55 protein-coding genes and 1 tRNA gene (1 of these 56 cut by a window edge) are annotated in these 55,146 nt (G+C 69.2%); 29 read left to right on the top strand and 27 right to left on the bottom strand.

Features of this window, described 5'->3' with window-relative positions:
* The 3 genes from FGM06_RS02020 to FGM06_RS02010 form a co-directional block, all read right to left on the bottom strand.
* A protein-coding gene (locus FGM06_RS02020) for a tryptophan--tRNA ligase (RefSeq protein ID WP_144797019.1) crosses the window boundary here: on the bottom strand, positions 1-1,595 show its 5' portion. The gene continues 79 nt to the left of window position 1, outside the view; the window shows 1,595 of its 1,674 coding nt (coding positions 1-1,595); the start codon lies at positions 1,593-1,595; its stop codon lies off the left edge, out of view.
* Positions 1,596-2,605: 1,010 nt separating this feature from the next.
* Positions 2,606-3,400 carry a S1 family peptidase gene (locus FGM06_RS02015; RefSeq protein WP_186310943.1) on the bottom strand — a complete coding sequence of 265 codons (795 nt, stop codon included), beginning with the start codon at positions 3,398-3,400 and terminating at the stop codon, positions 2,606-2,608.
* Positions 3,401-4,339: 939 nt separating this feature from the next.
* On the bottom strand, positions 4,340-4,726 hold the full coding sequence (locus FGM06_RS02010; protein ID WP_144797013.1) for a DUF5830 family protein: 387 nt from the start codon (positions 4,724-4,726) through the stop codon (positions 4,340-4,342).
* A 128-nt stretch (positions 4,727-4,854) separates the two neighbouring features.
* On the opposite strand from FGM06_RS02010, the gene FGM06_RS02005 reads away from it, so the two are divergent.
* From FGM06_RS02005 to FGM06_RS01995, 3 genes are all read left to right on the top strand, one after another.
* Entirely contained in the window at positions 4,855-6,138 is a 1,284-nt protein-coding gene (locus tag FGM06_RS02005) for a tRNA pseudouridine(54/55) synthase Pus10 (protein ID WP_144797010.1), read from the top strand.
* 75 nt (positions 6,139-6,213) lie between these two features.
* The gene (locus tag FGM06_RS02000; protein WP_144797007.1) at positions 6,214-6,837 is read left to right on the top strand and encodes a universal stress protein; all 624 of its coding nucleotides are present in this window, start codon (positions 6,214-6,216) and stop codon (positions 6,835-6,837) included.
* A 93-nt stretch (positions 6,838-6,930) separates the two neighbouring features.
* A complete protein-coding gene (locus FGM06_RS01995; protein ID WP_144797004.1) occupies positions 6,931-7,404 on the top strand; it encodes an Lrp/AsnC family transcriptional regulator in 474 nt (157 codons plus the stop codon).
* 35 nt (positions 7,405-7,439) lie between these two features.
* Here the strand turns inward: FGM06_RS01995 and FGM06_RS01990 are convergent, their stop codons facing one another.
* Complete coding sequence (locus FGM06_RS01990) at positions 7,440-8,456, bottom strand: amidohydrolase family protein (RefSeq protein ID WP_144797002.1); 1,017 nt, start codon at positions 8,454-8,456, stop codon at positions 7,440-7,442.
* Positions 8,457-8,741: 285 nt separating this feature from the next.
* Between FGM06_RS01990 and FGM06_RS01985 the strand changes: the two genes are divergently transcribed.
* The 6 genes from FGM06_RS01985 to trpG all read left to right on the top strand — a co-directional run bounded on the left by FGM06_RS01985 (position 8,742) and on the right by trpG (position 16,832).
* Complete coding sequence (locus FGM06_RS01985) at positions 8,742-10,244, top strand: proton-conducting transporter transmembrane domain-containing protein (protein WP_144796999.1); 1,503 nt, start codon at positions 8,742-8,744, stop codon at positions 10,242-10,244.
* Positions 10,241-12,739 carry a DUF2309 domain-containing protein gene (locus FGM06_RS01980; RefSeq protein ID WP_144796996.1) on the top strand — a complete coding sequence of 833 codons (2,499 nt, stop codon included), beginning with the start codon at positions 10,241-10,243 and terminating at the stop codon, positions 12,737-12,739. The genes FGM06_RS01985 and FGM06_RS01980 overlap by 4 nt, the downstream gene beginning before the upstream one ends.
* Before the next feature lie 124 nt (positions 12,740-12,863).
* A complete protein-coding gene (gene trpD, locus FGM06_RS01975; RefSeq protein WP_144796993.1) occupies positions 12,864-13,925 on the top strand; it encodes an anthranilate phosphoribosyltransferase in 1,062 nt (353 codons plus the stop codon).
* Entirely contained in the window at positions 13,925-14,569 is a 645-nt protein-coding gene (locus FGM06_RS01970) for a phosphoribosylanthranilate isomerase (protein ID WP_144796990.1), read from the top strand. The genes trpD and FGM06_RS01970 overlap by 1 nt, the downstream gene beginning before the upstream one ends.
* Positions 14,566-16,218: an anthranilate synthase component I gene (gene trpE / locus FGM06_RS01965; RefSeq protein WP_144796987.1), complete on the top strand. Its 1,653-nt coding sequence runs from the start codon at positions 14,566-14,568 to the stop codon at positions 16,216-16,218. The genes FGM06_RS01970 and trpE overlap by 4 nt, the downstream gene beginning before the upstream one ends.
* Positions 16,215-16,832, top strand: coding sequence for an anthranilate synthase component II (gene trpG, locus FGM06_RS01960; RefSeq protein ID WP_144796984.1), 618 nt, complete (start codon positions 16,215-16,217; stop codon positions 16,830-16,832). Before trpE ends, trpG begins: the two co-directional genes overlap by 4 nt.
* On the opposite strand, the gene FGM06_RS01955 is transcribed toward trpG, so the two are convergent.
* From FGM06_RS01955 to FGM06_RS01935, 5 genes are all read right to left on the bottom strand, one after another.
* Positions 16,829-17,575, bottom strand: coding sequence for a MogA/MoaB family molybdenum cofactor biosynthesis protein (locus FGM06_RS01955; RefSeq protein ID WP_144796981.1), 747 nt, complete (start codon positions 17,573-17,575; stop codon positions 16,829-16,831). The genes trpG and FGM06_RS01955 overlap by 4 nt on opposite strands.
* Positions 17,576-17,664: 89 nt before the next feature.
* Positions 17,665-18,084 carry a DUF7124 domain-containing protein gene (locus FGM06_RS01950; protein WP_144796978.1) on the bottom strand — a complete coding sequence of 140 codons (420 nt, stop codon included), beginning with the start codon at positions 18,082-18,084 and terminating at the stop codon, positions 17,665-17,667.
* A gap of 82 nt (positions 18,085-18,166) precedes the next feature.
* Positions 18,167-18,382, bottom strand: coding sequence for a hypothetical protein (locus tag FGM06_RS01945; protein ID WP_144796975.1), 216 nt, complete (start codon positions 18,380-18,382; stop codon positions 18,167-18,169).
* Positions 18,383-18,520: 138 nt separating this feature from the next.
* Complete coding sequence (locus FGM06_RS01940; RefSeq protein WP_144796972.1) at positions 18,521-19,759, bottom strand: NAD(P)/FAD-dependent oxidoreductase; 1,239 nt, start codon at positions 19,757-19,759, stop codon at positions 18,521-18,523.
* Positions 19,760-19,870: 111 nt separating this feature from the next.
* Complete coding sequence (locus FGM06_RS01935; RefSeq protein WP_144796969.1) at positions 19,871-20,452, bottom strand: DUF1684 domain-containing protein; 582 nt, start codon at positions 20,450-20,452, stop codon at positions 19,871-19,873.
* Positions 20,453-20,582: 130 nt separating this feature from the next.
* Here FGM06_RS01935 and FGM06_RS01930 point away from each other — a divergent pair, with 130 nt between their 5' ends.
* The 3 genes from FGM06_RS01930 to FGM06_RS01920 all read left to right on the top strand — a co-directional run bounded on the left by FGM06_RS01930 (position 20,583) and on the right by FGM06_RS01920 (position 22,860).
* On the top strand, positions 20,583-21,179 hold the full coding sequence (locus tag FGM06_RS01930; protein WP_144796966.1) for a DUF6149 family protein: 597 nt from the start codon (positions 20,583-20,585) through the stop codon (positions 21,177-21,179).
* Between the two features lie 66 nt (positions 21,180-21,245).
* Entirely contained in the window at positions 21,246-22,286 is a 1,041-nt protein-coding gene (locus FGM06_RS01925) for an AI-2E family transporter (RefSeq protein WP_144796964.1), read from the top strand.
* 25 nt (positions 22,287-22,311) lie between these two features.
* Positions 22,312-22,860, top strand: coding sequence for a TspO/MBR family protein (locus tag FGM06_RS01920; protein ID WP_144796960.1), 549 nt, complete (start codon positions 22,312-22,314; stop codon positions 22,858-22,860).
* A gap of 9 nt (positions 22,861-22,869) precedes the next feature.
* Here FGM06_RS01920 and FGM06_RS01915 read toward each other — a convergent pair whose 3' ends face one another.
* Positions 22,870-23,484, bottom strand: a complete 615-nt coding sequence (locus FGM06_RS01915) for a GNAT family N-acetyltransferase (protein ID WP_144796957.1) — start codon at positions 23,482-23,484, stop codon at positions 22,870-22,872.
* Positions 23,485-23,592: 108 nt separating this feature from the next.
* Here FGM06_RS01915 and FGM06_RS01910 point away from each other — a divergent pair, with 108 nt between their 5' ends.
* The 3 genes from FGM06_RS01910 to FGM06_RS01900 all read left to right on the top strand — a co-directional run bounded on the left by FGM06_RS01910 (position 23,593) and on the right by FGM06_RS01900 (position 26,633).
* The gene (locus FGM06_RS01910) at positions 23,593-24,231 is read left to right on the top strand and encodes a class I SAM-dependent methyltransferase (RefSeq protein WP_144796954.1); all 639 of its coding nucleotides are present in this window, start codon (positions 23,593-23,595) and stop codon (positions 24,229-24,231) included.
* Positions 24,232-24,267: 36 nt separating this feature from the next.
* Positions 24,268-25,269: a sulfurtransferase gene (locus tag FGM06_RS01905; protein WP_241662513.1), complete on the top strand. Its 1,002-nt coding sequence runs from the start codon at positions 24,268-24,270 to the stop codon at positions 25,267-25,269.
* A gap of 332 nt (positions 25,270-25,601) precedes the next feature.
* Positions 25,602-26,633 (top strand): outer membrane protein assembly factor BamB family protein, encoded by a 1,032-nt coding sequence (locus FGM06_RS01900; protein WP_144796951.1) that lies wholly within the window; start codon positions 25,602-25,604, stop codon positions 26,631-26,633.
* A gap of 233 nt (positions 26,634-26,866) precedes the next feature.
* Here the strand turns inward: FGM06_RS01900 and FGM06_RS01895 are convergent, their stop codons facing one another.
* The gene (locus FGM06_RS01895; RefSeq protein WP_144796948.1) at positions 26,867-28,273 is read right to left on the bottom strand and encodes an ATP-binding protein; all 1,407 of its coding nucleotides are present in this window, start codon (positions 28,271-28,273) and stop codon (positions 26,867-26,869) included.
* A gap of 141 nt (positions 28,274-28,414) precedes the next feature.
* Here FGM06_RS01895 and FGM06_RS01890 point away from each other — a divergent pair, with 141 nt between their 5' ends.
* The 6 genes from FGM06_RS01890 (at position 28,415) to FGM06_RS01865 (ending at position 32,267) form a co-directional block, all read left to right on the top strand.
* Positions 28,415-29,011, top strand: a complete 597-nt coding sequence (locus tag FGM06_RS01890) for an NUDIX hydrolase (RefSeq protein WP_144796944.1) — start codon at positions 28,415-28,417, stop codon at positions 29,009-29,011.
* Between the two features lie 102 nt (positions 29,012-29,113).
* Positions 29,114-29,869, top strand: coding sequence for a DUF2064 domain-containing protein (locus tag FGM06_RS01885; protein WP_144796941.1), 756 nt, complete (start codon positions 29,114-29,116; stop codon positions 29,867-29,869).
* Between the two features lie 48 nt (positions 29,870-29,917).
* Positions 29,918-30,001 (top strand) — tRNA-Ser (locus FGM06_RS01880).
* Between the two features lie 293 nt (positions 30,002-30,294).
* Positions 30,295-30,894, top strand: a complete 600-nt coding sequence (gene sod, locus FGM06_RS01875) for a superoxide dismutase (RefSeq protein WP_144796938.1) — start codon at positions 30,295-30,297, stop codon at positions 30,892-30,894.
* Between the two features lie 159 nt (positions 30,895-31,053).
* On the top strand, positions 31,054-31,362 hold the full coding sequence (locus FGM06_RS01870) for a DUF5827 family protein (protein ID WP_144796935.1): 309 nt from the start codon (positions 31,054-31,056) through the stop codon (positions 31,360-31,362).
* Positions 31,359-32,267, top strand: a complete 909-nt coding sequence (locus tag FGM06_RS01865) for an ATPase (protein ID WP_144796932.1) — start codon at positions 31,359-31,361, stop codon at positions 32,265-32,267. Before FGM06_RS01870 ends, FGM06_RS01865 begins: the two co-directional genes overlap by 4 nt.
* Before the next feature lie 59 nt (positions 32,268-32,326).
* On the opposite strand, the gene FGM06_RS01860 is transcribed toward FGM06_RS01865, so the two are convergent.
* The 7 genes from FGM06_RS01860 to FGM06_RS01830 all read right to left on the bottom strand — a co-directional run bounded on the left by FGM06_RS01860 (position 32,327) and on the right by FGM06_RS01830 (position 37,562).
* Complete coding sequence (locus tag FGM06_RS01860; RefSeq protein WP_144796929.1) at positions 32,327-32,809, bottom strand: hypothetical protein; 483 nt, start codon at positions 32,807-32,809, stop codon at positions 32,327-32,329.
* 99 nt (positions 32,810-32,908) lie between these two features.
* Complete coding sequence (locus tag FGM06_RS01855; protein ID WP_144796926.1) at positions 32,909-33,259, bottom strand: 4a-hydroxytetrahydrobiopterin dehydratase; 351 nt, start codon at positions 33,257-33,259, stop codon at positions 32,909-32,911.
* 82 nt (positions 33,260-33,341) lie between these two features.
* Entirely contained in the window at positions 33,342-34,490 is a 1,149-nt protein-coding gene (locus FGM06_RS01850) for an ATP-NAD kinase family protein (RefSeq protein ID WP_144796923.1), read from the bottom strand.
* 306 nt (positions 34,491-34,796) lie between these two features.
* A complete protein-coding gene (locus tag FGM06_RS01845) occupies positions 34,797-35,489 on the bottom strand; it encodes a competence/damage-inducible protein A (protein ID WP_144796920.1) in 693 nt (230 codons plus the stop codon).
* A gap of 84 nt (positions 35,490-35,573) precedes the next feature.
* The gene (locus FGM06_RS01840) at positions 35,574-36,338 is read right to left on the bottom strand and encodes a DUF5803 family protein (protein ID WP_144796917.1); all 765 of its coding nucleotides are present in this window, start codon (positions 36,336-36,338) and stop codon (positions 35,574-35,576) included.
* Positions 36,339-36,342: 4 nt separating this feature from the next.
* On the bottom strand, positions 36,343-37,038 hold the full coding sequence (locus tag FGM06_RS01835; protein WP_144796914.1) for a DUF2110 family protein: 696 nt from the start codon (positions 37,036-37,038) through the stop codon (positions 36,343-36,345).
* Positions 37,038-37,562 (bottom strand): transcription factor, encoded by a 525-nt coding sequence (locus FGM06_RS01830; protein WP_144796911.1) that lies wholly within the window; start codon positions 37,560-37,562, stop codon positions 37,038-37,040. Before FGM06_RS01830 ends, FGM06_RS01835 begins: the two co-directional genes overlap by 1 nt.
* Before the next feature lie 177 nt (positions 37,563-37,739).
* Here FGM06_RS01830 and FGM06_RS01825 point away from each other — a divergent pair, with 177 nt between their 5' ends.
* On the top strand, positions 37,740-38,738 hold the full coding sequence (locus FGM06_RS01825) for a hypothetical protein (RefSeq protein WP_144796909.1): 999 nt from the start codon (positions 37,740-37,742) through the stop codon (positions 38,736-38,738).
* Between the two features lie 30 nt (positions 38,739-38,768).
* Here the strand turns inward: FGM06_RS01825 and FGM06_RS01820 are convergent, their stop codons facing one another.
* A complete protein-coding gene (locus FGM06_RS01820; RefSeq protein ID WP_144796906.1) occupies positions 38,769-40,361 on the bottom strand; it encodes a PAS domain-containing protein in 1,593 nt (530 codons plus the stop codon).
* Between the two features lie 149 nt (positions 40,362-40,510).
* Between FGM06_RS01820 and FGM06_RS01815 the strand changes: the two genes are divergently transcribed.
* Complete coding sequence (locus FGM06_RS01815) at positions 40,511-41,992, top strand: ATPase domain-containing protein (RefSeq protein WP_144796904.1); 1,482 nt, start codon at positions 40,511-40,513, stop codon at positions 41,990-41,992.
* A gap of 24 nt (positions 41,993-42,016) precedes the next feature.
* Here the strand turns inward: FGM06_RS01815 and FGM06_RS01810 are convergent, their stop codons facing one another.
* Positions 42,017-42,604, bottom strand: a complete 588-nt coding sequence (locus tag FGM06_RS01810) for a tRNA (cytidine(56)-2'-O)-methyltransferase (RefSeq protein ID WP_144796901.1) — start codon at positions 42,602-42,604, stop codon at positions 42,017-42,019.
* Positions 42,605-42,763: 159 nt separating this feature from the next.
* Here FGM06_RS01810 and FGM06_RS01805 point away from each other — a divergent pair, with 159 nt between their 5' ends.
* Positions 42,764-43,879 carry a phosphoribosylaminoimidazolesuccinocarboxamide synthase gene (locus FGM06_RS01805; protein WP_144796898.1) on the top strand — a complete coding sequence of 372 codons (1,116 nt, stop codon included), beginning with the start codon at positions 42,764-42,766 and terminating at the stop codon, positions 43,877-43,879.
* 420 nt (positions 43,880-44,299) lie between these two features.
* On the opposite strand, the gene FGM06_RS01800 is transcribed toward FGM06_RS01805, so the two are convergent.
* Complete coding sequence (locus tag FGM06_RS01800; RefSeq protein WP_144796894.1) at positions 44,300-47,017, bottom strand: AAA domain-containing protein; 2,718 nt, start codon at positions 47,015-47,017, stop codon at positions 44,300-44,302.
* A gap of 92 nt (positions 47,018-47,109) precedes the next feature.
* On the opposite strand from FGM06_RS01800, the gene FGM06_RS01795 reads away from it, so the two are divergent.
* Together FGM06_RS01795 and FGM06_RS01790 are read left to right on the top strand one after the other, a co-directional pair.
* The gene (locus FGM06_RS01795) at positions 47,110-47,454 is read left to right on the top strand and encodes a hypothetical protein (RefSeq protein ID WP_144796892.1); all 345 of its coding nucleotides are present in this window, start codon (positions 47,110-47,112) and stop codon (positions 47,452-47,454) included.
* 84 nt (positions 47,455-47,538) lie between these two features.
* A complete protein-coding gene (locus FGM06_RS01790; protein ID WP_144796889.1) occupies positions 47,539-48,090 on the top strand; it encodes a hypothetical protein in 552 nt (183 codons plus the stop codon).
* A 137-nt stretch (positions 48,091-48,227) separates the two neighbouring features.
* Here FGM06_RS01790 and FGM06_RS01785 read toward each other — a convergent pair whose 3' ends face one another.
* From FGM06_RS01785 to FGM06_RS01770, 4 genes are all read right to left on the bottom strand, one after another.
* Positions 48,228-48,497 (bottom strand): hypothetical protein, encoded by a 270-nt coding sequence (locus tag FGM06_RS01785; protein ID WP_144796886.1) that lies wholly within the window; start codon positions 48,495-48,497, stop codon positions 48,228-48,230.
* 335 nt (positions 48,498-48,832) lie between these two features.
* The gene (locus FGM06_RS01780; protein ID WP_144796883.1) at positions 48,833-50,161 is read right to left on the bottom strand and encodes a right-handed parallel beta-helix repeat-containing protein; all 1,329 of its coding nucleotides are present in this window, start codon (positions 50,159-50,161) and stop codon (positions 48,833-48,835) included.
* Between the two features lie 266 nt (positions 50,162-50,427).
* Positions 50,428-50,796 (bottom strand): cupin domain-containing protein, encoded by a 369-nt coding sequence (locus FGM06_RS01775; protein ID WP_144796880.1) that lies wholly within the window; start codon positions 50,794-50,796, stop codon positions 50,428-50,430.
* Positions 50,797-50,866: 70 nt separating this feature from the next.
* Positions 50,867-51,778, bottom strand: coding sequence for a 1,4-dihydroxy-2-naphthoyl-CoA synthase (locus FGM06_RS01770; RefSeq protein ID WP_144796878.1), 912 nt, complete (start codon positions 51,776-51,778; stop codon positions 50,867-50,869).
* Positions 51,779-52,004: 226 nt separating this feature from the next.
* On the opposite strand from FGM06_RS01770, the gene FGM06_RS01765 reads away from it, so the two are divergent.
* The 3 genes from FGM06_RS01765 to FGM06_RS01755 are packed head-to-tail and all read left to right on the top strand — an operon-like array spanning position 52,005 to position 54,672.
* On the top strand, positions 52,005-53,027 hold the full coding sequence (locus tag FGM06_RS01765; protein ID WP_144796876.1) for an ABC transporter substrate-binding protein: 1,023 nt from the start codon (positions 52,005-52,007) through the stop codon (positions 53,025-53,027).
* Positions 53,027-53,830: an ABC transporter permease gene (locus FGM06_RS01760; RefSeq protein ID WP_144796874.1), complete on the top strand. Its 804-nt coding sequence runs from the start codon at positions 53,027-53,029 to the stop codon at positions 53,828-53,830. The genes FGM06_RS01765 and FGM06_RS01760 overlap by 1 nt, the downstream gene beginning before the upstream one ends.
* Entirely contained in the window at positions 53,818-54,672 is an 855-nt protein-coding gene (locus FGM06_RS01755; RefSeq protein ID WP_144796872.1) for an ABC transporter ATP-binding protein, read from the top strand. The genes FGM06_RS01760 and FGM06_RS01755 overlap by 13 nt, the downstream gene beginning before the upstream one ends.
* Before the next feature lie 9 nt (positions 54,673-54,681).
* On the opposite strand, the gene FGM06_RS15910 is transcribed toward FGM06_RS01755, so the two are convergent.
* Complete coding sequence (locus tag FGM06_RS15910) at positions 54,682-54,849, bottom strand: hypothetical protein (RefSeq protein ID WP_186310942.1); 168 nt, start codon at positions 54,847-54,849, stop codon at positions 54,682-54,684.
* A 66-nt stretch (positions 54,850-54,915) separates the two neighbouring features.
* The gene (locus FGM06_RS01750; protein ID WP_144796869.1) at positions 54,916-55,140 is read right to left on the bottom strand and encodes a hypothetical protein; all 225 of its coding nucleotides are present in this window, start codon (positions 55,138-55,140) and stop codon (positions 54,916-54,918) included.
* Positions 55,141-55,146 lie beyond the last annotated feature (6 nt).

The raw sequence follows: 55,146 nt of genomic DNA, 5'->3' as shown, positions 1-55,146 counted from the left end.
CGCTTCTCTTGGTGGTCCGCGAGGAACTCTCGCATGAGCTCCGCGGCCTGCTCCTTGCAGCCGCCGCAGAGGCGCTCGCCGTTGACGCACTCGGAGTACACCGTCTTCGTGAGCTCGTCGTCGTCGCCCGCGAGCAGGTAGGCGTACAGCTCGTAGACGGGGCACTCGTCGGCCTCGCCGCCGAGCTCGCGCTGCTTTTCCGCCGTGTCCCGGCCGCCGGTGGTCGCCGCCTTCACCTTGTCGTAGCCGTCCTCGGGGTCGTCGAGCAGGGAGATGTGACTCGCCGGGATCGACGAGGACATCTTCCCGCCGGTGAGCCCGGTCATGAAGCGGTGGTAGATCGAGGAGGGCTGCCGGAAGCCGAACCCGTCGTGGTCGATCTCGACTTCGCGCGCCAGCGACTCGGCCTCGCCGCGGGTGAGGTCGAAGGCGTCGACGTGGCCCTCGAAGACGCGCTTCTCGCCGTCGACCGCCTCGATCAGGGCCTCGAACGCCTCGTCGGTGGCGTTGCGGTCGAAGAAGCGCACGCGGGGTCGGAGCGGCTCCTTGCCGCCCGCGCGGAGCTTCTCGAGGGCGGTCGGCTTGGCCGCGGCGAGGTCGGGACCGGTCGGTTCGTCGCCGTCAGCGGGGTCTCTCGCCGGCGGCTCGTAGTCGTCGAGCCACGCGGCGGCGTCCTCGCAGCGCACGTCGGTCTCGGCGTCCTCGACGTCGGCGGCGAGCGCGTCGTAGGCGGCCCGGACGAGCTGGCGCTCCGCGTCGTCGAGCTCGAAGCTCGCGAACGCCTCGGTCACCTTGAAGTAGCGCACGCGGGTCGCCAGGTCCCGCGTCAGTCGGACGTGCGGGTCCTGGTCCGGGCCGACCGGGATGACGGTCGGCTTCGGCTCGTCGACGAGCTGCGGGTAGAGGATGTCCGCGGTCTGGGTCACCACGCTCTGCATGTGCGAGATGTTGGTCTCGCCGTCGAAGCCGTAGATCGCCTCGAACTCCGAGAAGTTCGCCTTCGAGCCCAGCTCGAAGCCGAGGTCCTGGACCGCCCGGTTGTCGGACTGGCGGTACAGCTCGCCGTCCTCGGCGTCGAAGCCGAGCGCGAGGAGGCTGAGCAGGTAGTTGCGCGCGTGCTCGTCGATCTCGTCCCACGACATCCCCCGCGCGGAGTGGGCCTCGAGGTCGGCGATCAGGCCGAACGCGTCGCCGCCCTGCTCCTGGTGCCAGATGATCTCGTCGAAGACGAGCTTGTGGCCGATGTGCGGGTCGCCCGTGGGCATGAATCCCGAGAGCGCGGCGAACGGCTCGTCGTTCGCCATCGCCTCGGCGACGGCGTCGTACTCGCGGTGCCCGAAGATGACGCCGCGGCGCATCAGGTAGTGCGGGTCGGCCACGTCGTCGGCCACGTCGTCGAACGCCTCGATACCGAACTTCTCGAATAAGTCCGCGTAGTCGCCGACCGACGCCGACCCCCACGGGTCGAGCGCGACGTCCTCGCTCGGTCCGTCCGCGCGCTCCGTCCCGCCGTCGGTGCGGGGCGATCCCGGGGTCTCGTCGCGGGGACCGCCCGCCGCCGACGGCCCCGTCTCCTCGGGGGTGTCCTCGTCCATACGTCTCCTCCCGTCGGTCGACGCAAAAACCGTTCGCTTGCGCGTCAGGACGTGGTATACGAAGGTGAAGACTCGGGTGGTGGCGAGACCGGCGTCGGAGATGCTGTCGCGTTCAGTTTGATCGGTTATTTATAACTGACTGGCTCTGTTGAAATGCTTAAGAACTGAGACAAACTGCGTGCGAGATGCAGAGGATAAGTTCAGAACGCGGTCACGGTATGCCACTCGTTCAGATCTCGGTATTTCTGTGTGGCATATTGAACGGAAAATATTTGATATCGTATCGAAGATAATCACAACAACAGTATGGGTTCCCCAGGCGGTGCACCGCCAAAACTGGGACAATGCTCGAACTGCGGGGAAACGTATCCGCTACACGAGATAGACGACGGCTGGCACCCAGTCGGAACTGAAGGGACGTGCAACCAGTGCGGAAACACCGATTTCGTCCCCTTGGACTAACCAGAACGAGAACGGGACGCTTCCTCGCCGACCAATACCTCCTCTGTATCGACCGGCCCGAACGTCTCGTTTCTGATCACCCGCTCGTGACCGACTCGCGCCCTGTGTACAGCAAAGCCTCGGGGAATTCCTCAGCCGCTGTCAGTAGCGACCTGCGAGACCCGGTGGTGTAGTCGGTATACATGGGCCGAGCCCCAGACCACACCGATTTTCCAGCCGCCAGCGGTTCCTGTCTGACTACCACATCGTCGGACCAATCCAGCTTCTGGTGGGTGCGCCCTGCAAACGCTCGGGTTTAGTGGTATGTGATGCTGGATGGCGATCGGTTGAGCCAGCTTATCGGTGCATATCTTAACCAACAACGATTGGGGGGTTTGGGATGTGTTGGTTAATTCTTGAGAACACGTCTGCACTGCGACCGATCGTGGGAAGGTGCTGCCGACCCAGCCGACGGCGCCCGCCGAAGGATCGAACTCGAAGATCGTCCGGCTCGAGAACCGCCGCTGCAGTGCATCGGAGCACAGACGGTGAGAGCGCTAGGCGATTCGTCAGGTCCACGCCGTGTACTGTTCGTTGACGGCCTCGATCGACACGTGTAGCGACATCATCCGTCCGACGAGGCGAGTGTTGGCGGCATCGGATGGCGGCCCCGCCGGTGGTTCGTCCGGGGCGCGCAGGTCTGGAGACGTTGCACCGTACGTAAGGCCAACGACCTGCCCATCCAGGGTCACGAGTGGCGAGCCGCTGTTGCCCTGCATCCCGGGGACGTGTGTCTGGAGCCCCGACCGAAACCGACTCGAGGAGGCCATCGGACCTGCAGTTATCACCCAGTTGCCCATGAGCGATGGGTGGCCAACTTGGAGCAGGGGCTGGCCGGTTTCGAGATCCTCTGCTGACCCACTGTCGAGCGGGTCAAGGTCGAGCCCATCGGCACGCACCAGCGCCACGTCGGGCTGGCGATCCGCCACGTAGTCGACCACCTCGGCCTCGTACGCCTCGCCATCTAACGTCCAGAGATCGAACGTCTCTGACCCCTGGATGTTGTGGGCGTTGGTGATGACGTGATCGCCATCGCCATACACGAACCCGGCCCCGCTGGCGAGGGCGCCGCGGCCGAGTTCCGTCTGCAGATAGACGACCGACTCGCGAACTTGTCGGCCGACCTCGCCGGCTTGCTCGACTGCCGTATCGTCGAGTGGTTGTGGTGTTGTATCGTCGGCCTGGAACAGGTCGGGTCCCGCCTCGGTGTCAGGGATGCTCTCTCCGATTCGGTCGACACACCCTGCGACCGCGACGAGGGCACCCGCGGCGGTAGATTTCAGGACTGCACGTCGGTTCGGCATACCGGATAGAGAGACGTCCGATGAAAAAGGCCGTCGCTGAACATACACCGATGCTGCTGGATACAGGGCCCTGGAGAAACCCACGCAGTTCACAGATTCAACAATCATCGACCAGAGGCAGAACCCGTGGAGTCACTCGGGGTCGAGTAGGTCGAGGACGTCCGGCGGTTCGCGCTCCCACGTGGTTTTGTCGGCGGAATCGATTCTCGCCGCGCGGAGTTCCTCGCCGATTGCACGCCTCCCGCTCACGCTCTTGCAGTGCCACTGCGTCGTCGAGTTCTTTAGAGCTGCCGCTCTGGACCGCCCTGTGTCGTGACGCCCGTCTCTACGTCCTTTGCGATCTACAGTCGTCCTCCTGCCAGAGACTGATCTCGGCGTCGTGACCGTTGTCGTCGCGAGTCGAACTGGCCATCGTACTCGATGTTGAGCGACTGGTCGCATGAGCATTCGGCGCCCCTCTCGACGAAGCGTGACGACACCTGCGAGGACTCTCTAGCCTCGTGACCGACTCGCGCTCTGTATTCAGCAGGGCGTCGAGAAAATATCATCAATAGAAGATTCAACAGAGCCAATAGATTGATCTCGGATTGGCGGTGGCCACCTCCGAAGCCCCAGCCGCGACGACTCGCGCGGCTCGCTGTGGTCCTCAGTCACTCGCTTCGCTCGTTCCCTGCGGTCCTTACATCGTCATCAGAACGCGAAGCGTTCTGATTGGCTCACGAGAGCGAAGCTCTCGTGAACGCCGTGCTTCGTCCTCGCGGCTGCCCCTTCAAGTCCCGCCCGCACAGCGACCGCAGCCTCACGCCTCCCCAGCCTCGTCGGACCGGCGCGGCCGCGCCGGTCCGACTCCCTCGCGCGTGCTCCTCGGCCGCGAGGCGGCCTCGAAGGCACGCGCCACCGCGGTCTATCATTTATAAATGCACGTCGAGACCGCGGCGCTCACTCCCCGTCGTCGTCCCGCCCGGTCACCTTCCGGATGCAGGAGGAGCCGAATGGGCCGAGTTCGCCCGCGTCGAGTTTCACGAAGTGACCGGTGGTGATACCGGTCCCGCACCGACGACACTCGAACTCGCCCTCTCGCTGGATCACTTGGCTGTCGTAGTTCACGTAGGTGCCGCCGCGCTGGACTTTGAGGCGTGCGTTCTCACGCTCGATGACGCCGCGCTTCTCGGCGGCGTCGAGGATCTCGCGGGTGAGCGACGGGCTCGTCGTCACCGTCTCGATCCGGTCGATGGCGTCCGGCAGCGACAGCTCCTCGTGCTCGAGGTGCGCGAGCAGCTCGACGCCGAGCTCCAGCTTCTCCTCCCGCGACGCCGACTCGTTCACGCCCGGCGAAACGAATCGGACCCTCTTAAGTCGGCCGGGAGAGCAGGGGGCGTCTCGTGGTCCGGCCGCCGGCGGCCGACCGCCCGCGATGTAGTAAGACAGTTACCACGCGGGCCGCTGGAGGGCGTATGGACGTACTGGAGGTCGCGGCGCGGGCGACCGAGACGGGACCGGTGTGCGACGCCTGTCTCGGGCGGCTCGTCGCCGACCGGAGCTTCGGGCTGTCGAACGCCGAGCGCGGATCGGCGCTGCGCGTCTCCCTCGCGCTGCGCGACGACGAGGACCACGAGCCGGTCGAGACCGCCGACTGCTGGGTCTGCGAGGGTCGCTGCGCCGAGTTCGACGCGTGGGCCGAGCGCGCCGCCGAGGCGGTCGAGGGGATCGAGTTCGCCACGTACAACGTCGGCACGCGCCCGCCGCCGCTGATCGAGGAGAACGAGGCGCTGCTCCGCACGGACGCCGGCCTCGACGAGGACGCCGGCGAGCCGTTCAAGTCCGAGTTCAACCGCGAGGTCGGCAAGCGGTTCGGCCGGCTCACCGGGGCGGAGGTCTCCTTCGACCGCCCGGACGTGCAGTTCACGATCGACCTCGCCGAGGACGAGATCGACGCGAAGGTGAACTCGACGTTCGTCTACGGGCGATACAGAAAACTGGAGCGCGACATCCCGCAGACCGAGTGGCCCTGCCGCGAGTGCAAGGGCTCGGGCCGACAGGGCGCGGACCCCTGCGACCACTGCGGCGGCTCCGGCTACCTCTACGACGACAGCGTCGAGGAGTACACCGCGCCGATCGTCGAGGACGTGATGGACGGCACGGAGGCGACGTTCCACGGCGCGGGCCGCGAGGACGTCGACGCGCTCATGCTCGGCACCGGCCGCCCGTTCGTGATCGAGGTCGAGGAGCCGCGCCGTCGCCGGGTCGACGTCGAGCGACTGGAGTCGGACATCAACGCCTTCGCTGACGGCGCCGTCGAGGTCGAGGGGCTCCGGCTCGCGACCTACGACATGGTCGAGCGCGTGAAGGAGCTAGAGGCCACGAAGCGCTACCGCGCCGAGGTGACCTTCGACGCCGACGTCGACGCCGACGCCCTCGCCGAGGCGGTCGACGAGCTTGAGGGGACGACCGTCGAGCAGTACACCCCGAACCGAGTGGACCACCGGCGCGCGAGCCTCACCCGCGAGCGCGACGTGTACGAGGCGACCGCCGAGCTCGACGACCCGCGGCACGCGACCGTCGAGATCCACGGCGCCGGCGGGCTCTACATCAAGGAGCTGATATCGGGAGACGAGGGACGTACCGAGCCGAGCCTCGCCGGCCTACTCGGCGTCGGCGCCGCGGTCACCGCCCTCGACGTCGTCGCCGTCGAGGGCGAGGCGGAGCCGTTCGAGCGCGAGGAGTTCTTCCGCGACTGACGCCCGCGCGCTCGGTTCGGGCGTGAGCCGCCGCGGACCAACGGGATTTATCTGACGCGCGTCTGACGTGCGGGTATGCACGGGAGCGACGCGAACGAGGCGAGCGCCGAGGCGCCGTCGGTCGGCGACGGGGTCGGGGAGCCCGTCGTCGAGCCGGCCGTCAGGGAGGCGGTCGCGTCGACGACGACGGCGGCGCACGCCCGTCTGAAGGGAATCGACCGCGCGGCGCGGCCGGACCGCGTGTCCTCGATCCTCGTGGCCGTGGGGGCCGGCCCGCACACCGGAGCGACCGTCGACGTGGCCCGCGAGATCGCCGACGCGACCGGCGCCTGGCTCGAACTGTTCCACGTCGTCCCCTCCGACGAGGCGCTCGTGGACGGGGACGCGACGCCGGTCGGCGACCGCGAGGACGCCGACGCGGACGAGTACGCCGCGGCCGGCGACCGGCTCCTCTCGGCCGCCCGCGACCGCCTCGGCGACTTCGACCGTGTGGACCGCTGGCTCGTCGAGGACCGCACCGCCGCGGGCGCGATCGTCGAACAGTCCCCGTACTACGACCTCGTGGTCGTCGGCGCGCCCACCACGGGCACCGTCGGTCGGTTCGTGTTCGGCTCCACGACGGACACCGTGATCGACGACGCCGAGGTCCCCGTGGTCGTCGTCGAGGCGCAGGGGGAGGCGCCGCTCGACGCGACGTAGGCCGCGTCGAACTCGAGGCCGAGCCGGGAATCCACGCACTCTATTTAAAACCAATATAAAACAGTAAAGTGGCTATGCCACGGAGGACCCGGTATGGCCGACGAAGCGATCGACGACGTGGACAGGGCGATCCTGTACGCGTTACAGGAGGACGCCCGAAACGCCTCGTCCGGTGACATCGCGGAGCGCACCGGGACGTCGGACAGCACCGTCCGCAAACGCATCCAACGCCTCGAGTCGGACGAGATAATCAAGGGGTACAGCGCCGACGTCGACTACCAGAAGTCGGGGTATCCGCTCCGGATGCTGCTCTACTGCACCGCGTCGATCCCCGAGCGCGGCGAGATGCTCCCGGCGATCCTCGAGATCGACGGCGTCATCTCGGTACAGGAGCTGGTCACCGGCGAGCAGAACCTCCTCGTGACGGCGGTCGGCGAGTCGGACGACGACATCACGCCCGTGGCACAGGAGCTCCTCGACATGGGGCTCACCGTCGCGGACGAGGTGCTCGTCCGGAGCCACGAGACGACGCCGTTCGGTAAATTCGACGCCGAGGCCGATCCATAGACGCCGGCTCCGGCATCTAAACGACGACTCGACCCCTATACGACGACTCGCTCGACGTCGAGCGCGGTCGCGCGCCGGACAACCGCCCGCACCGGGTCCTCCGAACCGGCCAGGTTGTCCGAGTCGCCGTCGAGGACGAGGAGCGCCGCCCGGCGGCCGGGCTCGACGACGCCGCAGTCGAGCCCGGCGACCTCGGCCCCGGCGGCGGTCGCCATGCGGAGCACCTCGCTGGCCGTCACGTCGAACCGCTTCGCCGTGTACGCCATCTCCCGGAACATCGACGGCGGGTTCAGCATGACGTTGTCCGTGCCGAGCGCGACCGTCGCGTGGTCGAGCAGCTCCCGGACCGGCGGCGTGCCGACGCCGAGGACCTCGTTCGCGCGCGGACAGACGGCGACGGGGACCGACTCGTCGGCGACGCGTTCGAGGTGCTCCCGGCCGGCGTGCACCATGTGGACGAGCAGATCCGGCCCTAAGTCGAGCGCCGGGTGGATGTCGGTCGCGTCCGGTTCGCCGGCGTGGATGGCGAAGGGGACGCCGCGATCCTCGCACGCTGCGCGCTCGTCCGCGAACTCGTCGTCGTTCGCGCCGGACGCCCCGTAGCCGTCGGCGACGTCGAGAACCTCGGGGTCGTCGCTCCCGAATATGAACGGGTCGACGTCGACCGGGGCCGCCGCCTCGCGGAGCGCCCGCGCCCCGGCGACACCGTTCTCGCGGAAGTCCAGACAGGAGACGGTCCCGGTCCGGTGCATGAACCGGAGCGTCCGTCGCATCGCCGACACCAGGTCGGCCCGGTCGGCGGCCGCCAACCGCCGGTGTTTCAGGCTCTCCGGCGGGGCCACCGCCTCCTCGAGCGTCAGCCCGACGGCCGCCTCCTTCGCGACGGAGTCCCCGAGGTGCGTGTGGGCGTTGACGAACGCCGGCAGAACGATGTCGGTCGACTCGGTATCCGTCTCCTCGACGGCCTCGATCCGACCGTCCTCGACGACGACGCGACCGCGGACGGGCCGGAACGACTCCCCGGCGAGGACGGTCCCCGTGAGTTCCTCCATGCGGACACTCCGACTCGGATCGCGATATGGTTTTCTGAACGCGGATTTCGAACGCTTCGGGAACGGTGCGGCGGTCCGGCGGCGACTCGGCCGCGAGGGATCGGCGGTCTGCTCCCCTCTCCTCGGACGGCGGGGGTAACTATAATGTTCTATAATGTGGTTATATCGAACGGATTGTGAAGATAAGTAGATTTAATAGGCAATCTGTTCTTCAGACGGGTAGAGACGACCAACAACGGTTCGCCGGTCCCGCTTCGGCTGCCGGGCGGTCGGACGCACAGAACGATGTCGGAATCCACCTCGAAGACGACGGTCGGAGCGCTCCCGGACGCGACGGCGGAGACGCCGTTCGCGCCCGTCGCACTCACGCGGCTCGCGTGGTCGCTGTTCGCCGCGAGCCTCGCGGTCCTCGTCGCCCGAGTCCGATTCGGCTTCGCCCCGGAGGTCCCCGGCGTGCTCGCAGTCGACGGACTCACCGTCCTCATGTGGGTTGTCGTCGCCTTCTTCGGCGGCGTCGTCCACAGCTACTCGCGCCGCTACATGGCGGGGAGCGCCCACGAGACGCGGTTCTTCCTCGCCGCGTTCGGCTTCGAGGTGACCGTGATGGCGCTCGTCGCGGCCGATCACCTCGCCCTGTTCGGACTGCTGTGGCTGGCGATGGGGCTGGTGATGGCGAGGCTGATCGGTATCGTCGACGAGTGGGAGCAGGCACGGGCGGCCGCGGCGGTCGCCCGGCGGTACTTCGTCGCCAGCGCCGCGCTCCTCGGCGTCGCGCTGACGACCCTCTGGTGGGCGACGGACGCGACGACGATATCCGGCGTCGCGGCGGCCGCCGACGCGCTCGGCGGCCCGCTGTGGCTCGTCGCCGCCGTCGCGCTCGTCCTCGCCGCGATGATCCAGTCCGCGCTGATTCCGTTTCACGGCTGGCTGCTCTCGTCGATGACCGCCCCCACGCCGGCGTCGGCGCTGATGCACGCCGGGTTCGTCAACGCGGGCGGCGTCCTCCTGTTGCGCTTCGCGCCGGTCGTCACCGTCGACGGCGGCCTCATGCTCGCGATCGTCGCGGTCGGAGCGACCAGCGCGCTGCTCGGAAAGCTCCTCAAGTCCGTCCGGCCGGACGTCAAGAGCAAGCTGGCCTGCTCGACGGTGGGACAGATGGGCTTCATGATCATGCAGGCCGGGCTCGGTTTCTTCGGGGCCGCGATCACCCATCTGATCCTCCACGGCTTCTACAAGGCGTACCACTTCCTCGGCGCGGGCGGGGAGGTCGAACGGACGGCCCCGGGCGGGAAGACTGGACGCGGAACGGGCGGCTCCGGCGTCGTCGACGCCGCCGTGACGCTGGCGACCGGACTGGCCGGGGGCGCGGCGTTCGCGCTGCTGACGGGGAAGGGGACGAGCGTCGACAGCGGCCTCCTGCTCGTCCTGTTCGTGGTGGTCACCACGCTCCACGCGGCGCGCGGCGCGGTCCGGCACGCGTCGTTACCGGCGTCGGTCCGCTACGGGGCGGTCCCGCTGGTCTTCCTGCCGGCCATCGCCCTGTACGCGCTCGTCTACCGGGGCGTCTCGGCGCTCCTGACCGGGCTCCCGGTCGTCGCGGCGCCGACCGAGCTGACCGCGCTCCATTGGCTCGTGGCCGCCGCCTTCCTCGGCGCGTACGCCGCGATCGAGACCGGCGCCCACGAGCGCAGCCACCGCCTCTACGTCGCGCTCCTGAACTGGGGGCACCCGCGGTCCGGAACCGTGCTGACGAACGCCGAGGAGTACGACAGCGGAGGAGTCCAATGAGTACCGAATCCACTATCCACGACGCCATCGACGACGCGGCGACGACGGTCGGGTCCGTCTGGCCGATCCACTCGTTCGTGACGGCCAACCCCCTCTCGGGGTTCGAAGGAATGCCGTTCGGCGAGGCGGTGACGCAGGCCGCCGACCTGTTCGGCGGACGCGGCTACCCGAGCCGGGAGATCTTCCGGGCGGCGCTCGACGACGGCCGGATCGACCGCGAGCTGCTCGAGTCGGAGCTCGCCGACCGCGGCTACGACGCCGACCCGGAGACGCTGCTCGAACGCCTGGACACGTCGGTCCAGTCGCCGGCGCCGGACGACGATGCCGAGCGGGTCGACCACGTGCTGACGAAGTGGCTGTCGGCGTTCCTCGACGAGGGCGGCGCCGCGTGGCCGATGCCGAACCGCGGCGACGGCTTCTACGCCGCCTTCCGCGAGATGGCCGCGCACGACGCCGACGTCCCGGAGGAGGGCCTCCTCGCGGCGCTCCCGGAGACTCCGACCGAAGCCATCGAGGCCGTTCTGGAACCGTACCCGGAGAGCCAGCGGGTCCCCGTCTTTGAGGAGCAGCTGGCCGCGCTCCCGGGGTGGACCGGGTTCATCAAGCAGCGCGCGGACGACGAGGGGGCGTGGCAGTCGGCGTACCCGGTCACGCTCGCGGACTACCTCGCGGTCCGCCTCGCGCTGCTCGACGGGTTCGGCGTCGACGTCGAGCCGTCCACCGGCCCCGAGAGCGCCGGCACCGACCCGGCCGACGAACTCGCCGAGGCGTTCCTGAGCGCCTGGGAGGCGAGCTACCGCGCCGAGGTCGTCGACCGCGTCGCCGCCGAGAGCAAGTCACTGGCCGAGGGCGAGTCGGCGGCCGGGGGCGACTCGTCGGGCGAGAGAGACCCGTCGGACCGCCCCGACGCGCAGTTGGTGTTCTGTATCGACACCCGCTCGGAGGTGATCCGGCGTCACGTCGAGGACGAGGGCGAGTACGAGACCCACGGGTACGCCGGCTTCTTCGGCGTTCCGATGGAGTATCAGGGGTACGACGCCGAGGTCTCGACCGACGCCTGCCCGCCCATCCTCGACGCGCAGCACCGCATCAGCGAGGTCCCGACGGACGTGGAGACGCAGGCGCGCCGCGACCGGCGGTCGAGCGTCCGCGAGGTCGCGGGCGAGGTCGCGAAGAAGCTGAAGACGAACCCCGCCAGCGCCTTCGGCTTCGTCGAGAGCGCCGGAAGCGGGTACGGGCTGGCGCTCGCGGCCCGCACGCTGGTGCCGAGCCGCGTCCGCGACCTGCTGGGGGCCGCCGCCGACGCGGTGCCCGACGACCGCGAGTTCTGCGAGCAGACCGTCCACCACCAGCACGCCTACGCCGGCGACCTCCCGATCGGACTGACTCACGAGGAGAAGGTCGAGTACGCCGCGACCGCCTTCGAGCTGATGGGCTGGGAGGAGTTCGGCCGCCTCGTGGTGTTCACCGGGCACGCGAGCGAGACGACCAACAACCCCTACGGCTCGAGCCTCGACTGCGGCGCGTGCGCCGGCAACCCCGGCGGGCCGAACGCCCGCGTCCTCGCGGCGATCTGCGCCGACCCCGACGTGCAGGCGGAGCTGCGCGAGCGCGGCTTCGAGGTCCCGGACGACACCGTCTTCCTCGCCGGCGAGCACAACACGACGACCGACGAGGTCGAGATCTACGGCGACGTCCCCGAGAGCCACGCGGAGGACCTCGCGGAACTGCGCGCGGACCTCGACGCCGCCCGCGAGAGCGCGACCGCCGAGCGCGCCGAATCGATGGGCGCCGACCCCGCGGCGGGGGTCGACGAGACCGAGCGCCGCGCCGGCGACTGGGCCGAGACGCGTCCCGAGTGGGGGCTGGCGGGCAACGCCGGCTTCGTCGTCGGGCCGCGCGAGCTGACGAGCGACCTCGACCTCGACGGCCGCGCGTTCCTTCACTCGTACGACTGGTCGACCGACCCCGACGGCGACGCGCTCGAGGCGATCCTCGCGGGGCCGATGGTCGTTACCCAGTGGATCAACGCCCAGTACTACTTCTCGACGGTCGACAACGCGGTGTACGGAAGCGGGTCGAAGGCGACGCAGAACCCCGTCGGCAACGTCGGCGTCTACCAGGGCAACGGCGGCGACCTGATGACCGGGCTCCCCCGCCAGTCCCTCATGGCCGCCGCCGACGAGCCGTACCACCAGCCGCTCCGCCTCTCGACGGTCGTCCACGCGCCGGTCGACCGCGTCACCGAGGTCCTCGCCGACCACGGCGAGGTGACCGAGCTGCTGGACAACGGCTGGCTCTCGCTGACGGTCGTCGACCCCACCAAAGAGCACCGCGCGTTCGAGTACGACCGCGACCTGAGCTGGGTATCGACGTCGGAACCGACCGCGAGCGAGTCGGGGACGCCGGTCGAACCGGAGACGCCGACCGCGACCGAGCCGGAGACGCCGGCCGACCCGGAGGAGCGGGTCGCTCCCACCGTCGCGGACGACTGACCCGCTTAGCGGCCTCGCCCCGTTCCTTCCGTGCCCCGCGTGACCGAGTGACATCGCGCCGACAGCGTTAAACCGGTGTACAGACTTGTACATCACAACGCGAAGTAATACATCGGTGAACACTATGGATATCAACGACACGGTCGAACGCGTGACGGACGGGGCGGATCTGACTGTCGAGGAGTCGCGCGAGGCCGCGCGGCTGGTCTTCGAGGAGGCCACGGAGGCGCAGATCGGCGCCCTCCTCGCCGCCCTCCGGGCGAAGGGCGAGACCGAGGCCGAGATCGCCGGCTTCGCGCAGGGGATGCGCGACGCCGCCCGGACGATCGAGCCGGACCGCGAGCCGCTCGTCGACACCTGCGGGACGGGCGGCGACGACTACGACACGATCAACGTCTCGACGACCGCCGCCATCGTCGCCGCGGGCGCGGGCGTCCCGATCGCCAAGCACGGCAACTACTCCGTCTCCTCCTCGTCCGGGAGCGCCGACGTGCTGGAGGTCGCTGGCGCCGACGTCGAGGCCGAGCCCCCGGCGGTCGAGGACGCCATCGAGGCCGACGGGATCGGGTTCATGCTCGCGCCCGTCTTCCACCCGGCGATGAAGGCCGTCATCGGCCCGCGCAAGGAGCTCGGGATGCGGACGATCTTCAACGTGCTCGGCCCGCTCACCAACCCCGCCGGCGCCGACGCGCAGGTGCTCGGCGTCTACGACCCGGAGCTCGTGGGCACGATCGCCCGGTCGCTCGCGCACATGCCCGTCGAGCACGCGCTGGTGGTCCACGGCGCGGGGATGGACGAGATCGGGATCCACGACGAGACGGTCGCCGCGGAGGTCGTCGGCGACGAGGTGACCGAGTTCACCATTACGCCGGAGGACCTCGGACTCGACCGCGCGCCGATCGAAGACGTCTCGGGCGGGACGCCCGAGGAGAACGCGGCCGACCTGCGGGGGATCGTCGACGGCTCCGTCACGGGGCCGAAGCGCGACCTGATCTTAGCGAACGCCGGCGCGGCGATCTACGTCGCCGGCGAGGCCGACACGCTCGCGGCGGGCGTCGAGCGCGCCGCCGAGGCGATCGACTCCGGCGCCGCCGCCGAGAAGTTCGCGGCGCTGTGCGGGGACGACGAGGGCTCGGCGGAGAGGGCCGCCCCGTCGCGGACCGCGGACCCGGAGGACGACGACTGATGGCCCGGGTGAAGATCTGCGGGCTCACGGACGGCGCGGACCTCCGGGCCGCGATCGACGCCGGCGCCGACGCGGTCGGCGTGATATCTGAGGTGCCGGTCGACTCCGCGCGCGAGGTCGACCCCGCGACGGCGGCGGAACTGCTCGCGGACGTCCCGCCGTTCGTCACCGCGACGCTCGTCACGATGCCCGACTCGGCCGAGCGCGCGGTCGAGCTGGTCCGGACGATCGGCCCCGACGCGCTCCAGCTCCACGGGGAGTGGACCGCCGACGAGATCCGGTTCGTCCGGGCCGAGACCGAGCGGAAGGTGCTGCTCGCGGTCGACGCCCACGACCCGGCCCGCGCGGAGGAGTTCGACGCGGTCGCCGACGCGCTCGTGATCGACTCGACCGACGACTCGGGCGCCGGCGGCACCGGCGAGACCCACGACTGGGCGAAGACGGGGGAGCTGGCGGACCGGCTCACGTCGCCGGTCGTCCTCGCGGGCGGGCTCACGGCCGACAACGTCGCCGAGGCGGTCCGCGTCGCCGACCCGTACGCCGTCGACGTCGCCTCCGGCGTCGAACTGTCGGACGGGCGGAAGGACCACAACGCGGTGGCCCGCTTCGTCGCCAACGCGGGCCGGGAGATGGAGCTCGCATGAGCGACGAGGGAACCCCGCTCGACCGCTCGAAGGCCGCGTTCGTCGAGCTCGCGGCCGACGCGGAGAAGCCGGTCGTCGTCCGGGCGTCCGCGACGCTCGACGCTGACGTGACCCCGCTCGCGGCGTACGCGACGCTCGTCGGCGAGGGGCCGTACGGCTTCCTCCTGGAGTCCGGCGAGAAGGTCGCCTCCAGCGATCCGGACGGCGCGTTCACGTCGGGCGGCAAGGCGGACCGGCACGCCCGCTACTCGTTCGTCGGCTACGACCCCGAGGCGATCGTCTCGGTCCACCCCGACCGTACCGACGTGACCCGGCTCGGGCCCGCGGCGGAGTTCGTCGGAGACGGATCTGAGAGAGAGATCGGCCCCGACGCGGGCGACGCGGTCGACCGGATCCGGGCGGCGTTCCCCGACGTGAGCCTGCGCGGGTTCCCCGACACCGACCGGCAGATCCTCTCGGGCGGGTTCGTCGGTTTCCTCGCGTACGAGGCGGTCTACGACCTCTGGTTAGAGGAGGTCGGCGTCGAGCGCCCCGCGACCGAGTTCCCCGACGCCGAGTTCGCGCTGACGACCCGCACGGTCGTCTTCGACGAGAAGGAGGACAGCGCCGAGCTCGTCTTCACCCCGGTGATCGGCGTCGACGACGACCCCGCGGCCGTCTACGACGACCTCGTCGCCGAGGCGGAGCGGGTGAGCGCCGAACTGCGCGAGGCCGCGCCGCCGGAGACCGACGGGATTCGGGTCAAGTCGGAGTCGGCCGGGCCGCGAGAGGAGTACGAGGAGGCGGTCCGGACCGCCAAGCGCCACGTCCTCGACGGCGACATCTACCAAGGCGTGATCTCGCGGAGCCGGGAGCTCCGCGGCGAGGTCGACTCGCTCGGGCTGTACGCGGCGCTCCGCGAGGTGAACCCCTCGCCGTACATGTACGTGCTGCGCCACGACGACCGGAGCATCGTCGGCGCGAGCCCGGAAACGCTCGTGTCGGTGCAGGGCGACCGGATCGTCTCGAACCCCATCGCGGGCACCTGTCCACGGGGGACGAGCCCGGTCGAGGACCGCCGGCTCGCCGGCGAGATGCTCGCCGACGCGAAGGAGCGCGCCGAACACACGATGCTCGTCGACCTCGCGCGCAACGACGTCCGGCGCGTCTCGGAAGCGGGGTCGGTCCGCGTCGAGGAGTTCATGAACGTGTTGAAGTACAGCCACGTCCAGCACATCGAGTCGACCGTGACGGGGACGCTGGCGGGCGACGCCGACGCGTTCGACGCGACGCGCGCGACGTTCCCCGCGGGCACGCTCACGGGCGCGCCGAAGGTGCGCGCGATGGAGATCATCGAGGACCTGGAGACGACCCCCCGAGAGGCGTACGGCGGCGGCGTCGGCTACTACGCGTGGACCGGCGACGCCGACTTCGCCATCGTCATCCGGACCGCGACGCTCGACGAGTCGCCGTCGGACGCGAGCGACCCGGACGAGACCGCGGTGACCGTCCGGGCCGGCGCCGGCCTCGTCGCCGACTCCGACCCCGCCGCCGAGTACGAGGAGACCGAACAGAAGATGGACGGGGTCCTGGCCGCGATCGACCGGATCCGGGACGAGGAGTCGCCCTCGGACGACCCCCTCCCCGCCGGCACGGAGGTCGACGAATGAGGGTCGTCGTCGTCGACAACTTCGACTCGTTCACGTACAACCTCGTCGAGTACGTCTCCGACCAGACGCTCGGCGGCGAGGGCGGCGCGAGCGGAGCGACGGAGCCGATAGACGTCGAGGTGTTCAAGAACACGGCGTCGCTGGCGGCGGTCCGGGACGCCGACCCGGACGCGGTGATCATCAGCCCCGGCCCCGGTCACCCGAAGAACGAGCGCGACGTGGGCGTGACGACCGACGTGCTCCGGGAGCTCTCGCCCGAGGTCCCGACGCTCGGCGTCTGTCTCGGCCTGGAGGCCGCCGTGTACGAGTACGGCGGGACCGTCGGCCACGCGCCGGAGCCGATCCACGGCAAGGCGTTCCCGGTCGAGCACGACGGCGAGGGCGTGTTCGCCGGGCTCGACCAGGGGTTCCGCGCCGGCCGGTACCACTCGCTCGCCGCCACCGAGGTCCCCGACGTCTTCGCCGTGACGGCGACGACGGACCACGACGGCGACGAGATCGTGATGGGGATCCGCCACCGCGAGCACCCGATCGAGGCGGTGCAGTTCCACCCGGAGAGCGTGTTGACCGCGGCGGGCCACGACCTGATCCGGAACTTCCTCGAATCGGTCTAGCGAGGGGTGTCGTCCGTCTCGTCGCCGTCAGCCGACTCGCCGCCGTCCTCCGCTTCCTTTCCTTCCGCGGTCTCCTCTTCCTCGGTCTCGTCCGCGCCGCGCCCGGCGAGCCCGACGAGGTGGCCGACCTCCGGGAGGATGATCTCGTCGACGCCGAGCCGGACCGCGTTCTCGGAGCCGGGGAGACAGAAGACGGGCGTGGCGGAGACGACCCCGGCGGTCGCGCGCGATCCGATGGTCCGGGTCCCGATCTCGGCCTCCGAGCGCCGGCGGAACAGCTCGCCGAAGCCGGGGAGCCGCTTCGCGAAGAGGCCGTCGACCGCCTCCGGCGTCACGTCGTCCGGCGTCACGCCGGTGCCGCCGGTGGTCACGACGACGTCGGTGTCCTTGCGGCGCGCCAGCCGGTCGACGGTCCCCTGCACGCTGTCGTACTCGTCGGGGACCAGCTCGCGGACGGCCACCTCGTGGCCGGCGTCCTCGAACGCGGCGGCGACGTGGTCGCCGGAGGGGTCCTCGTCGAGCGACCGCGAGGACGACACCGTCACGACCGCGATCGCGACCGACTCGGCGTCGTGGTGGTGATGGTCGTGGCCGTCGTGGCCGCCGTGGTCGCCGTGGTCGCCGTGGTGGTCGTGGCCACCGTCGTCGTGATGGTGCTCGTGGCCGTGGCCGCCGTCCTCCCCGCTGTCGCCGTCCTGTCCGTGGTCCGCTCCGTCCTCGCCGTGGTCGTGCGCGTCGCTCATGGCACCACGTTTCCCGGCGACGGTGAAAACACCACCACCTCCGCCCCCCGGACGCGGCGGTCGCCCGGTTCGCGCGCTATCGGACCGGCCTAGGGCCAGTCGTCGCGCGACGACTCCTCGGGCGCCTCCTCCTCATCCGGCTCGTCCGCCGCGAGGATCCATCCCGCGGCCTCGGCCGCGTCCTCCACGTGGAGGAACTCCCAGCCGGTGGCCTCGGCGACCGCCGCGTCCCCGTCGTCGACGCCGACGAAGACGTGCCGGTCCGTGTCGAACTGGCCGGCGATGTTCTCCAGGCTCTCCTCGACGCCGCGCGGGCCCGAGAAGAAGTCCTGACGGACGCGGTGTTTGCGGGTGAAGTTGGTGACGACGTACGTCGGCTTCTCGCTGACGACGCCGACGTACTCCGTCCACTGACGGGCGTTGTTGAACACGTCGTTGGGGTCCGCGAGCGCCTTCAGCGCCTCCAGCTCGAACGCGAGCGTCATGTCGGTAGATCCGCCACTGTCCATGGATCGGTGTTCTCGCGGCGGGCGAAAACAACTTCGCTTCCGGGGTGGCCTTCGGGAGGGGTCGACGCCGCGTCTGCGACGCTCAGCGCGTGCGGACCTGGTAGTAGTCGGTGAACTTCACGAAGTCGCCGTCTTCGAGGTCGGCGTGCTCCGGCGCCGTCTTCGGTCCGTCGGCGAGCTCTCTGACGAGGATCTGGGCGTCCTCGCCGAGCTCGTCGTAGTGGCGGACCCGCGTGTCCGGAGGGATCCAGCCGGTGCGGCGGAGTCGAAGCCGTCGCCCCGTCTCTCTGAGTGCCATACGGTAACACACATCATAGATCGTGATAAACGTTGCGTCGATTTCGAGCGCATGAGACGGGCGAGGCGGAGAAACGGGCGATTCGGAGGACGGAGCGCGGAGAAACGGAATCGTCGAAGACGGAGCGAGCGACCCGCGTTACTGCTCTGTCGTCGCCGCCAGGTCGTCGACGGCGAAGCCGGGCTCCATGAGGAGCTCCGTCTGACCGCTCACGTCGCGGCCCTCGCGCATGAGCTGTTTGAACGCCGACTGCGGCGAGAGGTCGCCGATGAGGACGCCGCCGACGACCTTGCCGTCCTGCAGGGCCACGCGGCGCCACTCGCCGTCGGCGGTGGTCGCCTCGACCGAGTCGTCGCCGAGCGTCGGGTGGCCGAACGAGAGGAACGGGAAGTCGAAGTGGGTGATCGAGTACGAGGAGACCCACCTGAACTCCTCGCTGCCGTACTCCAGCATGTTGCGGGCGGCGATCGTCCCCTGCTCTTTCGCCGAGCCCCACGAGCCGTTCTTCGCCCGCTGGCCGAGGACGAGGTCGTCGAACGTGGTGATGTCGCCGGCCGCGAACACGTTGTCGACGTTGGTGCGCATGTACTCGTCGACGACGATGCCGTCCTCGACCTCCAGCGGGCTGTCCTCGACGAGCTCGGTGTTGAAGTTCAGGCCGATGGCGACGCCCGCGAAGTCGCACTCGTAGCGCTCGCCGTTCGGGTCGACCGCGGCCTCGACGTGGCCGTCGTCGTCGACCTCGAAGTGGTCGACCCCGGAGTCGAAGACGGGCTCGACGCCGCGCTCGCGCATCGCCTCGTGCATGATCTCCGCGCCCTCCGTCGAGAGGGCGTAGCGCCACCAGGCGTCGCCGCGCATCAGGTACTTCGCCTCCACGTCCTGCGCGCCGCAGATGGCCGCGAAGTCGATGCCGAGGAGCCCGGCGCCGACGATGACGGCCTTCTCGGCGCCCTCGACGCTCTCTTTGATCCGGCGGGCGTCCTGGAACGTCCAGAAGTGGTGGATCCCGTCCGCGTCCGCGTTCTCGACCGGGAGCTGCTGGGGCGTGCCGCCGATCGCGAGCAGCAGGGAGTCGTACTCGAACGTCTCCCCCTCGTGGGTGTGGACCGCGTCGTGCTCCACGTCGATGTCGACGACGACGGTGTTGAGACGGAGATCGACGTCGTGCTCGTCGTACCACTCCTCCTGGTGGATCGAGATGGGCGCCTCGGGGAGCTTCCCCTTCGCGTACTCTTTGATCAGGATCCGATTGTAGAGGGACTCCCCCTCGTCGGTGAGAACCGTGATATCGGCGTCAGGCGCTTGCTCGCGCAGCGTCTCGGCCGCGGACGCACCCGCGATACCGTCCCCGACGATCACGTACGAATCGCTCATGTGCGGGCGTTCGGATTCGGGGTTAATACGGGTTGTCATCCGCGTTGACAACTGTGATATTCACACGCTCGGGCCCTCCGACAGGCCCGTTCCCCGCCGCGGTCGAGACGCTCAGTCGCGGTCGCCGGCGCCGGCGGGCTCGGCGGGAAAGTCGCGCTCGCCCGCCTCGATCCGGACGTCGAGCCAGTTCTCCGCGGGGGTCAGCGGGCACTCGTAGGCGTGGTTGTACGCGCAGGTGGGATTGTACGCGACGTTGAAATCGAGGGTCCACTCGCCGTCGACGCGGTCGCGATCGGGAATGAGATCGAGGTACCGCCCCGCGCCGTACGTCTCCTCGCCGTTGGTCCGGTCGCGGAACGGCACCCAGAACCGGTCCGAGCCGTCCGTCGGGCGGTACGCCTGCAGCGAGTGCGTCTCGCCGTCGATCTCGAATCGGAACTCCCCCCACCGCCGGTACGTCTGCTCCCCGTCGGCGGTGGTTTCGACGGGTATCGCTTCCTTCTCGTCGTGTTCGCGGAGCGGGAGCTCGAACCGGTACGCCGGGTCCGGATCGTAGTGTGCGAGCCCGGGGAACGCGTCGCCGCGCATCTCGATCGGCATCGGTGACCGCGCCGACTCGCGGAACTGCGCTTCCTTCTCGCGACGTTCTCGTTCGATCCGCTCGGCCCAGTCGCCGGTCTCGGTCGCGTTCATCACTCCTTAGTATTGTGTGTTCCATACAATAACACTTGCGTCGGTTCTCGCGGGCGGCCGCCGTCGTCCCGCCGGCTCCCACGCGTCGGGAACGCCACAGATTCAAGGCCGTGCCGACGCAACGAGGCGTATGAAGATCCGGCAGAACATCCGCCACTGGGCCGCGAAGAAGGCGTTGACGACGCCGGTCGTCGGCGACGTCGCGAACGACAAGCTGGTGGACCTCCACACGAGCATCTTCCTCAACAAGGCCGACGAGGAGCGCCGGGAGGAGCGCCGCGAACACCTCGACGACTTCTTCGACGCGACCATGGACGCGTACGTCGCGGCCTTGGAGGCCGGCTTCCCGGAGGCCGAGGCGCGCGAGATCACCCACGTGCAGGCCAACTTCGACTTCTTCAACCACGGCTGGACGGAGATGATGGAGATCCCGGGCGACGAGTTGGAGGAGCATTACCGCCGCTACGAGGAGTTCTTCTCGGCGCACGGGATCACCATCGACGACCCGCTCGGCGAGTTCCGCCCCGTCGACGGCGTCGCCGACGCCCCCGAGACGCCGGCGCGGCTGGAGACCGCGGAGTACGAGAACGCGCTCGCCGGCTTCGCCGACGACGTGTACGTCGAGACCGACGAGGGCGAGACGGTCGTCGGCGGCGAGACCGAGGAGCCCGAGGACGTCGACCCGTCGGCCGCGACCGGGCTCGACGAGGACGAGGCGAGCGCGTAACGAAGCCCGGAGACGATCCGCTCGGGAGCCGCCCACGTTTATACTCCGGCGGCGAGAGCGGCCGACATGAACCGCGGCCAATCGTTTCTCCTCCTTCTCATCGGCACCGTCGCGCTGTTGACGCTGTTCGTCATCCTCCCGTTCGTCGAGTACGTCGTCGCGTCGGCGATCCTCGCGTACGTCCTCTACCCGTTCCACGTGCGGCTCTCGCGGTGGCTCCGGGACCGCCTCGCGGGCCACGTTCGGGAGTCGGTGTCGCGCCGGCTCGGTCGCATGCTCTCGGGAGTCTCGCTCATTCTCGCGTCCGTCGTCGCCGTCATCATCCCGCTCGCGTACATCTCGTGGGTGTTCGTCCGAGATCTGACCGAGATCGCCCGCGGGAACACGGACATCGACGTGAGCGCGGTCGAGGCCGATCTCGCGGCGCTGACCGGTCAGGAGATCGACGTCGGCGAGGTGCTGGCGATGGCCGGACAGCTCCTCGTCGAGACCCTGTTCGGCGGCGTCAGCGGGGTCGTCACCACCGCCCTCCGGGCGTCCGTCGGCCTCTCGCTGGCGCTGTTTCTCGTCTACTACACGCTGCTCGACGGCCCGGCGTTCGTGGGATGGATCCGGGAGACGAGCCCGCTTCCCTCCGAGGTCACGGCCGACCTCGTCGACCGCGTCGACGCGATGACCCGCGGCGTGGTGATCGGCCACATCGTCGTCGCGCTGCTGCAGGCGCTGGTCGCGGGCGTCGGGCTCTGGGCGGTCGGCATTCCGAACGTCGTCTTCTGGACGTTCGTCATGGCCGTGCTCGCGCTGCTGCCGCTGATCGGGGCGTTCTTCGTCTGGGGGCCGGCCGCGGCGTACCTCGTCGCCGTCGACCAGGTCACGGCCGGCGTGTTGCTCGCGCTGTACGGCGTGTTCGTCATCGCGATGGTGGACAACTACGCCCGACCGATCGTCATCGACCAGCAGGCGCACCTGAACCCCGCGGTGATCCTCCTCGGCGTGTTCGGCGGGATCTACTCGGTCGGGTTCACCGGGCTGTTCGTCGGCCCGATCGTCATCGGCGTGCTCGCGGCGACGCTGGAGACGTTCCGGGAGGACTACGACGCGATTTAAGCCGGAGAGTCACCTACGGCAACTCATGGCAACCGCCGTCCGATCCCGGCTCCCCGACCGCCGGGACGCCCTCCTGATCGTCGCCGCCGCTGTCGCCGTCAACCTGATCGGCGCGGTCGGCGTCCCCTTCACCGCGACCGAGAGCGCCTGGTTCGCCGGACTAGAGCTGCCGGCGTACTACCCGCCCAACTGGGCGTTCGGCGTCGTCTGGCCGATACTGTACGCGCTGCTCGGGATCGCCGCGGCGCTCGTGTACGTCCGCGGCCGCGACGCGGGCGGCGTCGGGGACGGACCGGGGAGCGACCGGGACGCCCGGACCGCCCGCGACGCCCGGGTCGCGCTCGGGCTGTTCGCGGTCCAGCTCGGCGTCAACGTCGCGTGGTCGCCCGTCTTCTGGGGACTCGAACGCGCTGACCTCGGTCTCGCCGTGCTCGCCGCGCTCCTCCCCCTCGTCGTCGCGACGATCCGCGCCTTCGACCGCGTCGACCGCCGGGCCGCCCTCCTGCTGGTCCCCTACCTCGCGTGGGTCTGTTTCGCGACGGCGCTCAACTACGGGATCTGGGCGCTGAACTGATCCCTTCGATCAGTCGGACTCAGACCCCTCCCCGAGCCGATCATTTATAAACCGGCGCTCGCGCGGGTCGAGGTCGCGGTCCTCCTCGCGGAACGCTCGGAGCCCGGCGCGGTACCGCTCTCCGCCCGACTCCCCCTCCGAGGCCGGCTCGGCCGCCGGTCGCTCCAGCTCCAGCTCGGCGATCCCGGTCCGCTCGCCGGTGTACGCGAAGCCGCACTTGTACAGGGCCGCGTAGGCGAACGGGTTGTTCACGGCGATCCGCACGCGGTCGTAGCCGTCGTCGGCGAGCCGCTCGACGGTCCGGTCGACGAGCCGCGGACCGAGCCCCTCGCCGCGGCACGCGACGTGGACGGTGACGTACCGGAGGCGGCAGCAGGCGGGGTCGGTCCGGTCGGGCGAGAAGGAGATCGCCGCGACCACGTCGTCGTCGAACTCGCTCGCCTCGACGGTCGGGGGGAGGGACTCGTCCGGCTCCCACTCCGGGACCGCCGGCGAGCCGTCGGGCGTCCGGAGGACGGCCTTGCCCGGCGCGCCGACGACGAACTTGCCGGCGTAGGCGAACGCTCGGTAGTCGAGCCGCAGGGTCGCTCCCGAGCCCGGGTCGCCGACGAGCGCGTACTCCATACAGACCGGTACGGCTCGCGCCGATAAATGAACGGGGGGCTCGCGCGGATACGTGAACGAGGGCTCGCCGGGACCGGTTTTTAACTACCGTCGCCGCCGAGAGCGACCATGCACGGCCTCGGCGACGTCCGCTTCTTCGACCTGACGGCGCCCCTGTACGACCGCGTCATGCCGCCGGCGAACGGCGAGGCGTTGGCCGCGGGGCTCGACCACGCGACGCGGCCGATCGACCGCCTGCTCGACGTGGGCGGCGGGTCCGGACGCGCCGCGGCCGCGCTGACGGGTCCCGACATCACCGTCGTCGACGTCTCGCTCGAAATGCTCGCTCGCGCCCGCGACGCCCGCGGGCTCTCGGGCGTCGCCGGCGACGCAGGGCGGCTCCCGTTCCGGGACGGGACGGTCGACGCGGTCACGATCGTCGACGCGTTCCACCATCTGCCCGACCAGGAGGCCGCGATCCGGGAGGCCGCGCGGATGCTCGCTCCGGGCGGCGCGCTCGTGATCCGGGAGTTCGACCCCGAGCACCCGCTGGGGCGCGCCGTCGTCGCGGCCGAGCACGCGATCGGGATGGCGTCGCGGTTCCGGACGCCGTCGGATCTCGCCGCCGCGTTCGACAACGCCGGGCTCGACCCCCGGATCGTCGACCGGGGCTTCGGCTACACGGTCGCCGGCGTCGCAAATCTGTCCGGTGCCGACGACGCCAACGGCGCTGCCGTCGGAGCCGACGGTAAAACCGACCTCGGGTAACAGGGTTATCGCGGGCGGGCGACAACGCCGGGTCGGATGCAAGACCGACAGACGCGGATCTCCAGACGATCGGTGTTGGCCTCGGCAGGCGCGGCGCTCGCGGCGACGGCCGGCTGCCTCGGCTCGACCGAGAGCGAGCCGCCGGCGGCGTACACGACGCCCGCGGCGGCCGAGTTCGACGCCGTCGTCGACGGCCAGTGGCTCGACGAGAACCTCGACGACGTGCGCCTGCTGGACGTCCGCGACGAGGAGGCGTTCCTCGACGCGCGGATCCCGGGCGCGCACCACTTCCCGGACTCCGAGATGCTGGACAGCTACGCCGAGGAGACTCCCGAGGGCTTCGAGGTCTCCCCCGACGTGATGGCGTGGACGCTCTCGCAGGCGGGGATCGAGCGCGGCGACGACGTGGTGGTGTACGGCGCCGACTCGAACCTCTGGGAGACGTACGCCATCTACACGCTCAACGCGCTCGGCCACGAGGGGCAGGTCAGCCTGCTCGACGGCGGGTTCACCGTCTGGGACGCGGCCGGCGGGGAGACGGTCTCGGAGGCGCCCGAGCCGCAGGAGGCGACCTACGAGCCGGAGCTGAACCTCGACGTCGTCGCGACCCGCGAGTTCCTCGCCGACAACGTCGACGAGGACGGGGCGGCGGTCCAGATTCTCGACATGCGCTCGCCCGAGGAGTACTGGGGCGTCGACGAGCGGGGCGACCTCGACCGCTTCGGCCACGTCACCGGCGCGACCAACCTCAACTTCGTCCAGAGCATCGACGACGAGGCGGGCCGGCTCCGGACGCCCGAGGAGTTGGAGACGCTGTGGGTCGACGACGCCGGCCTCTCGCGGGACGAGACCGCCGTCGCCTACTGCCAGACCGCCATCCGCGCGTCGGTCGGCTGGTTCGTCCTCGACCAGCTCGGCTGGGACGACGTCCGCAACTACGAGGGGAGCTGGGCCGACTGGGGGAGCCTCTCGGAGGAGAACGGCTACTACTACACCACCGGCGAGGACACCGGGACGGTCGTCGACACGTTCTCGTAAGTCGGGTTCGTCGGCAGTGTTGGAGCCCTATTCTGTAGCTAGCAGTGGACCGAAACAGCCGGGCCGAAGAAGACTGCATGTTGACTACTGGGACTCTGACAATTCAACAAGACGTTCTGATACCGGTGCGGGATACAACCACGAGTCTACGACGGCCTATTTTTCACCGGCTTTATTTACATTACTTACAAATTACATTTGTGAATGTCCCCATATCACGACGCAGATACCTCCGAATGGCCGGTGTCGCCGGAGCAGCGAGCCTCACAGGGTGTTCACGTACCGGCAAAGGGGGGATAGGAACGGAGGGATCGGCTCCCTCCGGCGTCCCGATGTTCCGATACAACCCCGCCCGGACGGGCGGACCACGGGGTGTAACCGGCCCGACTGACTCGGTTACCGAACAGTGGGTCGTCCAGACTCAGGGGGGAATCGGGTATTCCCTTGCGGTCTTCGATAACACCGTTTACGCCGGGAGCAACGACGGGGTGGTTTCCGCTTTCGCTACGAGCGATGGTACTGAACGGTGGTCAGTCGAGGTCGACGAGCAGATCGGCTGGCCACCGGCAGTCGTCGACGACACCGTCTACGTTGGCTGTGGCGACGGAACGATCTGTGCGCTGGCTGCCAGCGACGGGACCGAACACTGGCGCTTCGAGACCGGCAAACAGGTGGCTCCGGCTCCGGCGGTCGTCGACGGCACCGTTTACGTCGGGGGTGTCGGGGACGGCGAGGGGCAGCTCTACGCGCTGGACGCCACCGACGGCACCGAGCGGTGGTCTTTCGAGATGGAGTTCAACGCGTACGCGTCTCCGGCGGTCGTCGACGGCACCGTTTACATCGGTGGGAACAGCGCCTATGCGATAGACGCCGTCGACGGCACTGAACAGTGGACCCACGAGCTCAACTATGCGGACAGCGCGACGCCGGCGGTGGCCGACGGCACCGTCTACCTCAAACACGGCAAACGAGACTGGGCACTGAACGCCGCCGATGGGACCGAACAGTGGTCATTCGAGCCGGAAGACCTCATGGAGACAGTTGGCATGGGACCGCCAGCGGTACTGAACGAGACCGTCTATATCAGGGGTTCCGATACCGTTTATGCGCTCACTGCGGACGAGGGTACCAAGCAGTGGTCTTTCGGAGTGGCTGATGACGTCGGGTCCCTACCCGCTGTGACCACTGATGCCGTGTACCTCGGTGGGAACGGCGGTACGGTCTACGCACTTGCACCGAGCGATGGCACCGAACGGTGGCGCTTCGAGACAGCGAGTAGTTGGGTGTCGTCTGTGGTGGTCGTCCACGGGACCGTCTACGCTGGCACTGCCGACGGGGCTATCCATGCACTTACCGCCGAGTGACGGTCCGTTCGAGCGGGAACTCGTGTATTGCTCCGCTGGACTTCTGTATCCCGCATCCAGCATCCGTTACGATGTGGACTGACTGGTGCTCTCGCCGATGTATGAGTCACCTGTACTGAGTGATTCGTGAGTCACCTGTACTGAGTGATTCCCGAGTCCCCTGTATTGACCGCAGCCGGGACAGACTGAATCACCTCCTAACCTTCCCGCAAAAAGCACCGCTCAACGGCGCCTCAGTCGTGCGAGTGGCTGTGCGCGCCGTGGTCGTGGGCGGCGCTCTCGCCCTCGTCGTCGTGGGTGTGGTCCTGCTCGCCGGAGTCCGTCTCGCCGAGCACCTCCGCGCCCTCGCCGTCGATCATGTCCATATTTTTCAGGTTGTCGCGCTCCTCGAAGTCCTCGACGGCCTCCATCACGTCCTCCTGGGTGATCGTCATCCGGTCTTCCGTGAGCGCGCCGAGGACGGCCTCGCGCAGCACCATCCGGAGGTCCGAGCCCGTGAGCCCGCTCGTCCGGTCGGCGACCTCGTCGGGGTCGAAGTCGGCGATCTGCATCTCGCGGGTGACGACCCGGAGGATGTCGGCGCGCATGTCCCGGTCCGGCTTGGGGAAGTTGACGATCTCGTCGAAGCGGCGCCACGCGGCCGCGTCGAGCTGGTCGGGGTGGTTCGTCGCACCGATGAGGAGGACCTCGTCGCGCACGAGCGACACCTCGTCGATCGACTTGAGCAGGGTGTTGACCGCGCGCTTCAGGGCGGCGTGCTCGTCGGAACGACGGGTCTTCGCGACGGAGTCGAACTCGTCGATGAAGAGGATACAGGGGGAGAGCCGCTTGGCCACCTCGAACGTCTTCTCGACGTTCTTGGCCGTCTCGCCGAGGTACTGGCTCGTGATCATCGACATCTTCACCTCGACGAGCGGAATGCCGAGCTCGTGGGCGAGCGCCCGCGAGACGGTCGTTTTCCCGGTCCCCGGCGGGCCGACGAACAGCAGCTTCCCGATCTCCCGGAGCCCGATGCTCGCGAGGTACTCGCGGTGTTCGATCGCCTTCACGATCTTCTGGATCTCGCCCTCCTGGTCGCCGGTGAGCACGAGGTCGGCGAGCGTCGTCTCGATCTCCTCGGGGGCCCGCACGTTGACGAGGTCGAGCATCTCGCCGTCCTCGTCCTCGTCGAAGTACTCCTCCAGCAGGGCGTCGATCCAGACGCGGTCGGCCTGGATCGGCCGGACGCTGTCGCGCGCCTCCTCGTGGGTCACGGGCGCGTCGAGGTCCTCGGCGAGCTCGAGCGCGGCGACGATCGTCGGGTTCTCGGCGATCCGGTCGGCGTCGGCGTGGTCGCGGTACCACTCCAGCGCCATCGCCGGTTGTGTCAGCGATATCTCGCCGGAGAACTCGGTGCGCTGGGTGAAGAGGAGCTCCGAGACGGCGTCCCACGGGTGTTCGACGCCGGTGGCGGTTCGGGTCGTCTCGCTCGTCGCCTTGAGGGGTCGCTCGACGCCGCCCGGCGCGTCCTCGGCGGCGTCGTCCGACCAGAACACCTGGCGGAAGCGCGGGGGCAGATCGTTCTCGTCGAGGTCGCGGTTCTCCGTGTAGAGGTGCGTCGTCAGCACGAACTCGACGACGTCGAGCGCCGGGTCACTCATCCGCGCGACGTAGCCGCGGGACGCGGTTAAGCGCGTCGAACCGCGTCCGTCGTCGGGGGTGTTCCGCCTCCGGCGAGGGCGGCGACGAACCGCTGCCGACGTATCGAACGCTTATTAGCCCTGGTGTTCGACCTACCTGGCATGAGCTCAGAGGACGCGACCGCCCCCGGCGACCCCTCCGGGGAGGCCGACGCCGACGCGGACCACGAGAACGCGCTCCAGGACGTGATCGCCGTCGACCCCGACGACACCGAACAGGGGACGGTGAACCGCCTCGACGCGCACACCGGTGACGGGATCCGCCACCGGGCGTTCACCTGCCTCGTGTACGACGCCGAGGGGCGGATCCTGCTGGCGCAGCGCGCCCCGACGAAGCGGCTGTGGGACGGCCACTGGGACGGCACCGTCGCCTCGCACCCGGTCGAGGGGCAGACGCAGGAGGACGCCACGGAACAGCGCCTCGAGGAGGAGCTCGGGATCACGCCGGACCAGTACGACGACCTCCGGGTGACGGACAAGTTCGAGTACAAGCGGTACTACCCCAACGAGGGCGTCGAGTGGGAGGTCTGCTCGGTGCTGAAGGTCACCCTCGACGACACCTCGCTCGACCCGGACGAGGCGGAGATCGGCGGCATGCTGTGGGTCGACTACGATCACCTCCACGAGAACCCCGCGCTGTACCGCCAGCTCCGGCTCTGCCCGTGGTTCGAGATCGCGATGCGGCGCGACTTCTCCTGAGCGGTCCGCCGCGCCGCCCCCGGAGGGCCCGCTGCTCTCGCCCCGCCCGCCGGGTCCGCCCCGAAACGGCGAGTTGAAGGCGCGCGGGCGACTCGGTCCGGTATGACCGTCGTCGTCGTCATGGCGCAGCCGCCCCGCGAGGGGCTCGTCGCGACCGGGATCGCGGAGTCGACGCCGCTTTCGACCGCCGAGGCCGCCGACCTCTACGAGGCCCTGTTCCGCGACGCCGTCCTCGCGGTCGACCGCTCCGGCGGCGAGCTCCTCGTCAACTACCCGGTCGACGACGACCTGCCCGCGGAGCACCGCACCGACACCGCCCCCGAGGCCGAGCTGCGCACGCTCGTCGCCGACACCCTCGGCGGCACCGAGGACGCCCGCTTCGAGCGGCAGGTCGGGTCGTCGTTCGGCGCGCGCGCCGGCAACACCGTCACGCACCTGCTCCGCGAGGAGGGCGCCGACTCCGTCGCCGTCGTCACGCCGCAGGCGCCGCTGCTCTCGCGCACCGTCATCGACTCGGCCGCGATGAAGCTCCGGACGAACGAGGTCGTGCTCGGTCCCTCCACCCGCGGGCGCACCTACTACGCCGGCTTCACCGCGCCGATCGACTTCGACGGCGCCTTCGAGGCGCCGAGCCTCCCGACGCTGGCGGCGCGCGGCCGCGACGCCGACCGCGACGTGGAGTTCCTGGCGTCCTCGCCGTCGATGATCGACGGCGACGACCTGCTCGACGCCGTCCCGCTGCTGCGCGCACGGTTCGCCGCCGAGCGCGTCGTCCCCGACTACACCGCTGCGTTCGTCCACCAGCACGGGCTGGACGTGGTCGTCGAGGACGGCGAGGAGCGCGTGGTGCGGGACTGACTCGCGGACCGACACCACTTAGTCGAACGACCCCGAGCGTCGGGACGTGGTGGGATGGCAGAGCGGCCCATTGCGCCGGTCTTGAAAACCGGTAGCCTCACGGCTTCCTGGGTTCGAATCCCAGTCCCACCGTGAGCGCGCGGCGCACTCCGCGCTGCGCGCGTTTCGTGCAGGGATTCGAAGCAGAGAGGACGCGTGATTCCGATTCCCGTCTGACTTCGAGGTGAAACCCTTTCCAGTTACGCCCGATCGAGGGACGCCGGCGACCCCGGGAGACACGTACCGTCGCCGATCGGCCTGAACCGCAATCGTACCGCCCTCGTACCGAATTTCCGGGTGACACTCACGTCCGGTGACGTGTGGTATCATCTGCCTCATTATCTTTAACAGGTTTCCAACACATGTTAGCTGTAGGTGATACAACGATGAGCTACGAACTCGATCCGTTACCGTACGATTACGACGCGCTGGAACCGCACATCTCCGAGCAGGTGCTCGAATGGCATCACGACACCCACCATCAGGGGTACGTGAACGGCTGGAACTCGGCCGAGGAGACGCTCGAAGCCAACCGCGAGGAGCACGACTTCTCCTCGTCCGCGGGCGCGATTCGGAACGTGACCCACAACTCGTCGGGCCACATCCTCCACGACCTGTTCTGGCAGAACATGTCACCCGAGGGCGGCGACGAACCCTCGGGCGCTCTGGCAGACCGGATCGAAGAGGACTTCGGCTCCTACGAGGCCTGGAAGGGCGAGTTCGAGGCCGCCGCCTCCGGCGCCTCCGGCTGGGCGCTCTTGGTGTACGACACGTTCTCGAACCAGCTCCGCAACGTCGTGGTCGACAAGCACGACCAGGGCGCCATCTGGGGCGGTCACCCCATCCTCGCGCTCGACGTCTGGGAACACTCCTACTACCACGACTACGGTCCGGCTCGCGGCGAGTTCGTCGACAACTTCTTCGAGGTCGTCGACTGGAACGAGCCCGCCGCCCGCTACGAGCAGGCCGTCGAGCTCTTCGAGTAACGGTCCGCGCCGACGCGTCCGAGACGCGCGTCGAACCCCGACGTTTTTTTCGACCGCTTCGCGCCGTGAGCCGCGAGGCCGCGCCTCGGAGGTCGTCGGTCAGCGATCGCCGACCGCCGTATCGGCAGCGTTTACGGAGCCGCCGCCGTACCGCCGGCCATGCCCGAGCCGAAGTCGACGTTCGACGCGACCTACCCGTGCGAGTTCTACGAGCCGGCGGAGCTGTTCGAGCCGGACCTGATGTACACCGTTCCCGAGATCGCCCGGCTCCTACAGGGGTTAGAGCCGGACGCGCAGGTCGACGCCGACACCGAGGCGGTGCTCATCGACTGGGCGATCCCGTGGGTGATGAGCCACGCCGAGGACATGGTCATCGCGGAGCCGCTGGAGGAGGACGGTCCCGGCTACTACGGGGTCGCCGAGCACGCGGTCGAGGAGGACACCGACGCGGGCGACGAGGACGCGTGAGCGGGAGCCGATCCGACGACCCGCCGGTCCTGCTCGTCGCGGGCGGCGCCCGCGTCGACGCCGGCAAGACGACGTTCTCGACGGGGCTGGTGTCGAGCCTCGCCGACCGGGCCGGCGACGCGGTCGGCGTCAAACCCCGCGCCGGCAACGACCGCTGGTTCGACCACGACGACTACCGGATCGCGACCGACTCCGGACGCCTCTACGGGAAGGACGCGCGGCGACTCGCGGCCGCGAGCACGCGACCGCTCGGGGCGGTCGGCGGCGAGCGCCGCCCCGAGGCGGTCATGCCCGAGTCGATCAACCCCCTCCACCGGCTCTGGCGGCCGACGCCCGGACGGACCGGGATGCTCGGCGACGCGGACCGCACGTTCCTCTGCGACCGCGTCACCGGGGCGGACGGGAGCCGGTTCGTCGTCAACGGCGCGGCCGAGGCGGCGGGGCTCCTGCCCGACGACCTCGCCGAGCGGCTCCCGCTCTCCGACGCGACCCGCGTGGACGACGTGGCGGCGTTCAACGACGTGATGACTGCCGACTACCTCCCGGCGTTCGACCGGCTCGCGGAGCGGGTCGCGGCGACGGCGGTCCCCGTCGCCGTCGAGTCGTACGCGGACGTCGCCGGCCCGCTCCCGCGAGACGGGCCCGTGACGCCCGACGCGGTCGCCGTCGTCGACCCCGGACGGGCGCGGATCTACGCGGGCGACCGGTACGCGAAGGCCCGCGCGGTCGCCTCCGGGAGCCCCCGCGAGGGGACGATGGAGGAGCACACGGGGACGGTGACCGACATGATCGAGCCGCTGACGACGGTCGGCCTCCCGGCCCTCGGCGGCGAGGCACGCGGGGACCCGAAGCGGGTCGCGGAGCGCTACGAGACCGCGTACGAGGCGCTGTTCGAGGCGGTCTGACGGCTCTGGAGAGGGAGAGGAGAAGCGGCTCGCCGGCTATTTAAAAGGCGACGGCGCGCTCAGGCGTTCCGCTTCGTGTAGTGGTCGATCGCGGACTCGATCGAGGAGAGCTCGGCGTTTACCCGCGAGTCGGCGACGCGCATGAAGCCGGGGGTGTAGGAGGCGGAGTAGTCGAAGATGGCGTTGACGGCGCGCTTCGGCGCGGAGACGGCCGCGAAGTCGGTGACCGTGTACACGCGAGTCGTCGGGAACGCGGTCCAGAACGTGCTGGAGACCCAGCGGTCCCCGTCCTCGAAGGTCGTCCCGACGCGGCCGGTCGCGAGGTACTCGCCGTCGTGGTAGAACAGCAGGAGGTCGCCCTCTTCCATCTTCTCGAACGTGGAGCCGTTGCCGCTCTCGTCGTCGACGGCCCACAGGCGGGCCTCGTCGAGGTCCGCGAGGGGTTCCGGACGGTCGTCGTACTCGGTGAGATCGACCGCGGACCGGACCGTTCGGTCGAAGTTCTCCGGGTCTATCGGGACCAGGAAGACGTTCGCGCTCATTGCCGGCACTTTCGCCGGGAGGGTTTTAAACCCGTCCGTTGTCGCGTCGGCGCCCCTCGCGGGTCGGCGGCGGGCGCGAGCGTCCGGGAGGGCGGGAGGTCAGTCGTCGCCGTACTCCTCGTAGATCCGATCCATCCGCGCGGCCATCACGAAGTCGGACTCGTGGAGCCCGCCGATGTCGTGGCTCCACATCTCGACGCCGACCTCGCCCCACGACAGGTGCAGGTCCGGGTGGTGCCACTCCTCCTCGGCGAGCTCGCCGACGTCGTTGGTGAACGCCAGCGCGGTCGCGAAGTCGTCGAACTCGTAGGACGCTTCCAGATGGTGGTCGTCGACGACCTCCCACGCGTCCCCGAGCTCGGCGAGGTAGTCGGCGTACTCGTCGTCGGTCAGCGGCTCGTCGCCCTCCTCCGACGGTTCGACCGGCTGGTCCGCGAGCGATGATGGCATGCACCACCCTTGTGCGACGAGCGGCTTGTACCTTCCGCGGCGGAGGGGGCCGCGCGGCCTTCGCTCGCGGCCGACCGGGCTCTCAGACGATCTTCATCATCCGCGTCTCGAACTTCCCGACGCGGACCCGGACCCACCCCGCCAGCTCCTCGTTGAGGTCGGGGTCGTCGGTGTCGACCCGGAGCGCGCGCACGTCGTCGAGCTTCGCCCGCGAGGCGACGATCCGCAGGTCGCACCGCCGGATCACCGCCGGCGACAGCTGCGGGTTCCCGCGGCCGAAGACGAACCCCTGCCCGCCGATCGGCGAGACCACGATCACGTTCTCCTCGCCGAGCGCGTCGAGGATCTCGCGCTCCGTCCCGTCCCGCAGCACCACCTCGCCGTCGCGCCACACGTCGACGCCGATCGGCGACGGCTCGAACCCCAGCTCGGCCTTGATCGCGCCGACGGTCGAGCCCGGACCGAGCACGAAGGCGACGCCCTCCCCGTCGCGCTCGCGGATGTCGTCGGCGACCCCCTCGGCGAGCGACTCCACGGTCCCGCTCGCTGTCTGTTTCGACGACTGGAGGTCGTCGGCGACGGGGACGCGCGCGACCGCCCGGAGCTCCGGGTGGACCTCTCCCTCGCGGTAGGCGTCCTCGTCGATGTCCATCACCTCGCGGCGCTCGGTGCGAGAGAACGTCGCCGCGACCTCGGCCGCGTCCTCCGGCGAGACGGCGAACACGGAGGAGTACACCTTCACCCCGGCGGGGACGCCGAGCATCGGGACCTCGCTGTCCGCCGCCTCCAGCGCCGCCGCCACGTCGGTCGCGGTGCCGTCGCCGCCGACGAACAGCACGAGGTCGACCGGATCGGCGGTGCCGTCCCCCTCGCTGTCGTCCCCGCCGCTCGCGACGAACGCCTCGACGACGCGCGCGGTGTGGGCCGCAGTCGTCTCCGTGGGGCCGGGCGGCTCGCGGTCTTCGTTTCGGTCGTCGCCGAACGGGTCGACGACGCGGACCGGGTCGAACCCGGCCTCCCTGACCAGCCGCTCGCCCATCGGGTCTGCTGCGGTCGAGACGCTGGCGTCCGGCGCGACCGTCGCGAGCCGCGCTAGCGCCCGCCGCGCGCGGTCGGGAGCGCGCGGCTCCGCGCCCCGAGCGATCGCCTCCGCGACCTTCCCGTCGGTGCCCTTGAGGCCGACGCGGCCTCCCATCCCGGCCACCGGATTCATCACGAAGCCGACGTGCATGGTCCGACCTACGGCGGCGGAAACTTAAGCGGGCGCGTCTCGGCGCCGCGCCCGCCCGGGGCCCGCGGGCTGTGGAGGAGCTCCGACCGCCGCCGAGCCCGGAAGTTCAATACTTAAGACGCCCCCGGAGCAACCGTCGTCCATGCTCCTCGAAGCCGCCGTGACCGAGCCGCTCCCGATCGACGCGACCGCGACCGCCGTGCTCCTCGCGAGCCTCGGCGTCACCGCCGTGTGGCTCGCGTATCTGTACCGGTAGTCGCCCCACCGAGTCCGGTTCCCTTCTCCTCCGAACCACGCCCGGTCCGCTCAGCGCGACTCGACCAGCGTCGACCGCTCCCGGACCCACTCGGCGGCGCGCTCGGCCTCGGCCGCGCTCGTCGCCGTGATCTTCACCCGGACGCTCTCGCCGGGGTAGGAGCCGACGCTGACGTCGAACTCCGCTTGCAGTTCCGTGAACCGGTCGAGCAGGGCGCTCTCCGGCTCGTCGACGTCGACCGTGACGGTGTGGGTCGGCGTCCCGTCGAACTCGTCGGCGACCGACTCGAACATCGCCTCCATCTCCGTCGGGACGCCGGGGAGGACGTACACCGACTCGACGACGGCGCCTGGCGCGACGCCGGCCTCGTTGGCGAGCGGGCGGCAGTCGGCCGGCAGGTGCGTCGTCTCCGCGGCGAGGTCGTCGGCGCTGTACCCGCGCTCGGCGAGCCACGCCGCGGCCTCCTCGTTCCGCTCGAGCCCCCGGCCGAAGGCGGCCGCGACCCCGTCCATCGTCACGTCGTCGTGGGTCGGACCGAGCCCGCCGGTGACGACCACGGCGTCGTACTCGGCGTGGTACTCGTTGACGACGCGCGCGATCTCGCCGACCTCGTCGGGCACGACGGTCACGCGTCGGACGACGACCCCGCGTTCGTCGAGCCGGTCGCAGAGCCACGTCGCGTTCGTGTTCTCGGTGTCGCCGACGAGGAGCTCGTCCCCGACGGTGACGACGGCGGCGTTCATACCGCTCTCAAGGCGACGCGCACTCAAAAGCACCCGCGTTCGGCGGGTCCCGCCGTCCCTGTCTGAGGGAGGGCCCGCCGCCGGCTACTCCTCGTCGTCGTACACGCCGAGCCCCAGCTCCCGGCGGCGCTCTCGGAGCGCCTCCAGCTGGCGCCGGAAGTAGGCGGTCCCGACGACCGCCGCGACGAGCGCGACGGCGAGGATCACGCCGAAGACGAGCAGATCGGTCTCGCGGTACGACTGGACCACGACCGACCCGCCCTCCACCGACTCCCAGGTGATCCGGTCGCGGCCGTCGACCGTCTCGACTTCGTAGTCGCGCGGCGCGACGTGACCGACGACCGGGAAGTCGGTGCTGAACCCGGGCGGGAGCGTCACCGCGTACGACCCGTCGACGTACGCCAGCGTGGTGAACCGGCGGGGCGACCCGGCCGCGGAGAAGGCGACCTTCCCCTCGCCCATCTCCTCGGGGAAGCGGATCCACGTCTCGTCCGGCGTCCGATCGACCTCACCGCCGCGGGCGCGGAACTCGGTGCCGTTGAGCACCTCGCCGTCGGCGGTCCGGTACCGGAACGCCTCGAACTCCAGCGGCTGGTCGCCGGCGTACGGCGTCTGCCTGTACAGCCGGAGCTCCTCGATATCGGAGACGTCGTACACCGTCGTGTACTGATTCCCGGTCGAGAGGTTGAACGCGGCGTCGCGCTCCGCGTCGAACTCGTACTCGTGCGGCGGCTCCGCGTCGAGCGTCTCGTTCGCGACCTCGCCCCCGTCGTTGACGTAGGTGAGACAGCCCGCGCTGACGGCGAGCAGCGCGACGACGGCGACAGCGAGGGCGAATCGTCGGTTCACGGGCTCAGACGACGCAGCGCATCTCCGCCGGGAGGTACGAACCGATCGCGGCGAGCAGCCCCGGCGGGTCGGTGTTCTCGGTGCAGACGATGCTCTGCTCTAAGAGGCCGAGTCGCTCCACGGTGATGATGTCCTGCGCGTGGCCCGCGCGATTCACCGTCGCGCGCACCTCGCCGCGGGTCGCCGAGTTGACGTTGACCCGGCCGTCCCCGCGCTGCCAGTCGTACAGGCGGTCGCGCTCGGCGTCGGCGAGGCGGCTCGGCTCCGCGTCCGGGTCGCCGACGTCGCCGCCGTAGACGAACCGCAGCGAGAGGTGTTGGACCAGCCCGAACCGCTCGACGACCTGCGCCGGCGACCCCCTGCCGAGCCCGATCTCGTCGGCGGGGATCCGCACGTCGACGCCCGCGTCGAGGACGAACCCGTCGTCGTCCCACGACTCGAGGGTGCCGACGTACTCCTCGCCAGCCTCGAGGCCGCCGTCGTGGGCGACGATCTCGCCCCACGTCTCCGCGAGCACGTTCCGGGCCACTTCGGCGTCCTCGCCGGTCACGTCCACCTGCACGAAGCCATCGTCGCGGACGCCGACCTGCCAGTCGACGCTCAGCTCGCCGACGTCGTTGGCGACGAGCGATCCCATGCCGTCGAGCGCGCGGTCGCGGGCGTCCCCGTCGACGTAGCACTTGGTTGCGAGGACGACCATCAGCCGGTCACGTCCACGTTGAGTTCGTCGCGGAGCTCCTCGACGCGCCGGTCCATCGCCTCGCGGAGGCGGTCGTTGTCCATCGCCTCGACCGGGGAGCCGCACTCGGGGCACTCGAAGCCGAAGTCCATCGCCTCGCCGAACTCGAAGCGGATCGAACACACCTCACAGAGGTAGAACTCGTGGGTGCGCTCGTACTCCTCGCGCTCCTCTAAGGCGTCGAGCAGGCGGTACATCTCCTCTTCGAGGTTCTCCGGGATGTTGTCGTAGTGGAACGTCCAGAGGTACGTGAGCCACCCCGAGTCCTCGTCGCGCACCCGGCGGTACGTCGCGAGGTCGTTCTCGTAGAGGATGAACAGCGCGCGTCGGACGTCGTTGAGCTCCAGTCCGAGCTCCTCCGCCAGCTCCTCGTCGGTGACCTCGCCGTCGGGCGGCGCGGCCGCGACCGGCATCCCCGTCGGCCCCACCAGCTCGTGGAGGTACTTCTGGATGACGGGGTCGTTCAGTAGATCCTCAAAAGCCATTACCCGAATTTGGTGGTGGAATCGGGTTAAAAGCTCCGAAAGGGCCACCGTCGTCGGGCACCGCCGCCGGTCCGGGATCTGGCCGCTCCCGGTGGCCCGGACCTCTCCGTCTCGGAACCGACCGCCGCCGCGGGCTCCGGCAGAGCTTTACGCCGCCCCTCGCACCACTCGTGCGTAATGAGCGAGTCCGAGGCCCGGCGCGGCCGAGTGCGTCTCAGGCGAGCGGTCGGCGCGCTCGCGCTCGCGACGGTCCCCGCGCTGCTCGCCGCGGCGCCGCTGATCCCCCTCGCCGTCGCGCTCGGTCCCGCCGGCCTCGGCGTCGTCGACCCGGCCGCCCTCGGCGGGGTTCCCCCGGTGGCCGCCGGCGCGCTGGCCGCGGTCATCCTCGGCCTCGGCGGTTCGGCGCTCGTCGGTCCGGTAGTCGTCGACCGGCGGATCGCGCGGCTCCCCGAGGCCGAGCTCGACGACCGCCCCGCCGACTTCGTCGCCGACCGCGTCGCGACCCTCGCCGGGGAGGTCGGCGTCGACGCCCCGGCGGTGACGGTCGTCCGCGCCGACGCGGCCAACGTCGCCGTGGCGGACGGCTACCGAGGCGCGCGGCTGATCGTCTCGACGCGGCTGCTCTCCCTCCCGGCGGCCGACCGCGACGCCGCGCTCCGCCACGCGCTCGTGCGACTCCGGAGCCGGGAGGCGGCGGTCACCACGGCCCTGCTGCCGGCGCTGGGGCTCGTCGAGACGGTCGCGCTGCTGGCGACGCTGCTCGTCGGGCGCCGGGCCGACCGGACCGCCGCCGACCGGCGCGTCAACCGGATCCACGGGTACGAGCCCGAGGGGAACCGGGTCCCGCCGCGGGCGTACACCGTCGCCGGCGTGCTGTTGTGGCTGCTCCTGCTGCCGGCGTGGCTCCCCGCCGCGGTCGGCGACCGGCTCTACGTCGGCGGCGGTCGCCGCGACGCCGACGCCGCGGTGGCGCGGCTCGGGAGCGCCGAGCGCGACGGGCTCGGGAACGCGGTCGCGTTCGCCGGCGAGGCGGCGGGCGCCGCCGACTGGCCGCCCCTGCTCGATCGGCTGTCGCTCGCGTCGATGGCGGACGCCGAGACGGGCCGCGTGCGCGGGACGAGCCGCCAGGAGGCGCGCTTCCGGCTCGCGCTGCTGCGGTCGAAGCGGTCGCTCTGAGTCCGGACCACTCGGGGATTCGCGGCCGTCTCACCCCGTGCTCAGCGTCCCGTCGCGGGGGCGCGCCGGCACGACCATCCGAAGCGTGGTCCCCTCGCTCGACGTGTCGACCGAGAAGTCCCCGCCCGCCTTGCTCACGACCCAGTACATCAGCCAGATCCCGAGCCGGTCGGCGTGCGTCAGCGACGTCTCGCCCCGCTCGAGCACGCGCGTCTCGTGGTCCGGGATGCCGGGCCCGTCGTCGGCGATCTCGACCGCGAGCCACCCCGTCGACTCCCGTTCGACGCGGACCTCGACCGACGGGTTCGGGTCGTCGTTGTGTTTGACGGCGTTCTCCATCCCCTCCTCGATCGCCGTCGCCAGGCCGACGATGGTCGTCTCCAGCGGGTCGTCGGGGGGCACCGAGAGGGAGACCGTCGCCTCGGGGTACCGGTCTTGGACCCGCGACCGCAGCTCGATCAGGCGGTCGCGGAGCCCGATTTCCTCCCCATCCGACGCGGAGTCGGAGAGGGTGTGATCGAGCTTCTGGACCGCCCCGGCGATCCCCATCAGGTCGTCAGCCGTGCGGTCGATGACCGCCAGCGAGTCGAGCGCCTCCTCGTCGTCGATGTCCCGCCGCAGCAGTTCGGTGTACCCCGTGATGAGGTTCATCTTGTTCCGGAGGTTGTGGCTGAGCACGCGTTTCATCACCTCCAGCCGTCGTTCCCGGATCTTCCGCTCCGTGATGTCCGTCTGGAAGCCGACGTAGTGCGTGACCGCCCCCTCCTCGTCGCGGATCGGGGCGATCGTGAGTCGGTTCCAGAACTTCTGACCGTTGCGGCGGTAGTTCAGGACGTCGACCGCGATCGGCCGCTCCTCGTCGATCGCTTCCCGGAGCGTCGCGACCGTCTCCGGATCCGTGTCCTCCCCCTGCAGGAACCGGCAGTCCGCGCCGAACATCTCGGAGCCGTAGCCGGTGAGCGCCTCGAACTCGTCGTTCGCGTACACGACCGGGTTGTCTCCCTCGCCGCTCCCGTCGACGTCGGCGATCGTGATCCCGACCGGCGCCTCGTCCATCGCGCGCTCCTTCAGCCGGAGGTCCTCGACGGTCTCTTCGAGCCGCCGTTCGCGGGCCGCGAGCCGGAGCGAGGTGCGCCGCCGCTCGACGAGGTTGCCGACCCTGATTCGGAGGGCCCGCTTCCGCACCGGCAGCTCGATGACGTCGTCGACGTAGTCCCACGTGTTCTCCGCCGTCGGCCCGCCCGCGTCGTCGCTCACGAGCAGGACGAACGGGAGGAAGACGGGCGCGGCCAGCTCCCGCCGTCGCTGGATCGACCCGGCGACGCGGTTGAACTCGTGGGCGTCGAAGACGCAGCAGTCGAACGTCGATTCGAGCGACTCCACGTCGGTCGTCGCGTGGGTTTCGAACCGACCGCTCAGCACCTCGGACACCAGATCTCGGTCGCGACCCGGCCGCATGAACAGCAACACCCGCGGCTCCCGGTCGGGTTCAGGCGCGCCTCCGTCCGGGGCGTCGTCGATCCGGTCCGCGGGTCCGGCGTCGGCGGCCTCCTCGGCGGGCGCGTCGACGCCGCCGCTTCCGGAGGGCGCACCGTCGGCGAGCCCCTCGGGGCCCGTGTCCATCTTCCGTGAACGGTGAACGCACTGCCACTAAGAGTTACCCATTTAGCAAACTCCTATACCGCTCGCTCAGGCCGTTTACCGTTCAATAATTGACAACATGGAGCTCGAACCTATCCAGATTTAACTACCCGGCGCACGGAGCCGACGACATGGCTGCGTCACTGCCCGATCGCGTGTCGACCGGCGTCCCTGGCCTCGACGAGATACTGTCCGGGGGGCTGATCCCGGAGCGAAGCTACATGATCCGCGGTCGGGCGGGCAGCGGGAAGACGATCCTCAGCCTCCACTTCCTCCAGCGGGGCGTCGACGAGGGCGAGACCTCGCTGTTCATCAACTTAGAGGAGGACGTCCGCGACCTCGAGGCGAACGCGGCCGCGCTCGGCTTCGACACGGACGCGATCGAGTTTCTCGACCTCAGTCCGGGTGCCGACGTGTTCACCGAGGAGCAGTCGTACGAGGTGTTCGCGCCGTCGGAGGTCGAGAGCGAACCGCTCACCGAGCAGATCGTGGAGGGCGTCACCGCGGTCGATCCCGACCGCGTCGTCGTCGACCCGCTGACCCAGCTCCGATTCCTGTTGTCCGACGACTACCAGTTCCGCAAGCAGGTCGTCGGATTCATGCGATTCCTGAAAGAACGCGACGTGACCGTGGCCTTCACCGTCCAGAACACCGCCTCGCTGCCGACCGACGACCTGGAGTTCATCACGGACGGGACGATCCGGCTGGGCGCGGAGGAGTACGGGAAGACGATCGACGTGCCGAAGTTCCGCGGCTCGTCGACGCAGAGCGGCGACCACGCCTATCGGGTGACAGACGCCGGCATCGAGGTGTACCCGGCGCTCCAGCCCGGGAAGCACACCGGTGAGTTCGACTTCGAACAGATATCCTCGGGGATCGAGGGGGTCGACGACCTGCTCCACGGCGGGCTCGAACGCGGGACGGTCAGCATCGTCAGCGGGCCGACGGGTGTCGGCAAGACGACGCTGAGCACGCAGTTCATGAAGGAGGCCGCCGGACGCGGCGAGCGCTCCGTCATCTACCTGTTCGAGGAGAACCGGCAGACGTTCCTCACGCGCTCCCGCGCCGTCGGGATCCCGGTCGACGAGATGATCGAGCGGGGGACGCTCCAGGTGAACGAGGTGGAGGCGCTGGAGCGGTCGCCACAGGAGTTCGCCCGCATGGTCCGCGAGGAGGTCGAGGAGCGCGGCGCTGACATCGTGATGGTCGACGGCATCGCGGGCTACCGGCTCACGCTCCGCGGCGAGGAGGGGATGATGCTCCAGCAGATGCACGCGCTGGGACGGTACCTCAAGAACATGGGGGTGACCGCCATCTTCATCGACGAGACGCGGAACATCACCGGTCAGTTCAAGGCGACCGTCGAGAACATCAGTTACCTCGCCGACAACATCGTCTTCCTCCGGCACCTGGAGGTCCAAGGCGAGATGCGGAAGGCGATCGGCGTCCTGAAGAAGCGGACGAGCGACTTCGAGCGGACGATCCGCGAGTTCCGCATCACCGAGGAGGGCGTCTCGGTCGGCGAGCCGATGACGGGGCTGCGCGGCATCCTGAGCGGAACGCCGGAGGTCGTCGACGACGCGTCGGGGTTGGAGCGGGCCGACGAGGAGTGAGCCGCGGCGACGAGACCCCGGCCCTCAGTCCGACTCGTCCTCGCCCTCGTCGGCGTCGACGACCGTCTTCCCGGTCGCCTCCGGAACCACTTCGCGGTCGGCGTCGACCCACTCGCGCTCCAGTTCTTCGCCGTCGAACAGCCGGTCCAAGAACACCGCGAGCCCGGCGACCTCCGAGTGCGGCTGGTTCGTCACGCCCACGTTGAAGTCGGCGCGCTCGTACAGCGCCCACGGCACCTTCTCGCCGCCGACGACGACGAGGAGGTCGCGGGGGGCCGCCGGATCCTCGCTCGTATCCGGGAGCCCGACCGCCTCCCGGATCTCCCCCTCGACGTCCTGTACGCGCTCGCCGTACATCGTGAGGTGGACCACGACGCCCTCGAATCCCCGGACGATCGCCTTCTGGTCCTCCCGGAGTTCAACCGCGAAGGGGCCGCCGAACCGGTCGGTGATGTCTCGAACCGTCTCCGCGGACTGGCCGGCGTTGTCGGGGAGGATCACGCGGTCCGCCCCGAGCGCCCGGGCCGTGAGCCCGACGTGCGTCGTCATGCGGTCGTCGCGTCCGGGCCGATGGCCGTACCGGAGGACGACGACCTCGCGCGCCTCGTGCATGGACGGCGATGCGCCCGCGACGAGTGTGGTCCTTTCGATGCGACTGCGTCGCCGCTTCGCTCCGATTTGTACCACGTTCATGGATCATCAGCGAGACCGAAGACGAGAGGTGACCACGTAAGTGAAAGATTCATGGGGGAGGCGGTCGCCGGGTGAGGTATGACGAGCGTCAAGGAGTTCCGCGTCGACGAGCCCGCGACCGCCGACGCGCTCGGCCGCGGTCGGTTCATCTTCACGGACGCGTACTCGGTGTTCGACTGGGGGCAGATGCCCGACGCGATCCCGCGGAAGGGCGCGAGCCTCTGCGCGATGGGCGCGTTCAACTTCGAGCTGCTGGAAGACGAGGGCGTCCCGACTCACTATCGCGGGGTCGTCGACCCGGGTGAGGCGGGCGCCGAGGCCGGAAGCGAGCCGGGAGCGAGCGACGGGAACGAGCCCGAAGCCGTCCCCCTCGCCGACGCGACCGCCCCGCCGACGGAGATGGCCATCGACCTGACGCAGGTCCCAGACCTGCCGTACGAGGGGCCCGAGGCCGGCTACGACTACGACGCCTTCCACGCCGCGGGCCGGGACAACTACCTCGTCCCGCTGGAGGTCGTCTTCCGGAACCGCGTCCCGGTCGGCTCCAGCCTGCGCCGGCGCGCCGACCCCGCCGACTTCGGTCTCGACGCGGACTCCGGCCCCAAGGCAGACTCCGGTGTCACCGCCGACGAGTGGCCCGACGAGCCCGTCGACCTCCCGGAGCCGATCGTGGAGTTCTCCACGAAGTACGAGGAGCAGGACCGGTACCTGACCCGCGAGGAGGCCGACCGGATCGCGGGCGCCGCCGACGTCGACGCCCTGGAGTCGCTCGCGCGAGAAGTGAACCGGGTCGTCACCGAGCGCGCCGAGGCCGCCGGCTTCGCCCACGAGGACGGGAAGATCGAGTGCCTGTACGCCGACGGCGAACTGCGCGTCGCCGACGTGGTCGGCACGTTCGACGAGAACCGCTTCTCCTACGGCGGGCGCGGGATCTCGAAGGAGGTCGTCCGCCAGTGGTACCGGGCGAACGACCCCGAGTGGGTCGAGGCGGTAAAAGAGGCGAAGGCGGCGGTCGCGGGCCGCGACATCGACGACTGGCGCGAGCTCTGCGAGCGCGACCCCGACCCGCTCCCCGCGGCGGTCGTCGAGGCGGTCTCGGAGATGTACGCGGCCGGGACGAACGCCTACACCGGCCGGCAGTGGTTCGACGTCCCCGACATCGAGGCGGCGCTCGACGCGGTCGACGATCTATAAGATAACGCGACTGCAGTCTCCGCGGAGAACGGTCGGCGGAATCATCACGATTGACGGGACGCGAACGTGCCTCTTTATTTATAAATCGTTGACGTCGCGGTGAACACCTCCAAAGCCCCAGCCGCGAGGACGGCGCACGCTCGCTGTGCTCCTCACTCAGTCGCCTACGCTCCTTCGTTGCGGTGCTTACGTCGCCTGCGTCGTCCTCGCGACTGCCCCTTTGAGTCCCGCCCCGCACCGCACAGCACGACAACCTCACGCCTCCCCAGCCTCGCCGCTCACGCCCTACGGGCGTTCGCGGCGTCCCTCGCGCGTGCTGCTCGGCCGCGGGGCGGCCTCGCAGGCACGCGCCACTGCACCGATTTATAACCGATCTGCGCTGTCGCTCGCCGGTGTAAACGAATCGGTGCGATACCCGTCTCACCGCCGCGCCCAGTTCAACATGCGCTCGTAGAACGGCTCCGAGCCGAGCGCGTCGGCGTCGCCGACCAGCGTCAGCTGCTTTTTCGCCCGCGTGAGCGCGACGTTCATCCGGCGGTGGTCCTCGAAGATCGGCCCGTCGAGGTCGCCGGTCGCGACCAGCGAGACGACGATCACCTCCTTCGAGGAGCCCTGGAACCGGTCGACGGTGTCGACGGTAACGGGCGTGCGCCGACCGATCTCCGCGACCTGCGCGCGGAACGGCGCGATGACGCCGACGTCGTCGGGGTCGACGCCGGCCCCGAGGTAGGCGTCGACGACCTCCGCGACGCGCTCGGCCTCCCTGACGTTCCGGTTGCCGTCGCGGGTCCCGTCGGGGTCGACGAAGTCGACGCCGCCCGCGAGCCCGTCGGGGAGGTCGGCGGGGTCGACGCCGAGGTCGCGGAGGGTCTGTCCCGCCACCTCGGGCGTCGCCGGGCGGAGCGCGCCGTCGTAGAACTCCGCGGAGGCGAACGCCTGGATGCGCTGGCTCATCCGGTACTGGCGGTCGAGCATGACGCTCGCGTCCGGGTACGCCTCGATGAGCCGCTGGAAAAGGGAGGTCTTGAGGTCGTTCTCGGCGCGGACGACGGGCGGGAGCTGCTCGTGGTCGCCGACGAGCACGAACCGGTCCGCGAGGTTGATCGCGGCGTGGGTCCCTGGCTCCGTGAGCTGCGAGGCCTCGTCGACGAGCGCCACGTCGAACTCGCACTCGCGCATCACGCGGGAGCCGCAGGCCGCGGTGGTGGCGGCGACGACGGGGGCGTCCCGGAGCTCGGCGGCCTTCGCGTTCGGGTCGCCGCGCTGGACGAGCCGCACGTCCTGCATGTCGCCGCGGACTCCGGTCTCGCTCCCCACGCGCAGCACCTCGTCGAAGCCCTGGTCCCGAAGCGCTTCGAGGGCGTTGTCGACCGCGCGGTTGGTGAACGCGGAGAGCAGCACACGGTTCCCTTCCTCGACCAAGGCCCGAATCGTCCGGGCGATGGTGTACGTCTTCCCGGTCCCCGGCGGGCCGTGGATCAGCGCGCAGTCCTCGGCGTCGACCGCGAGCGCGACGGCCTCGTTCTGGGACGCGTTGTTACCGATGTAGGCGTCGGGGGCGTCCGGGTCGTCGCTCCCGGGCGCTCCCGCCGGGCGGTCGGAGGCGTCCCGGAACCCGGGCTCGCGCCGCCCGAACAGCACGTCCTTGCGCCGATCGCTCCCCTTCAGGATCGCGTCGTGGAGCGCGGTGAGCGAGCGGTCGACGGAGATCTCGGAGGGGTAGACGTCGAGCCGCCGGAGCTCCACGGGTTCGTCGGTCTCGACGACGACCTCGTCGCCCAGTTCGGTGATGCGGCCGAGCTCGGCGTGTCCCCCTATCGGGTCGCCGTCGCTGGCGAGCGCCACGTCGCCCTCGCGGAGCTTGGAGACGGCGTCGCCGGGCTTGCGGGCGCGGAGCTCCCACCGCGCGTCGTCGATCTCGGTCTGCGAGACCGGTTCGAGGTCGATCAGCGCGCGGTCGTCGTCGGCGCGCTCCGCGGGGGTCTGCTCCCACAGCTTCCGGTACTCGGCGTGGGTCTCGCGGCGCTCCTCCTCCAAGGCGACGTAGAAGCGGTCGAAGTAGTCGCGCTCCTCGTCGGGGACGGGGGTCCCGACCGACCCCGCCTTCGACTCCTGGTCGAGACGGCCGGAGACGACCATGCAGGTGTCCTGCTCGAAGCAGTACTGGCACTTCGCGTCGGCCTCGTACCCCGTCGGGACCGTGGGGCGCTCGCCGGGGTCGTTGAGCGCGCGCCACTCCATCGCCGCGAGGGCGTTTCGCTCGCGGACGACGAACTCCAGCAGGCCCCGACCGACCGAGAACTCCTTGGCTGGCGCGAGGTCCCCCGACTCCTCGTTGCGGTCCAGGGCGGTGTTCTTCGTGTACAGCAGCGTCCCGATGTCGGGGTCGACGCCGCGCTCGTCCAGCATCAGGGCGTAGCAGGCCGCCTGGATCTTGTCGTGGAAGCGCGGCTCCCGCTTGGTGTTCTTCCCGGTCTTCAGTTCGACGGGGGTCCCGCGGCGGAGCGCGTCGGCGCGACCCTTCAGGCCGAACGTCGGCGAGACGAGGGTGAACTCCGACCGCCACGTGTCCTCGTCGGAGAGCGTCCCCTGCGCGAGCCATCCCTCGATCGCGGCCGCGTTGCGGCGTACCTCGTCGGCGACCTCCTCCGGTTCGTACCCCAGCAGCCCGAGTTCGAGACCGGCCTCCTCGACGCGGTCCGCGACCGATTCCTCGAGGTCCATCCCGCGGAGCAGGTCGCCGAACACCTCGTGGACGATCGTTCCCTTGACCACCGGGTAGTTGAGCGGGATCCCCGAGAGCTTGTTCAGGTAGTACATCCGCGGGCACTGCACCCACGACCGGATCCCGGTCACGTCGACGAGGAAGTCGGGCTCGAGCACGACCCACGAGTCGCCCGTGGTCGCGTACCCGACCTCGCCGCCGAACTCGTCCTCCTCGGCGTCGGTGACGACCAGCTCCATGCCCGGCTCGGCGTGCTCGGCGGTCTCCGTCCACTTCCCCCACAGCGTCACGTCGACCGGGTCGGCCGCGCCGCGCTCGGGCCGGATCCGGAGCTCGCGGAGCTCCCGGTCCCCGTACGACGTCGACACCGTTCGCGACTCTCCGACGGAGAGGATCGGCCCCCGAACGTTCACGGCCGTCATCGGCGGCGGGCTCGAAAAACGCTGTCGGTGGGCGTCACCGCGGAGCCGAAATCGACTTGCGACTGCGGCCGCGACGTGGCCTCATGACCGACTCGACCCTCTACCGCTACGGGCGCCCGGCGGTCGTCGTCTTCGTCCTCTCGATGGCGGTCCTGTCCGCGGTCAGCGGCTACGCCCGACTGGAGACGCAGGGGATCGCCGCCCTCGGCGACGTCGCCGTCAACGCCTACATCGCGCTGATCGTCGTCTGGGGCGCCGCGGTCGAGGGGTTCGACACGGACCGGTTCCGGACCGCGCTGTACGCCGGGTTCGTGCTGTGGGGCGTCGTCGACGTCGCGGTCGGCGCCGTCACGCCCTTCAGCGTCGTCTTCCTCGTCGCCGGGACGGCGCTGCTCGCGCGGACGGGGCACCGCCGCACGCGGGACTGACCGCGTCGCCCCGCCGCGGTCAGCTCGCTCCGCCCCGCCGCGACCGACACGCTCATGCGGCTCTCCCCGCTATAATACGTCGAGATGCGCGTACGAGACTGGGACGACATCCTCGCGGACGTCGCGAGCGACTCGACCGACCCGGACGGCTGGCGGGCCGTCGCCGGCTCCCGGCGCGAGGGGCTCGGCGAGGACCTCTACTTCGGCCACCCGAACGTCGGCGTCTATCACCTGAAGACGTACGCGAAGAACCCGCGTGACCTCCGCGGCGTCGGCGCGCGGGTGGCTCGCAAGGTCGACGACGAGCTCGATCCCCTGCTCCCGAACGAGGAGTCGGACGGTCGGTTCGCGGTGCGGTCGCCGCCCGAGGACGAGGAGCAGGCGAAGGACGTGGCGACGCGGCTCCGCGAGACGCTGAAGGTCCACGCCGAGGCGCCGACGAGCGCCGATCACCTGTTCGAGGACGTGATGGAAGCGGTCGACTCGCCCGCCTTCGGCCCCATGGACTACCGGTTCGACGGGCGGCCCGACGAGCTCGACGAGCTCTCCGATACGTTCGACGAGGCCGAGGAACTCCTCTCCTCGGAGCTGGAGGACCTGATCGACGAGGACGACGTCGACCGCGGGTTTCACTGAGCAAGACGTCCTTGATTTCGGTCTCGGTTATTCTACACTCTCCGAAAACGACGAACAATCAGCGTGTCATCCTCGGCGACCGGCTGTTCAACGGAAATTGTATATAAAAAGAGGAGTCGAAATGCTGGTTTTTTGAGCTAACTCTCCGCCTCGAACTGCGCGTCGTAGTCGTTCTGTATCTCGATCGTCGTCTCGCGACTCACCGCCGTCTCGAGCGGATTCTCCTGATGTGCCGCTCCCGTCTCCGGGGCTGCGTCCGGGCCGACTCCCAGCGCGGCGCCGCTGATACCGACGGTCGCGATCAGCACTATCACCGCGATAGCGACCACGCTCTTCGTCTCTAACGTCCCTCCGTCGCTGTTCTGACCCTCGAGGTGCGCGTTCGCGCGAACGAGAGCGCGCCACACGTCTCGGGATGCTCTGATTCGGCGGGATCAGATATATTAAGAAACCAACCGCAATTTGTTATGAGTGTATCAGCCGACGTTAATGGCTAATTACGCAGCTCACGATTACGCCAGCAGATCCCCCGCGTTTATCGTCCGTGATCGGCAGACCTGACAGTATCGGGTTCAATTAACACGGGATGCCCACGGCGTACAGACCGTAGTATCGATATAGCGTCCCGTGATTCGATGGCCTGCTCACGCCGGACGATCTCGCTCCTTGCGTCCAGACAAACGAGAATACGAAACAGTCTGATCCCCGTTAACTGCATAACGCGGTCTCGACGAGGCGGAGATCACATTTCGCTGAACAGCTTCTGAACGTCGACGACGTTGACCGTGCCATCTCCGTTGAAATCGAACGCGTTCGCGTTGTTCTGAATGGTCTCGTTCTCCTGATTCTTGAACAGCGCCTGCACGTCAACGATGTCGGATTTGCTGTCACCGTTGATGTCCTCGTAGAGACCGTCTCCGTCCGGATCGGTCGGAGGGCTCTGGAAGTCACCGATCGGCTGTCCGCCGATACAGGTGGCTTCCCCGTCGCGTATCGGCTCGACCGACCACGGGATGAACTCTACGTCGCCGTCGATCTCGTCACCCTCCGGGTCTTCGAATGGGTTCTCCGGGTGGACGGGTCCGGTCGGGTCGCCCCAGTAGTTGCAGGGCGCATGAGTATCTACCTGACCGTCGAATTGCGTATCTGCGTTGTTCTTTATTCCAAACTCGACATTATCTTCGATAATGTTTTTCGTAATCTCGTAATCGGGTGGGATGCCGCCATCGAAGAACTCACCTGTCATCTCAATGCCGATCTGATTCTCCCTAATCTCGTTTTCTCGAACCTCCCCAACGCCGGCAGTGAACTTGATTCCAGGACCAGCATTGTTTCGAATATCGTTTCCGGAGATCGTGATGGGGCCGACGGATGTATCCGCCACTAGGCCGCCTAATTGGAGACCGTACCCATTGTTGTTGGCGATGGTATTGTTGACGAATGTGCCAATACCAGCCTCAATTCCCGTGGCATTCTCTGTGATAGTGCTATTCTTTACTTCCATGACATTTCCTTCCTGGGTAGCATACACTGCGACCTCATTTCCGCTTAAGATACTCTCAGTTATCGTGATTCCAAAGGCCTCTGTAGGAGCGATACCTACCCTGTTGTTTTTTATTGTAGAATTTCCGATATTCACATCTACCTGTATGTCTCCAGCGATCCCTGCGAACGTGTCTGACACAATGACATTTTTAAGTGTCATTTCGCCGACTTCATTTCCGGAAACATAACAACCAGTTCCGAAATTCTCTATCGTTAGATTACGAATTACAGGGTTTTTTTCTCCAGTTATTCCGGCACCATTTCCATCGCCGGAAATTGTATGGCCGTTACCATCTAAGATGATGTCTGAGCTATCGAGCCGAAAACAATCGCCTTCTGCATCGAGATCATCGGAAAGAACGTACTCACCCGATTCGGAGATGGTCATACACTCATCGATTTCGGTCGGCTCGGCGGCCACCGGCGTCGATGTGGACGAAAGTCCGAGGACCGCACCCGTCAGCACGACGCCTCCTTTTTGAAGCGCTGATCGACGCGATGTCTTTCCACTCGAGTTGTTCGCCATGCCGAACGTGTTATTCTACAGTCTAATTGCTATTATAAAAATAACAATAATAATGCTGCGTTAAGACAGACACCGGACATCATCCGAATTATTCGACGGAAGAGGGAGACACAGGTTTATAACTATTAGACATACCTCCGTCTGAGAAGATTCTCGAAAGGATAAAACTGACTCAATAGGCCTATCGGTAGCGGGTTCGCTTACCAAGCGAACCCGAAGTAGCCCTCGTCACCTATTGGAAATTTCCGTAGCACCGCCCGGCCCAATCACCCGTCGACGCGCTCCGGCTCCTCCTTTGTCAGCTCGTTCTCCACATCGCCCGTGTTCCGCGTGCCGGCGGGCTCGAACAGGAGGATGTTCGCCTCCGGTTCGGCGACCGGTCGGTGTTCGATCCCGCGGGGGACGACGAGCAGTTCGCCCGCCTCCAGGACGACGTCGTCGCGGCCGCGGAACTCGATCCGGAGGCGACCGTCGGTGACGAAGAATAGCTCGTCGGCGTCGGCGTGGCTGTGCCAGACGAACTCTCCCTCGGCCTTCGCGAGCTTCACGGCCTGCCCGTTCAGTTCGCCGGCGAGGTGGGGGTCCCACTGCTCGTCGATGGACTCGAACGCGTCCGAGAGGGTCACTTTCTCCATGCACGCCCGTTGGCGGGCCGGCTGTTAAACCGTGCCGCGTCGGCCTCGTTCGCCGGGGGTCGACGCCGCCTCAGTAGTGCCAGGGGTGCTCGCGGAACTCCGGCTCGCGCTTCTCTAAGAAGGCGTCTCTCCCCTCCTGGGCCTCGTCGGTCATGTACGCGAGGCGGGTCGCCTCGCCGGCGAACACCTGCTGGCCGACCATCCCGTCGTCGGTCATGTTGAACGCGTACTTCAGCATGCGCATCGCGGTCGGCGACTTCCGCGTCATCTCGTCGGCCCACTCCAGCGCGACCGTCTCCAACTCCCCGTGCGGGATCGCCTCGTTGACCATCCCCATGTCCGCGGCCTCCTCGGCGGAGTAGGTCTTGCCGCGGAAGAACACCTCGCGGGCCTTCTTCTGGCCGATCTGCTTGGCGAGGTAGGCGGAACCGAACCCGCCGTCGAAGGAGGCGACGTCGGGATCGGTCTGGAGGAACTTCGCGTGCTCGTCGCTGGCGAGGGTGAGGTCGCAGACGACGTGTAACGAGTGGCCGCCGCCGACCGCCCAGCCGGGGACGACCGCGACGACGGGTTTCGGCATGAACCGGATCAGCCGCTGGACCTCCAGGATGTGGAGCCGCCCAGCGCGCGCCTCCTTGACGAGCGGGTCGTCCTCGTCGCCCGCCTCGTCGCCGTCGCGGTACTCGTAGCCGGAGCCGCCCCGGACCGATTGGTCGCCGCCGGAACAGAACGCCCAGCCGCCGTCCTTCTCGGAGGGCCCGTTGCCCGTGAGGAGGACGCAGCCCACGTCCGCCTGCTTGCGGGCGTGGTCCAGCGCGGCGTACAGCTCGTCGACGGTGCCCGGTCGGAACGCGTTCCGGACCTCGGGACGGTCGAACGCGATCCGGACCGCTGGGACGTCGACGCCGCGGTGATAGGTGATGTCGTCGAACTCGTCGGTCACCCGTTCCCACGCGTCGGGGTCGAAGATTTCCGAGACCATACGGCCCGTTGGCGACCGACCGCATAAACGGCGGCGGATGGGTCGCGTGGTCGCGCGGCTGCCGCAAATATTGCACCGATCTGTGACTGTCGAGCCACCGCCGAGCGTATTCCTACTGCATATAACGGGCCTGAAACGCCCGATACCACGCGTCTCCGGCGTCATCGGAACGTGCCTTCGTTGCTGGTGGCGCGGGGGTGTTGGCCGCGGAGACCGTTCGTAACTTATGCACGACACACGCGCGCCGACCTCGCGTCGGTCCTTCCTCGCCGCCGCCGGCGGCTCCGCGACGCTCGGACTCGCCGGCTGTCTCGGCGGGGGCGGCGGACTCGACGAGGTGACGGTCGCGCACATGCCGATCTACCCCGACCTCCAGTGGTACGTGATGGAGGGAGAGGGGTACTTCTCCGAGGTCGACGCCGAGGTCACCGGGAAGGAGTTCACCGACGGGCCGGCGATCGTCCGGGCCTTCGGCAGCGGCGACATCGACGTCGCCATGTTCGGGATCGTGCCGGCGATGATCGTCATCGACCGCGACATCCCCGCCAAGGTGACCGCGGCCAACATCCGCGAGCCGATGGGGATCATGGCCGATGAGTCGTTCCACGACGCCTTCGAGGCGGAGGGCGGCGACGCGTTCGCGACGTGGGCCGAGGAGAACGGCGGGCCGTTCCGCTTCGGTACCTTCCCGCAGGGGAGCGTCCCGGACGTGCTGCTCCGCTACTGGCTCCAGGAGACCGGCGTCGACCCCGAATCGAACGAGGACGTCGAGATCGTCGAGATCAACGGCGCCAGCGCCGTCTGGCAGGCGATCGCTAACGGAGAGATCGACGGCACCTCGATCATGGAGCCGGTGCCGACGATCGCACAGGAGGAGGGCTCGTCCGTCGCGATGCTGCGGACGGCCGCGCAGATCCTCCCGGGCCAGCCCGCCGCGGTCACGCTGATGAGCGACGCGGTCCGCGAGTCGCCGCTGGCAGCGCAGTTCCTCGAACAGCACGTCCGCGCCACCGAGTTCATCGACGAGAACCCGGAGGCGACCGCCGGGCACGTCGAGTCGGGGATCGGGATGCCGGCGGACCGCGCCCGTCGGGCGCTCGACTCGCCGCTGTCGAACTTCGTCACCGACCCCCGGTCGATCACCGAAGCGACCCCGGTGTTCTCGGAGTTCGCGGCGAACAACGGGCAGATCGACGAGCGGCTGTCGAACGAGGCGATATTCGACTTCGAGGCGTACGACTCACTCTGATGGCGACCGACACCGGCAGCCGGTTCGACGGGGACGAACTGCGCGCCGGCCTCGGCCTCGACGACCCGCGGCGGCTCCTCCGCGGCGCCGCCGGCGTCGTCGGGTTCGTGGTCGTCTGGTACCTCGCCTCGCTCACGCAGCCGGCGTACGTGCTGCCGTCGCCGGCGGCGGTCGGCGGCGCCTTCGCCGAGGAACTCGCCTCCGGGACGATGACGACCGCGCTGTGGTCGAGTATCCGGCACTGGGTCCCGGGAACGGTCGTCGGCACCGGGCTCGGCGTCGCCGCGGGCGTCGCGTTCTCGTGGAGCGGGCTGCTCGACGACGTGACGGCGCCGCTCGTCAGGACGCTCCGGCCGGTCCCGCCGCTCGCGCTGATCGGTTTCGCGATCGCGTGGTTCGGGATCAACGACGCCGGCGCGGCCTTCATCATCGCCGTGGGCGCCTTCTGGATCAACTACTACGCGGCGTACGAGGCCGTCGAGGGCATCTCCGAGGACCTGCTCGACGTGGGTCGCACGCTCGGGGTCCGCGGCGACCTCGACGCGGTCCGGTCGATCGTCCTCCCGGCGTCCCTGCCGGGCATCCTCACCGGCGTCCGGACCGGTCTCGGGCGCTGCTGGATGCTCGTGGTCGCCTCCGAGATCTTCGGGGTTCCGGGCGTCGGCCGCGAGATCCTGCGCGCGAGCAACAACCTCCTCGTCGACACGGTGATCGCGTACATCCTCGTGTTGAGCCTGATGTACCTCCTCGTCGACGTTGCGTTCCGCGCCGTCCAACGGAGGGTGTTAGTGTGGCGGGCGTGAACGAGGGATCGATGTCGGACGGGGATTCGGCGACGACCGAGGACGACCGCAGCGCGGCCGAGAGAGGCGCCGCAGCGGGCGGAACCACCGAGGCGTCCGGTGTCGCCGTCGACGGCGTCGGGAAGACGTACGACGGCGAGGGGAGTCCGGTCCGCGCGCTCGACGACGTCTCCTTCGGGGTCGACGACGGCGAGTTCGTCTGTCTCGTCGGCCCGTCCGGCTGCGGGAAGACGACGCTCTTCCGGATCATCGCCGGTCTCACCGACGCCACCGACGGGGAGGTCCGACTCGCCGGCGCCCCGGTCACCGGCCCGACGACCGACATGGGCGTCGTCTTCCAGGAGTACCACCTGTTCCCGTGGCTCACGGTCGAGGAGAACGTCGGGTTCGGGCTCGAACGGAGCGACCGGTCCGAGGCGGAGCGCGCGGAGCGGGTCGACGAGATGCTCGGTCTCGTCGGACTCTCGGAGTTCCGGGAGTCGTACCCGAAGTCGCTCTCGGGCGGCATGAAACAGCGCGTCGCCATCGCGCGGGCGCTCGCCGTGGACCCCGAACTACTCTTGATGGACGAGCCGTTCGGCGCGGTCGACGCGCAGACGCGGGAGATGCTCCAGCGGGAGCTCCTCGACGTGTGGGCGTCGACCGGGAAGACCGTGCTCTTCGTCACCCACGACGTCGCCGAGGCGGTGACGCTCGCCGACCGGATCGTCGTGATGGCGGCCGACCCCGGCCGCGTCGCCGAGGTCGTCGACGTCGACGTCGACCGGCCCCGCGAGCGCGGCGACCCGGCGTTCGGGGAGCACGTGGCTCGGGTACGGGAACTGATCGGAGCGCGGCCGTAAATCTCGGTCCTACTCCTCGTCCGCCTCGTCGACGGCGACGGCCAGTTCGTCGATGTGGGTCCGCACCACCGACAGCGTCGCGTCGGCGTCGGCGTACCCCTGGTCGTAGTCGTCCAGCGCGGACTCGGTCTCGTCGAGGAACCGCTCGACTGCGGCCTCGACCGACTCGTCGCTCATGGGCGTCGGTTCGCCCTCCGCTCTGTTATACCCTCGGAGACGTCGCCCCCGTCGCCGGGGCGCGACTCAGCGGCGTCGCAGCGCGTACGCCGCGAAGCCGACGGCGGCGAGCAGGCCCGCCGACAGCAGGCTGCCGTACGCGGCCGGCGAGACGTCCACGTACCCGCCGAACGGGTTCGTCAGCGCGAGCACGAGGACGACCAGCGCGACCGAGATCGCGACCCCGATCGCACCGAACGCCTTGAACGCCGTGTCGAGGTCCAGACGCGGTGATCCGCGGGAATGACTCATACCCCT

This window comes from Halorubrum depositum, assembly GCF_007671725.1.
Taxonomy (GTDB): Archaea; Halobacteriota; Halobacteria; order Halobacteriales; family Haloferacaceae; genus Halorubrum; species Halorubrum depositum.
This window is presented reverse-complemented; position numbering and strand designations above follow the sequence as displayed.

What these genes read in the sequence shown, in the direction of transcription:
- FGM06_RS02015 (WP_186310943.1), bottom strand. Translation starts at nt 3,400, where the DNA reads ATGCCGAACCGACGTGCAGTCCTGAAATCTACCGCCGCGGGTGCCCTC.
- FGM06_RS02005 (WP_144797010.1), top strand. Translation starts at nt 4,855, where the DNA reads ATGGACGTACTGGAGGTCGCGGCGCGGGCGACCGAGACGGGACCGGTG.
- FGM06_RS02000 (WP_144797007.1), top strand. Translation starts at nt 6,214, where the DNA reads ATGCACGGGAGCGACGCGAACGAGGCGAGCGCCGAGGCGCCGTCGGTC.
- FGM06_RS01995 (WP_144797004.1), top strand. Translation starts at nt 6,931, where the DNA reads ATGGCCGACGAAGCGATCGACGACGTGGACAGGGCGATCCTGTACGCG.
- FGM06_RS01990 (WP_144797002.1), bottom strand. Translation starts at nt 8,456, where the DNA reads ATGGAGGAACTCACGGGGACCGTCCTCGCCGGGGAGTCGTTCCGGCCC.
- FGM06_RS01985 (WP_144796999.1), top strand. Translation starts at nt 8,742, where the DNA reads ATGTCGGAATCCACCTCGAAGACGACGGTCGGAGCGCTCCCGGACGCG.
- FGM06_RS01980 (WP_144796996.1), top strand. Translation starts at nt 10,241, where the DNA reads ATGAGTACCGAATCCACTATCCACGACGCCATCGACGACGCGGCGACG.
- trpD (WP_144796993.1), top strand. Translation starts at nt 12,864, where the DNA reads ATGGATATCAACGACACGGTCGAACGCGTGACGGACGGGGCGGATCTG.
- FGM06_RS01970 (WP_144796990.1), top strand. Translation starts at nt 13,925, where the DNA reads ATGGCCCGGGTGAAGATCTGCGGGCTCACGGACGGCGCGGACCTCCGG.
- trpE (WP_144796987.1), top strand. Translation starts at nt 14,566, where the DNA reads ATGAGCGACGAGGGAACCCCGCTCGACCGCTCGAAGGCCGCGTTCGTC.
- trpG (WP_144796984.1), top strand. Translation starts at nt 16,215, where the DNA reads ATGAGGGTCGTCGTCGTCGACAACTTCGACTCGTTCACGTACAACCTC.
- FGM06_RS01955 (WP_144796981.1), bottom strand. Translation starts at nt 17,575, where the DNA reads ATGAGCGACGCGCACGACCACGGCGAGGACGGAGCGGACCACGGACAG.
- FGM06_RS01950 (WP_144796978.1), bottom strand. Translation starts at nt 18,084, where the DNA reads ATGGACAGTGGCGGATCTACCGACATGACGCTCGCGTTCGAGCTGGAG.
- FGM06_RS01945 (WP_144796975.1), bottom strand. Translation starts at nt 18,382, where the DNA reads ATGGCACTCAGAGAGACGGGGCGACGGCTTCGACTCCGCCGCACCGGC.
- FGM06_RS01940 (WP_144796972.1), bottom strand. Translation starts at nt 19,759, where the DNA reads ATGAGCGATTCGTACGTGATCGTCGGGGACGGTATCGCGGGTGCGTCC.
- FGM06_RS01935 (WP_144796969.1), bottom strand. Translation starts at nt 20,452, where the DNA reads ATGAACGCGACCGAGACCGGCGACTGGGCCGAGCGGATCGAACGAGAA.
- FGM06_RS01930 (WP_144796966.1), top strand. Translation starts at nt 20,583, where the DNA reads ATGAAGATCCGGCAGAACATCCGCCACTGGGCCGCGAAGAAGGCGTTG.
- FGM06_RS01925 (WP_144796964.1), top strand. Translation starts at nt 21,246, where the DNA reads ATGAACCGCGGCCAATCGTTTCTCCTCCTTCTCATCGGCACCGTCGCG.
- FGM06_RS01920 (WP_144796960.1), top strand. Translation starts at nt 22,312, where the DNA reads ATGGCAACCGCCGTCCGATCCCGGCTCCCCGACCGCCGGGACGCCCTC.
- FGM06_RS01915 (WP_144796957.1), bottom strand. Translation starts at nt 23,484, where the DNA reads ATGGAGTACGCGCTCGTCGGCGACCCGGGCTCGGGAGCGACCCTGCGG.
- FGM06_RS01910 (WP_144796954.1), top strand. Translation starts at nt 23,593, where the DNA reads ATGCACGGCCTCGGCGACGTCCGCTTCTTCGACCTGACGGCGCCCCTG.
- FGM06_RS01905 (WP_241662513.1), top strand. Translation starts at nt 24,268, where the DNA reads ATGCAAGACCGACAGACGCGGATCTCCAGACGATCGGTGTTGGCCTCG.
- FGM06_RS01900 (WP_144796951.1), top strand. Translation starts at nt 25,602, where the DNA reads ATGTTCCGATACAACCCCGCCCGGACGGGCGGACCACGGGGTGTAACC.
- FGM06_RS01895 (WP_144796948.1), bottom strand. Translation starts at nt 28,273, where the DNA reads ATGAGTGACCCGGCGCTCGACGTCGTCGAGTTCGTGCTGACGACGCAC.
- FGM06_RS01890 (WP_144796944.1), top strand. Translation starts at nt 28,415, where the DNA reads ATGAGCTCAGAGGACGCGACCGCCCCCGGCGACCCCTCCGGGGAGGCC.
- FGM06_RS01885 (WP_144796941.1), top strand. Translation starts at nt 29,114, where the DNA reads ATGACCGTCGTCGTCGTCATGGCGCAGCCGCCCCGCGAGGGGCTCGTC.
- sod (WP_144796938.1), top strand. Translation starts at nt 30,295, where the DNA reads ATGAGCTACGAACTCGATCCGTTACCGTACGATTACGACGCGCTGGAA.
- FGM06_RS01870 (WP_144796935.1), top strand. Translation starts at nt 31,054, where the DNA reads ATGCCCGAGCCGAAGTCGACGTTCGACGCGACCTACCCGTGCGAGTTC.
- FGM06_RS01860 (WP_144796929.1), bottom strand. Translation starts at nt 32,809, where the DNA reads ATGAGCGCGAACGTCTTCCTGGTCCCGATAGACCCGGAGAACTTCGAC.
- FGM06_RS01855 (WP_144796926.1), bottom strand. Translation starts at nt 33,259, where the DNA reads ATGCCATCATCGCTCGCGGACCAGCCGGTCGAACCGTCGGAGGAGGGC.
- FGM06_RS01850 (WP_144796923.1), bottom strand. Translation starts at nt 34,490, where the DNA reads ATGCACGTCGGCTTCGTGATGAATCCGGTGGCCGGGATGGGAGGCCGC.
- FGM06_RS01845 (WP_144796920.1), bottom strand. Translation starts at nt 35,489, where the DNA reads ATGAACGCCGCCGTCGTCACCGTCGGGGACGAGCTCCTCGTCGGCGAC.
- FGM06_RS01835 (WP_144796914.1), bottom strand. Translation starts at nt 37,038, where the DNA reads ATGGTCGTCCTCGCAACCAAGTGCTACGTCGACGGGGACGCCCGCGAC.
- FGM06_RS01830 (WP_144796911.1), bottom strand. Translation starts at nt 37,562, where the DNA reads ATGGCTTTTGAGGATCTACTGAACGACCCCGTCATCCAGAAGTACCTC.
- FGM06_RS01825 (WP_144796909.1), top strand. Translation starts at nt 37,740, where the DNA reads ATGAGCGAGTCCGAGGCCCGGCGCGGCCGAGTGCGTCTCAGGCGAGCG.
- FGM06_RS01820 (WP_144796906.1), bottom strand. Translation starts at nt 40,361, where the DNA reads ATGGACACGGGCCCCGAGGGGCTCGCCGACGGTGCGCCCTCCGGAAGC.
- FGM06_RS01815 (WP_144796904.1), top strand. Translation starts at nt 40,511, where the DNA reads ATGGCTGCGTCACTGCCCGATCGCGTGTCGACCGGCGTCCCTGGCCTC.
- FGM06_RS01810 (WP_144796901.1), bottom strand. Translation starts at nt 42,604, where the DNA reads ATGCACGAGGCGCGCGAGGTCGTCGTCCTCCGGTACGGCCATCGGCCC.
- FGM06_RS01805 (WP_144796898.1), top strand. Translation starts at nt 42,764, where the DNA reads ATGACGAGCGTCAAGGAGTTCCGCGTCGACGAGCCCGCGACCGCCGAC.
- FGM06_RS01795 (WP_144796892.1), top strand. Translation starts at nt 47,110, where the DNA reads ATGACCGACTCGACCCTCTACCGCTACGGGCGCCCGGCGGTCGTCGTC.
- FGM06_RS01790 (WP_144796889.1), top strand. Translation starts at nt 47,539, where the DNA reads ATGCGCGTACGAGACTGGGACGACATCCTCGCGGACGTCGCGAGCGAC.
- FGM06_RS01780 (WP_144796883.1), bottom strand. Translation starts at nt 50,161, where the DNA reads ATGGCGAACAACTCGAGTGGAAAGACATCGCGTCGATCAGCGCTTCAA.
- FGM06_RS01775 (WP_144796880.1), bottom strand. Translation starts at nt 50,796, where the DNA reads ATGGAGAAAGTGACCCTCTCGGACGCGTTCGAGTCCATCGACGAGCAG.
- FGM06_RS01770 (WP_144796878.1), bottom strand. Translation starts at nt 51,778, where the DNA reads ATGGTCTCGGAAATCTTCGACCCCGACGCGTGGGAACGGGTGACCGAC.
- FGM06_RS01765 (WP_144796876.1), top strand. Translation starts at nt 52,005, where the DNA reads ATGCACGACACACGCGCGCCGACCTCGCGTCGGTCCTTCCTCGCCGCC.
- FGM06_RS01760 (WP_144796874.1), top strand. Translation starts at nt 53,027, where the DNA reads ATGGCGACCGACACCGGCAGCCGGTTCGACGGGGACGAACTGCGCGCC.
- FGM06_RS15910 (WP_186310942.1), bottom strand. Translation starts at nt 54,849, where the DNA reads ATGAGCGACGAGTCGGTCGAGGCCGCAGTCGAGCGGTTCCTCGACGAG.
- FGM06_RS01750 (WP_144796869.1), bottom strand. Translation starts at nt 55,140, where the DNA reads ATGAGTCATTCCCGCGGATCACCGCGTCTGGACCTCGACACGGCGTTC.